This is a genomic window from Vibrio sp. 1-Bac 57, from assembly GCF_037546855.1.
GTDB lineage: Bacteria > Pseudomonadota > Gammaproteobacteria > Enterobacterales > Psychromonadaceae > Psychromonas.
Map to the genome: position 1 here is coordinate 57672 of NZ_JALAAC010000011.1, position 57671 is coordinate 115342.

The window sequence follows — 57671 nt, forward strand, 5'->3', positions numbered from 1 at the left end:
ATCATCCTCTACGCAGTCAAAGCTCATTACATGCGGCAGATAAAGCCATTCAATTTTTATCAAGTATCGAATATCCAAAACAGTACCTAGATGCTATCCATCATGCGATTGCAGCACATAGCTATAGTGGTGGGTTAATAGCCAATACCCTTGAGGCAAAAATTGTGCAGGATGCTGATAGATTAGATGCGATTGGTGCGATTGGTATTGCGCGTTGTATTCAAGTAAGTAGCCAATTAAAGCGACCACTATATGCCCCTGAAGATGCATTTGCTGAGCAAAGAACGTTAGATGATCAACGCTTCACCCTTGATCACTTCTATACAAAGTTATTAAAATTAGCTTCCTTAATGCATACCCAAACAGCGCAAGATATTGCAGCGCAGCGCACGCAGTTTATGGAAAGTTATCTGCAACAGTTAGCTTTAGAAATTTAAAGCAATAATTATCAAGTCACTGGCGATTGGGGTTAGACAGCTTTACCCTAATTAACTTTATTCTAAATAACATTGCCTTAAATGAAATGACCTTAAAAAACATTGCCTTAAATGAAATGACCTTAAAAAACATTGCTTTAAGTAATTTTTTCTAATCAAATTGCTTAAAGCAAGTACCTTTTAGCTAATTCAAATAACCTTTGGTAAATTCAAATAACCTTAAGGCAATTCAAATATCCTTTAACTAATATAAAGAAATAAGTCGCTAACTGTCATATTGATATGAATAATTAATATTGACAATTTACCTGCCTAGGCAGTATTATTTTTTTCTTGCCTAGGCAACTAATAATCTGGAAACAAACTCCCTATGACTCATCAACTAAACATTAAATCATTAGGTCTTCCATTAGCGAAACTGATCGGTTTAGTTAATCAACGTAAAGAGCTGTTACTAAATCAATATTTAGCACCTTTTAATATCAGCTCTGCACAGTTCAAAGTATTAGCTGCAGTGCATTATTATGGGATTGATTCTCCGGCTGACCTTAGTAAATATCTCACTATTGATGGGGGCTCAATGACCCGAATGGTGGACAGGTTAGTGAAAAAAGAATTAATAGATAAACAGCCTAACCCTAAAGATAAACGTGGTGTCATACTCGAACTAACAATCACTGGAAAATTATTATTAGCGCAATGTTTGGAGTGTATGGACAATCAAGTGGCTCCCTTGTTGACTGGGGACCTTTCTGTACAAGAGATAGAACAGTTGAGTGCGCTTCTAACGCGTTTATTACCAGCCTAAGCAACCTAGTTATAAGAATAACTTTGAGTGTCACATTCCTATTTTATTTATCTCCTATAACCAGAGATATCGTTAACAAATAAGTGGTAAAGCATGCAAACATCAGAAAAAACAACAAGTACTATGGCTAATGAACCAGTTAAAAAGAGTAAGCGTAAAACCTCTTTCTTTATTTTGTTTATTGTATTGGTTGTTATTGCTGCAACTTGGTTTTTTTATTATGAGGTTTATGCCAAATACTCTGAAGAAACCAATGATGCCTATGTGAATGGTGATTTAGTGGTCATTTCCCCACAAATTTCAGGCACGGTGAGTAAAGTTGTTGTGGATCAAGGGGATTACGTTGAAAAAGGTCAAATACTGATTAGTTTAGATTCCAATGATACGCAAATAGCGCTACAAGCAGCGGAAGCTAAATTAGCTAACTCGGTTCGTGAAGTACGTAGCTTATATGCAACTGCTGATAACGCGAAAGCGAGTTTGGAAGCTACTAAGGTCGAATATAATCAAGCGATTAGTGATTATAAGCGCCGTCAAAAGCTGGCTAAATCAGGGGCAATTTCTCAGGAAGATTTGAATCACTACAAAGACTTGGTTGAAACCACTAAGAGTCAATATCTTGCTTCACAACAGGCGCTTAAAATGGCTGTTGCATTAGTCGATAATACGGTACTTAAAACCCATCCAGCGATTAAATCTGCAGTCGCTAATTTACGCCAAGTATACTTAAATAATCTGCGTGCAGATATTGTTGCTCCTATCAGCGGTTATGTAGCAAAACGCGGCGTCCAGTTAGGTAGTCAAGTTCAACCTGGCACACAAATGATGGTGATTGTTCCTTTGCATCAAGTATGGGTTGATGCAAACTTTAAAGAAAGTCAGATGCGTGATATGCGTATTGGACAAGCGGTTATTTTGACCTCAGATTTATACGGTAAAGAAGTAGAGTATAAAGGCGAAATTGAAAGTCTAGGGATCGGTACTGGCAGTGCATTTTCATTGTTGCCCGCTCAAAATGCGAGTGGGAATTGGATTAAAATTGTACAACGCTTACCGGTTAAAATTCGTTTACAAAAAGATAACCTAGCACAATACCCCTTAAGAATAGGTTTATCGATGTTAGCAAAAGTGGATATTGAAGATAGCAGTGGAGCATTGCTTTCAGAAAGTCCTCAACAAGAAGCGCGCTTCGATACCGATGTTTATCAGAATACGCTGCAAGAGGTTGACCATTTAGTGACCAAAATACTGCATGAGAATGTAAGTATTAATAATATTATCCCTGAATAGGGGCGGTTATGAATGATCAAACCTATACGCCGCCGAGTATTGTTCTAGCAACTATTGCATTGGCTTTAGCAACTTTTATGCAAGTGCTTGATAGCACTATTGCTAACGTTGCTTTGCCAACGATTGCTGGAAATTTAGGAGTGAGTTCAGAGCAGAGTACCTGGATCATTACTTCTTTTGCGGTATGTAATGCTATTGCATTGCCACTCACAGGATGGCTTTCACGACGTATTGGTGAACTGAAGTTATTTATTATTTCTGTTTCACTGTTTACATTAACCTCTTTTTTATGTGGTATCGCCACTAGCATGCCAGAGTTGATTACCTTCAGAGCGTTGCAGGGCTTTTTTGCTGGGCCAATGTTTCCCATGTGCCAAACGTTATTACTCGCTATCTTCCCTTCGATAAAGCGTGGCGCTGCATTAGCCTTAATAGCGATGGTGACAGTCGTTGCTCCGATAGTAGGGCCCATTACAGGCGGTTGGATCACCGATAATTATTCTTGGCCTTGGATCTTTTTTATTAATATTCCAATCGGTATTTTCTGTTGTGTAGTGGTCTGGGAGCAGTTAAAAGATCGAGTAGAAACAACGGCAAAAATGCCCATTGATTATATTGGTATTGCATTGTTAGTGTTAGGGGTTGGTTTATTACAAGTAGTATTAGACTTAGGCAATAATAAAGATTGGTTTGAATCCACACAAATTGTGATCATGAGTATTATTTCTGTGATTGCATTAATCTCATTTGTTATTTGGGAGCTGACAGAGAAAAACCCAATTGTAGATTTATATTTATTTAGAGATCGCAATTATACCTTTGGTACTATCGCTTTAGTTTTAAGCTATGCGGCTTTCTTTGCAATCAATATTATATTACCGCAGTGGTTACAACTGTATATGGGATACACGTCGATATGGGCTGGTCTTGCGGCTGCTCCAATGGGCGTACTACCATTAATATTAGCGCCATTAGTTGGAAAATATGCGCATAAATCAGATCTAAGGTTACTCGCTAGCATTTCATTTATTGTGATTGGCATTTCTTGTTTCTTACGTGCTAACTTTAATACCTTTGTGGATTTTGCTTCCGTGGCTGAAGTGCAATTGTTCATGGGGATTGGGATTGCCTTCATGTTTATGCCATTGACCACTATTTTCTTGTCTAATTTAAAAGGCCATCAAATAGCCGATGCGTCGGGCTTAACGACTTTTTTACGTGTGTTAGGCGCAAGTTTTGCCTCCTCATTAACCACATGGTTTTGGAATCGTCGAGCTGACTATCACCACGCGACTTTGACGGAACATGTTAGTCAATATCAGTTAGGTACAGTGGAGTATTTAGATAAGATGGGGGGAGCAACCCAAGCTAATCTCGCATCCGTTAATAACATTGTTACTCAGCAATCATATATGATGTCGATGAATGATTACTTTTATATGCTAGGTTGTTTATTTTTTGTCTTAATTGGTCTGATATGGTTTGCAAAAGGCCCTTTTATCAAATCATCTCCAGCGGCGGCAGGAGATTAAACATAAGCTTGTATTAGTTGAATGGTTGGTAGAGGTTTTTAATGTAAGGTGCTCACTGTAACTTATTGCTTTTGATTAGGAATAAATTATGTAATTGTGTATTCATAATGTCCATCTTAATACTATTTTTTCAATTTTATTTCTTCAACATTATTTATTTAACATAGCTTATTCAATACTATTTTTTCAATGCTACTTTTCAAATGATACTTTTTCATAGGAAGGTTTTAATGAAAAATAAAGCTACAAAAGGTTACTTTACAGGGATTAATCATGACTGAATTAGAACAGCAATTAGCGTTTATCATCGAAATAGACAAACTAAAAGCGGTATACCGTCAAACCACGGTCAAAGAAGATAAAAACCGCCATGAAAACAGTGCAGAGCATAGCTGGCACATCACGCTTACTGCACAGTTATTGCAAGGTTATGCAGAAAAGCCGATTAATATGACGCGCGTAATTAAGATGCTATTGATCCACGATATTATTGAAATTGATGCGGGAGATCTATTTGCCTTTGCCGAACAAAAAGACCATCAACAACAAGCTTTAAAAGAAGAAAAAGCGGCACAACGTTTGTTTGGTTTATTGCCCACTTCACAAAGCGAAGAGTATAAAAGTCTGTGGCTTGAGTTTGAAGAAGCTAACACTAGCGATGCACAATTTGCTAAATCCATGGATAGAATATTACCACTGGTGCAAAACATGAATAACCAAGGCGGTAGTTGGGCTAAACATAAAATCAGTCAAGCACAGGTGTTGGCACGCAACAATCACTTACAAACTATAGCGCCTAAATTATGGCAATATGTTGTTTCACAAACTGAGCTTGCCGTCGCTAAAGGTTGGTTGCTTACCGCTAATTAATCAGTAATAAAAGGTTTAATGTTTTATTCATTAAATCTACTGCACTCATCTGTGTATTTAAGCCTTAATTAGATCGTGCAATAGTGCCAATTAAGGCTGTACTTCGATTTAAAAGTCGATTTAAAAGTTGATTTAGTAAAGCATTTAAGAAAACCTATTTAAGAAAAACAATAAAATAACTGTCCTATTTAACTCAAGAAAGGGTATTTTTTGATTGATGTAATGGTGTGTTGATAGATATAAAATTTTAATGATTAGGCATTTTCATTGGTAGCTTTCAATCTAGGCTAGATGTATTGTGGCTAGCCAATGGCTATCATCAATATAGCTGTAATAGGTTAGATTTTAATGCATGCGATGAAGAGAGAAAATATGACTAATAAAGTAGATGTTGTTATACCTACTGCCCCTATCAAACCTTACGTACATGATATGCACGGCCACAAACGTAAAGATAATTATTTTTGGTTACGTGATGATAAGCGAGAAGACCCTGCGGTATTAGCTTATTTAGAAGAAGAAAATAACTACACAGAACAACAAATGGCTCCTTTGTCTGCGTTACAGCAAACTTTGTATGATGAGATGGTTGCAAGACAAGAGCCTGAAATAGAATCCGTTCCGTATTTTAAAAAAGGCTTCTGGTATATCTCTCGTTACGATCAAGGTAAGGATTATAGCGTTTATACACGCCGTCAAGGTACGCTAGAAGCGACCGAAGAAATCTTTTTTGATTGCAATGAACGAGCACAAGGTTTTGCTTACTATCAATTAGGTGCACTTGCTTTATCGCCTAATTCAATGCTTTTGGCCTTCAGTGAAGATACCGTTAGTCGTCGTCAATATACTTTACATTTTAAAGATCTACGCACTAATGAGATATTTGCAGATAGTATTGAAGATGTGACAGATGTAGTTTGGGCGAACGATAACAAAACTGTTTTTTATGTAAAACAACATACGCAAACATTATTATCATATCAGGTATATCGTCATACATTAGGTGAGCCATCTGTAAATGATGTACTTATCTATGAAGAAACTGACGATACTTTTTCTTTGGGTTTATATAAAACACGATCAGAAGAATATTTAGTAATTTGTGCTGATAGTACTATGACTTCTGAATGTTTGATCATAGATGCAAACCAACCATATAAAGATTTTAAATATTTCTTACCAAGACAAAGAGACCATGAATACAGTGTTGATCATTTCCATGGCCAATTCTTTATACTGAGTAATTACAGCGGCAAAAACTTTGCTTTACACACAATAACGACACAACTGGACGAGTTGCAAACGGTCCAACCTGAACACTGGCAAACACTAGTACCGGCAAGAGAATCTATTTTGTTGGAAGGTTATGAGTTAATGCAGGACTGGTTAATTGTTGAGGAGCGTGAACTAGGCTTACCAGTATTACGACAAATCAATTTTAAAACCGGAGAGTCTCGTGCTCTGACTTTTCATGATCCCGTTTACACTGTGTTCAGCCATCATAATCCACAACCTGCGACGAGTAAATTTCGTTATCAATATACCTCTTTTACAACACCCTCTACCGTCTACGAATTAGACCTTGATAGTGGCAAAATTGTGCTGCTAAAACAAAGCCAAGTAATGGGGGATTTCGATAGTGAAGATTATCAAAGTGAACGTGTTTGGGTAACCGCAAGAGATGGTGCAGAAGTGCCTGTTTCATTGGTTTATAATCGTGAACTATTTAATCATAGTAATCCATTACTTGTTTATGCTTACGGCTCCTATGGCCATAGTTTAGATATTGGTTTTAGCTCTGCTAACCTAAGCTTGCTAGATCGTGGTTTTGTTTATGCTGTTGCGCATATACGTGGTGGTGAAGAGTTAGGTCGTGATTGGTATGAACAAGGTAAATTACTGCAAAAGAAAAATACCTTTAATGACTTTGTTGATGTGTCGAAGGCTCTGGTCGCAAAAAAATATGGCGCTGGAGATAACGTATTTGCAATGGGAGGAAGTGCTGGTGGTTTATTAATGGGGGCTGTTATCAACCAAGCACCTGAACTATACCGCGGCGTGGTTGCTGCTGTGCCCTTTGTTGATGTTGTTTCAACGATGTTAGACGATTCCATTCCATTAACCACGGGGGAATATGATGAATGGGGGAATCCAAATGATCCTGAATTTTATCATTATATGCTTGAATATAGCCCCTATGATCAAGTTAAAGCAAAGGCTTATCCGAATATGCTAGTTACCACTGGGTTACATGATTCTCAGGTTCAATACTGGGAACCTGCAAAATGGGTTGCCAAGTTACGAGAATTAAAAACCGATGATAATCAGCTAATGTTATACACAGATATGGAAGCAGGACACGGTGGAAAATCAGGAAGATTTAAAAATTTTGAAGATACGGCCAGAGAGTTTGCTTTCTTGATTGATCTCGCAAAGTGTTAAGCTTTATTTTGACTCTTAGATACCCTTAGATAGCTTACTTAATTAAAAATAGTTTGGCTGAATAATAGATAGCACTTAGATACCAACTAATAAGTGATGAAAATGTAGCCCGTTTTCATCACTTTTTTTTTACACATAATGTTAGCTAAAATCCTTTAATCTATTCACATCAAATTCATACTAAAACACCTCCATTTTTGTACGCCACTTTAGTGGATTAGGAAAGTAGTGGATTAGGAAAGTAGTGGATTAGGAAAGTAGTGGATTAGGAAAGTAGTGAATTAGGAAAGTAGTAAATTAAGAGCCTGAAAATAAAGGCGTAATTACTTTAAAAAATAACAAAAAGGTGAGTTTTTATTGAAAGAGTGCATTTGTCGATACTTATCCCTAAGGTTTTTTAAATTTGTCGAATTAATTTACAGTCATATTTGGTTAAATTGAAATAAAAATTTATCCAAATATTCGATAATCATTCAATTTTAAATGATGAAATAATATTATCTACACTTCCTTGTGAGTAGTCGAATTCAAAAAAAGTATTTTTAATACTCATAAAAGAGTAAAAATATTTTGTGATATTTATTTTACATTCTAAATATTTAATATTACTCATACTCTTCATTTCTTTATGCCTATTCTTTAAGTTTTTATATTTATATTTACTGACGATTTCTTTTACATTAAAAAATATAACTCTATGATCTTATTTTTACTTTTATATTAATTAACTTAAAAAACAATGACTTAAATACTTGGCCTGAAACCTGCAATTTACTATATATACAAGTCACATTGACATGTTATTGAGTTTTCGCCGATAGTTACATTTTATCCGCTAATAACTACATGTTTATAATTACTATAAAGGAATATAAAAATGAAAAAATTATTTGCACTTTTTACTTCTGCCGCACTCTTGTTTGTTGTTAGTACTGCTTCTGCAGTACCAATTGATGGAACAATTAACTTCACTGGCGGCTCTAGTTCAACCTCAAATGCACTTGTGACGGAGGTTACTTCCGTTACTTTTAATACTCAGAAAGTCAATGTTGCAACAGGCGATTTTTCTGCTGCGGGTATACTGCACGACGATGCCGTTATGTTTACAAATTTAAATCCCATTGCAGCACAAACAAGTTTATGGTCAGTCGGTGGATTTACTTTTGATCTTGTTAATGTCTTAAGTAATAATATTTATGCAGGGTCTGCAATTGTAATATCAGGAACTGGCATTGTTAAAGCTATTGGATTTGACGATACTTTTTTTACTTGGTTATACACTTCACAAACTGGTAAAAATCAATCATTTTCAGCTAGTTCAATTCCAGCACCTGCAGGTACTGCGTTATTAGGTTTAACATTACTTGCATTTGGTTTGTCTCGTCGTAACAAAAAATCATAATATTGATTAATTTTAAATAATTATTAAATATAATATGTAATAAGCTCAGGTTAAGTGAAAACTACCTGAGCTTTTTTGTTTGTCGGCATAGTCGTTTTACTTGTGTTCATTTTAGGTATGAATTTATATGTTATAGTTTTATAAATTTTCTGGTTATCTGATATTTAGAAAATTAATTACCTCAACAGGACCTTTGTTCTTTCTTTATCAAATTTCTTTATTAAAATACTTTTTCACCTCCAAGGCTGTAATTTCGATCCTCCCTCCAACGTTGTAAATCGCTTTAGCTTATTACGTGCATACTTTCATACTCACAGTTAAAAAACTCATACAGGCACTCACTCGAATGCTCATCATGTTATAGCTACCTTGATCTTCGACGAATAAACATAATTTATGTATTTTTTTAATAACGAATATAGAGTGACCAACTTTCAATTAATGACTATTGCCATGGAGGTTATTACTTTTTTAACTAATAGATTTGAATCTAAGAACTTTGTATCTTGAAGTTCTTATGGTTATAAAAAGACTTGTTATTACTCTCTTCAAATTATCTTCATATCAACATGTTTTATTCGTGAATTACTTGATCTAGTTATATGTATACTTACTATAATTAACTTATATTTGTGATTATAGTTTGATTATTTTTTTTTAATTAAACTTTTAAATTATTGATTTAAAAGTTTATGAGTGTATTGTTGAGTTGAATTTATCAAGCTAATGAAGTGATTAGTTATTAATAAGGATATAAGATTCTTCTTCCTCTAAGTCATTAAATAATGGAGACCTGAATGCACCTATTTAAGTATTTTGAGCCGGCTAGATTGGATGTCATTGAAAGTGGATGTATTCGTTTAACGAAACCTATCGACTTTAATGATCCTTTTGAATTAAAGCCTGTTACTTCTACTTGTGGTATCAAAGATGCTATGCCAGATCTATCCAGTACAGAAGAAAACTTAGGTTCAAATAATAAAATAGATAAGCTACCAGTAAAAGCGTCAAGCCCAGATTTAGAGTTTAAAGCGAATAAAAATTTATTAGAAGAGCAGCAAGTGCTTGCAACTTCGCCGCCAGAGACTAATGGTGTTACGGGTGAAACTAGCGAACAAAATCAGGGAGAAGTAATAGGTGTACTTTGCTTAACTGAGGAGCCAGATAATTTATTAATGTGGTCACATTATGCTGATTCCCATCAAGGGTTCTGCGTTAAATTCGATACTTCTAATTACTTTTTTAACCAAAAGAGAACCATGGAGGACGATTTTTACCATCTTAGGAAAGTTGAGTATATTGAGCAACATCCAATTAAAGTGATTAAGTCTAATGTCGGTGTAGATTTACTATTACATAAATCTGATACCTGGTCACATGAAAAAGAGTGGCGGTTTTGTGCAGTTTTGCACGACTCAGATATGCTAATTGAATGTGCGGATAGCGATATACATTTATTTAAATACCCTAAAGAAATCATTAAGGAAATTATTTTAGGAGCGAATGCTTCAGAGGAGCTTGCTGACAAAATAAAAACAATTATTGACCAGACTCCAGAGTTTTCACACGTGAAGTTGAGTAAAGCCTATATTGCAGAAAAGTCCTATCGTTTAGAATTTAAAAGCTTATAAATACACTTATTATTTAAATCTGAGTAATTCCCTAAATACTTTTTTGTATTAAAAAATAGTCGTAACGCTCGATTCATAACATTCGATTCATAACCCTCGATAAAGATTAAGCTTATTTATTAGAGGAAATGATCATTTAAATCACTAAACTGTACCTTTACGCCCTGAGCTCCTTTTTGCATAAGGAGTTACTTTTGTACAAAGAGTTACTTTTTGAACATCGAGCAAAAGTAACTAAGGTATAAACGAATAAGCATAAGCGGCTTAGCTCGGGGTATTTAACTCTCATTTGGGTTAACAAGACTCACGCCGTTATGACTCTATTTGCTTACGAAAAAACTGCACCATTTCATCACGGGTTTTAAGATGTTTGAGGTGAAAAATATCCATTGGGAATAGTAGTTCAATCACACCAGTATCAAATATACGTTTTACTTCGTATTCATTATGAGCAACATCTTGTTGATATCTATAATTTAACCAGGTTTTATTCGTATGAATAATAAATTCCACTCGCATACCGCCTAAACGAGCAAAAAACTTCATCATAGCTGTTTTATCACTAGACCCTACTGCGCGACCTTGATATTGAGAATGTTCACTTAAAGTGTCGGAGATATCCTCTAAAACCATTAAAGAGTTTGCTTTTGAAGCGCTACGCGTGAGGTGTTGTTGAAAAGCTTTTACATCGCTTACCGAATCAAGTACGGCCATCAGTCCAAGTTCATCATCTACTGCAACCGCTGGATTTTTTTGGTTTTTTCGTAATAGTTTTAAAACCTTTGCCTGCGGTGGTTTTTTTCTAATAGAAACGTAAATAGGAGTTTTTTTCACTCCGACGGTAAAGCTACGGCGTTTTAATAGAGTTAACTTTTCACCTTTTGCTAGTTGTATTAACTTAGCCTGTGCTGGATCTAAAACCGTTACTGCATTACAGCTAAAGTCCTCTGGTCGATGTTTTGAATAGAGATAGACGGGATCCAGTTCCCCTATTTTTAAATTTGGGCTCCAAACATAACCGTTTAAAAAGGCTAGAAAAGCGGAGAATTTGCTTTCAATATCTGTTTCTCGTTCTCGTTGATCAATACTTGCAGCGAGGGTCATTAAAATGAGTTTACGTCGCGCTTCAAAGCGTGCTTTTTTATGGTAACCATCATTGAACATGATTAATAACAATTCAACGGGGTTGTTAGTGACTTCTATCTCATTAGTCGCTTCAATATGTGAAGCGTAGGGAGAAAGGATTTTACCAATAATAGAGTGAATGACGGCATCAGCTGTCCGAGAGTACTCATCTACACGGCTCTTTATTTCATTGAGGTTACCGTTGATGCCAAACATATTACCTAATAAGCATAATGCTCGCTCAGAGCGCTTTTCTCGTAATGCTTTATCTGAAATGAGGGTTTGAATTTGCTCAAAATCATCAACGCCTAAAAATTCAAATATTTGGCTACGTAAAGCGCGATATTTTGTGACGTTGTTAGGGTTCTTTTGTAAATTTTTTAACCATTGACGCGTTTGCGGAGAAAAGCGTCCGATATTTAGTGAGTGTTCAGAAACAGTGAAAGGCCCTGATTGTTGAAGAGAAGTAAAAACGCTGTTTGTAGAGAGCACTGACATAAAACCACCAAAACGATATAAAACCCATGCATTAACTGCATTCATGTAATAAATATACACTAATTAATTGATTTAAAAATAATAAAAATGAGAAGCATTATTAGAATGATTATTACGGTTGTTGATAAGAAGTTCAATTTAAGCTATTTAGCGAGTAACTTTATTCCTGATTTTATATAAAAATAGATAGCAAATAAGGTATTAGCTGATTTCATTTATTTATCACTAATAGTGTTGATATGACAAGCGAATGATATGAATTCAATTTCTTGTTCTGGTTTGATAATAACTAGCATAAAAATCATAAGAGATTGAAAAGTAATTATAAAAATAACGAATCTTTCTCTTAGAGCAGTGTGTTAATTTCTCTTTAAGGTTTCAAGACATTTACTTGAATTTATATTTTTAGTTTTAGCTCTCTTGTTTTTACCTGATATTTAATAGGGAATAATCGAAAAATAAAGTTATTGATTTTATTGGTGTTTTTGATCTCATTGGTCTTTAAGTAAACTAACGATAATTTTCATTCTTGCTACACTTTAGAGGTATCTGTCAATGTCGCCAGATGCTAAATAGGTGCTTTTAGATCTTAGATTTAGCACATTAAAAACTAAAGGAAATAATAATGATTGATAACCTAGCAAGAGAAAATAAAGTAAATATTATCGCTCAACAAGATCAGTTGGATAAAGAATACTTACAGCTTAAAACACATTATGATGAAAAATATAAAGCAGGTTGGTACTTTATGCACGCGCAGCCTCGCCCATGTTTTAGTACATTATTATTAGACGAGTTAAATGATTATGCGAAAAATATTAAAACAGAGATGGTCAATAGTGAACAGCAAAAATATGATTATCTGATCCTTGCTTCTGATGTTGATGGTATTTTTAATTTAGGTGGCGATTTAGCCGTTTTTCTTGAATTGATAAAAAAACAAGATCGTGCAGGATTACTAGCCTATGCAACAAAGTGTATTGATGTTTTATACCATAACATCACCCATCTGGATTCAGAGCTGACTACCATTGCTTTAGTTCAAGGTGATGCATTAGGAGGAGGGTTTGAAGGTGCTTTATCAAGTAATGTTTTAATTGCTGAACGTGGTACCAAGCTTGGTTTGCCAGAAGTCTTGTTTAATCTATTTCCAGGAATGGGGGCTTATTCATTACTCAGTCGAAAAGTAAGTGCAGCAAAAGCCGAAGAAATTATTTTAAGTGGTAAGTTGTATTTAGCTGAGGAGTTGTTTGAGCTAGGGATCGTTGACGTATTGGCTGAGAAAGGAGAAGGAGAAAAAGAGGTCTATCGTTATATTAATGCAGCAAATCGAAAAGCAAACAGTTACCAAGCTATTCGGAAAGTACGTGATATTTGTGCTCCCATTCCTTATAAAGAGTTAATAGATGTTACTAATATTTGGGTCGATTCAGCGTTAAAGTTAACAGCAAAAGATCTTCGAATGATGGAAAGATTAGTGATGCGTCAATCAGCAAAAAATATCTCATAATCAAAATATTTCATAATCTAAGTTATATAGTTTTTATTGTGGTCTCAATTCCATTTTAAAATAGATATAAAATCGTAGCTAAAGCACTATACTTTTTATCTTATTTTCCTGTAGAAGATTTTACTAAGGCATTATTCAAAGCTTCTACAGTTTTAGTAAAATTGTATTCAATATCACCTACTAATACAGTGAGCTTTGGAGTGCCAATATCATAAGGTTTACACTCTTCTCCTTTCCTACATATTTCTACTAGTCTGTCTGCCCCAAGTTCCGATGCTGCACCTTTTAAAGCATGTAGTGATTCACGGAATTGCAAATAGTCACCAATAATGGCTTGTTGTAAGTATTTAATATGCTTATTACCATCTTCTGTAAAACCTGTAATTAAGCACGTCATAAACTCAACATCATTATCTAATTGAAATAGTTCCTCAAGGACGACACTATTATACCATTCATTATCTGCATGCTGCTTTTTAAGGTTTGCTATGCTTGTTGGAGTAGGGGCTGTATTGCTGATAGTTGAATTGCTGATAGTTGAATTGCTAATCGTTGAACTGGAGGTATTAGAAATTACCGCTATTTTTTTCAATAAATCATGAGAATCAATAGGTTTAGTTAAAAATTCATCGACACCTAAACTAATACCTAGTGCTCTAGCTTCAGGTGTTGCATCGGCAGTTAACATGATGATCGGCAGCTTATTACTGGTATCCATAAAGCGTAATGCCTGTACAACTTCATCACCAGAGCACTTAGGCATATTTTTATCGACAATTAATAAGTCAAAGTGTTCTAAATCTGTGCTTAACTTGTCTAGTGCTTGTTCGCCATCATTAGCGATAACAATAGAATGACCTGCTCGTTTTAAAATACCAGATAAAACCTGTTGGTTAACTTTATTGTCTTCAGCAACGAGTATGTTTAATGCCTTCGCTCCATTCTGGCTGTCATAAAAATCACTTAAAGAAACAACTTTTTTGTTACTGCTATCAATGCGCTGTGCTGTATGTAGGGCGTTAAATAATGAGCGTTTATCGTTGATATCAGCAATCACCGAGATGAAGTCTTGTCTTATTTTTTCGTTGTGTAGATGTACAGGTTCTGGATTAAGCAGTACTAACGATAGCCCATCTAATAATTTTTCCGATGCTAAAAGGTTGCTAAACTGTATTGGACTCATGCCCTGTAGACTAAATCTATCTACGAGCAGTATCTTATAACCTCGTGCTTGGCCGAGAGCATTTTTTTGCATTCTTAATGTCTGTACTGGAGATTTAGCAAAATCTGCAGATAAATCCCATGTTCTTAAAAAAGACTGTACCGATTTCTTAGTTGTATCGGTTGCCATAATTAATAAATCACTGTCATTTACAGTTAGAGAAACATTCGGAAGGATCGTAAAAGGAAGTTCAAACCAAAAAGTTGAACCTTGATCTAATTCACTTTCAACCCCTATTTTTCCTCCCATTAATTCAACCAACTCTTTTGAAATAGTGGTTCCTAGCCCTGTACCATTGATATGACGTATCGCAGCTTTTCCAACTTGAGTAAAATCGTCAAATACGCTTAGTAGTGATTTTTTATCAATACCTATACCAGTATCTTTAATATCAAAGCGAATAACAGTGGCGCTTTCCTGCTCGGAAACAAGGTAAATATGCACTTTAATTGTGCCTTGATCAGTAAACTTTATCGCGTTCCCTATTAGGTTTACTAAAACTTGACGGATATATTGCTGATCTGCTTCTATTTGTAAGGGAACATCAGAATCAATGTTTAATATAACAGTTAAGCCTTTGGCTTTTGCAATCAGTTTTTGTGTATCAATAACTGAATTAATTAAAGTATGTAAATCAACGGATTCTTTATTGATTATAATTTTCCCTGCTTCAATTTTAGAAATATCTAGCACTTTTTCAATTAATCCTAGTAGCGTTTTTGCAGAGCTTTGCATGGTGCTAACTAAGTTATATTGTTCTTGATCGAGTTTAGTTTCAATGAGGAGATCTCCAAGCCCTAATACACCATTTAAAGGAGTTCTTAGTTCGTGTGACATATTAGCCAAAAAGCGAGTTTTAGCTTGATTTGCTTTTTCTGCCATATCGATTGCAGCATATAGTTTTTTAATTAAAAATATTGAATATAACGGGATCAGAGTGATCACGATTAATAGGCTTATTGCTATCGTCATTTCAGTCTGCCAATAACCACCCCAATAAATCGCAGATATAAATCCAATAATGCCTATTACCATAGAAATATAGAGATAATTAACGCCGAACCTAAAACCATTACCTAAAATAACCCACAGATAGAAAACAAATAAATACACTGTTTCTTGCGCCGCAGTGGCCATTAATACAGACAGAGAGATAAGGTCTAAAAATATACCTATCACTCTTCTCGTTGGGCTGACTTTAGGGTTGATACAAATAGCGGTAAAGAGAGCGATAGCAACACTAGATGCGACGAGTATCACTATCTTAATTGTAGAGTTTAATAAATCGCTAAACTGTTCCTCTGCACCCCATGGAATACAGAAAATTAGAATTAATAATAGGGCAATAATAACACGAACGAAGGCTTGCTCTGATTCAGGATCAGCCGTTTTTTTGAGCGAGGCTTTGACTGCATTTAGTTTTTTACATAGTAAGTTCATTCAAGCATTGAATCCGTTTAATGGTCTATTAATTGCTTTCTACAGTTTATTACTAGCAGTCTGTGCCACTGTTAGCTATCGGGATATTCGCTATGTATTGCAGTGATATTAGGCAGGCGCTTTAAGAATGCATCAACACACTTTGGGTCAAATTGTGTACCGGATTGTTTTTTAAGAAAATCAATCGCATCTTCAAGTGGCCAGGCTTTTTTGTAGGGTCTAACAGACATTAATGCATCAAATACATCGGCAACGGAAACAATACGTGCGATCAGTGGGATTTGAGAGCCAGTTAATTGATTAGGGTAACCTTCACCATTAAAGCGCTCATGGTGATTAAGGGCTATAATGGCGCCCATTTGCATATATTTTGATTGACTACCCGAAAGAATTTCATATCCAATCGTGGTATGAGTTTGCATGATTTCCCACTCTTCTGGAATAAACTTTCCTTCTTTTAATAATATACGGTCAGGAATACCAATTTTTCCAATATCATGCATTTGCGCAGCATGTTCAAGATCATTACATTCATTCTCATTTAAGCCAATTTCTTTAGCTATTTCTTTAGCATATTTTGCCATTCTAATAACATGATTGCCGGTTTCTTCATCGCGATATTCACCTGCTTTCGCAAGCCTTAAGATCGTTTCTTGTTCTCGCTGAAGAATTTGTTCTGTGGCTAAATGTACTTGCTCTGCTAACCAATCGGCTCTATTTTGAATGATCACATGTTGCTTATGTAGTTTTAATAAGTTTCTGCAACTTGTACGGCATTCGATTTGGTCGATAGGTCTATTTAAAAATGCGGTTGCACCTGCTTCTAGGGCTTCATGACGCACTTTTTTTTCACTAACAACAGTGATCATCATGATCGGAATATGTTCACCTGTTGCTGTGTTACGCACTGCTTCAATGAACTCTATTCCATTTAAACCGGGCATTCTATAATCGGTGACAATCAGGTCTGCTTGGTTGTTTTCTAACCAGTTTAGTGCTTTTCTAGGATCAGCAAAATCAATCACTGTAATGTCATCAGCAATCTGTAGAATAATTTTTTCTAGGATCATCCTTCCCGTTGACTGATCATCAACGACCACCACTTGTCTTTGGTTATTCACAATAGTACTTCCACTTAAATTTTAAAGAATTAGTTTATGAAATAGGACAGGTGTAACTTCATTTACCCTTTAGTCATTTTCCTATTACCTAGCATCTAATTTTAATACATATGATTATTATGTGTATTAACATCTATCAAGCCGCTGTAAATGAGAAGCTTGTGAAGATGGTTTTATGACAGAGTATAGATAATAACGTATCTTTTAGGTTGTTTATTAAAAAATGATCAATTAAATCCTATTGGGACACTTATTGAATTATTTATCACTAATATTATTGTTTTTGTTGATTTTAAATAATGCAAAAATACTCAATTATGAGTAGCGTAAATTACTGCAATTTAGAACACAACCTAAACCTGAACTTTAATTACGTGTGTTTATCAGTAAAATTATCGGTATATTACAAAGGTGCAGATTCTTTTATGGTGAAGCCTTTGATAATGAAACAGTTAATGGTGTAGCAGTCAAAACATGTAATAAATATTGATGCAGTAAATCTTAATTTAGTAAATAGTAATGTAATTTATTTGATTAACCGATTTTGATTAAAGCACCGTATGTAATAACCTCGTACTATTAATACATAATCATTTGCTATCTACTATGTGATTATTTTCTTCTTAATAAATTAAGGAAACTACCATGACTCAATGCTTCAATAACGACACCATTAAAACGGCTATTGTTGGTTATGGCTTTTCAGCTAAAACCTTCCACCTTCCTTTTATTGACACTTTATCTGAATTTGATGTTACCGCGATCAGTAGTAGTCAAGCTGGTAATGTTGAGCAAGATTGGCCCAAAGTACAACATTACCTAACTGCCGAAGAGATGATTGGTAATAGCGATGCACAATTAGTAATTATTACTGCACCAAATGATGTGCATTTTTCATTAGCTAAATTAGCGTTAGAAAATAATAAGCATGTTATTTTAGAAAAACCATTTGTGACAAAAATCACTGATGGAAATGCTTTGATAAGCCTTGCTAAAGAGAAAGGTTTGTTACTTAGCGTTTATCATAATCGTCGTTGGGACGGTGATTTTTTAACGGTTAAGAAGCTTATTGAAGAAAAAACACTGGGGCACATTAAGCATTTTGAATCTCACTTCGATCGTTTCAGGCCTGTCGTTCGTCAACGCTGGCGAGAAAATTCTCAAGATGGTGGTGGTATTTTATTTGATTTAGGACCGCACCTAATTGATCAAGCTTTACAGCTATTTGGACTACCTGATGCGATTACTGCACATTGTAAGATCACGCGTCAAGGCTCTTCTAATATCGATTATTTTAATTTAACACTCCATTATCCCGATAAATTAGCTTCTTTGAGTGCTTCTTTGTTCTCTGCTGGACCCAATTTACGTTTTAATATTCAGGGGGATCAAGGTACTTACATAAAATTAGGCTTAGATCCGCAGGAAGATCTATTGAAAGCAGGTGTACGACCTGACGGTGAATATTGGAACAATGAAAGTGTTGAGCAATACGGTACTTTATATACGGAAGAGGCGTTAGAGGCGGTTAAAACTGAACGCGGTGGTTACCAACACTTTTATCATGGTATTGCTAATGCTATTAATGATGCAGGCCAAGTACCTGTATCTGCGGAAGATGCGTTATGGAATATTCGTTTGATTGAATTAGCCATGGAAAGTGAACGTTTAGGTAAAACTATGGCAGTTAAATTATGAGCTCAAACTATTCATTAAATGATTTATTAGCACAAGAATCGCAGCTACAGTTTGCGTCTTTTAACAATCAAACAGCTTGGGCGTTAGGTTGTAAATTGAAACAATTAGCCGAAACCAGAGAGGCGCAAGTTACGATCGAAGTTTATGCTTTTAACCAATGCCTATTTAGCTACGCAATGCCAGGAACTCAGCCAGATAATCTACATTGGATAAAACGTAAACGTCAAACCGTGTTGCGTTTTGGACATAGTTCTTATTATATCGGTCAATATAATACCGCTAAGCATAGAGTGTTCGAACAGCAAGATCATATTGACGCTGATCTGTATTGTGCTCATGGCGGGGCTTTTCCAATTATTATTAAAAATTCAGGTGTAGTAGGAGTAGTGACGGTTTCTGGGTTACCGCAGGAGCAAGATCATCAACTGGTATTGGATGCCTTGGATGAGTTAGTGGATTAGTGCTGGTGATGATTAAAGAGGGACTATTTAGCTTTTGAGGCTGCAATAAAAATGCTGTAACCCTGTCCAAAAATATGTGTTATTCACTTCAATGTTGAATCAGCGATTCATTTACTGTGAAATATTAAAAAGCCATTGCTTATGTTATCAGCAATGGCTTTTTTGTTATGTCTACGTTGCTCATTCTTATTTAAGAAAGCTTATCTTAGCTATATACATGTTAGCTTCGTTAAATGAGTACCGTTAAATTTATTGACCGTAGATATCAAAGCTAAAATAACTTGCTGCTATTTTATCATAGGTACCATTTTTACGGATTTCTGCAATAGCGGCATTAAACTTCTCTGCTAATGCTTTATTGTTTTTACGAAAAGCCAGTGCAGTGCCTTCCCCTACATAAGCTTTATCGGTTACTAACTTGCCTTTTAACGCAAAGTTAGCACCACGTTCTTTTTCTAAAAAAGCTAACACTAATTGATCTGAGTTTGCAAAGGCGGTATCTAAACGGCCATTGGCTAAATCAAGATATACTTGGTCTTGTCCGCTATAGCGTTTGATAGTGGCAACATCACCGTACATATCTGTCACATAATTATCATGTATGGTACCTACTTGAACGCCAATAACTTTACCTGTTAAGCCTGCTTTATCGATACTGAAGTTTGCATCTTTAGCAGTCACAAAACTGGCTGGTGTTTGATAATATTTTTTACTAAATAAAACACGTTTTTTACGATCTTCAGTAATACGCATAGATGCCATAATGACATCCGATTTTCTTGATAATAAGCCTGGAATGAGTCCGTCCCAACTTTGTGTTACCCACTCACACTTTAACTCTGCTTGTTTACACAAAGCATCTGCGATCTCAATATCAAAACCAACAGGTTTACCGGTATTATCCTTATAATTGAAAGGTGGGTAAGTAAAGTCAGAAGATAGGCGTATAGGCTTAGTTTCTTGGGCTTGCAATGGGGTTATAAAAATTGACGATAATACAATCGCTGCAATATGTAATGCTTTCATGTTTAGATCCTTCTAGCGTAATGTTATTGAAAATGTTTAAGTGTATTGAGTGTTTCGAGCATACTTTGTTTGGAGCCAATAGTGATTCGTACACAGTCACTAAGTGCAGCTTCATGTGCTTGGTTACGTGCAATAATTCCTTGCTTAACAAGGTAATAAAATACGTTAAGGCCTTGATTAAACTTAATTAAAATAAAATTGGTTTGGCTACTATAAATCGTCTCAACAATATTTAATTGTTGTAACTCAGATTTAAACCAATCACGAACCTCAACCAATTCAGCAGTTTGTTTGGACATGGCTTGTAAGCCAGAGTCTGATAATGCTTTTAATGCAATTTCAGCAGTAGGGTCAGCGATAGGGTAAGGTGGAATAAGGCGATTCACATAAGCCATTACACTGCTATCTGCTAACAAAAATCCACAACGAATAGCAGCTAACCCAAACGCTTTTGATAGAGTGCGTATTACAATTAAATGTGGGTATTTATTCATTAAATGTAATGCACTCTGATGTGCTGAAAATTCAATGTAAGCTTCATCGATAACCACTAAGGTTGATGTTTTACTGGCCTCTAATAATTCAATAATATCGGCTTGGTTAATACTATTACCGGTAGGGTTATTAGGTGAACATAAAAATAATAAGCTGCTGGTGGGCAACTGTGTTTTGATCTCTTCAACATTTAATTGAAAATTATCTAACAACGGAATTTTATTAGTTGTTACTGCAAACGAATCAGCGCAAAACTCATACATTCCATAGGTGGGAGGGCAAATAATTATTTGGTCATTCCCAGGTGTACAAAAAGTACGAATCAACAAATCTATTGCTTCATCGGCACCTCGTACGGTCACTATTTCACTATTTAGTTTACCAACACCTTGCTCGCAATAAGCGAGGTAAGCTTGCGCAGTATCCTGTGGTAAAAAATCAGGATAACGATTGTAATGGTTATTACTGCCTTTAGAGAGGTCACCATATTGAGCGCACGTTTCAAGTTCATTCGCATTTAGCCATAAATGTCCGCTACCGCCTAAACGACGTGCAGACTGGTAAGGAACGAGCTTTTCTACTGCGCTTGGTACTAATGTTGATGCTAATGATTTCATTAACGTATTTCCGATTGAAGTTAAATACAGCCAAAAATTAAAACTGAATATTTATACTTTAAAAGTGCGTAAATATTCAATTTTTGAATTGTAAGTGATTTAAACAAATCTTCATTGAAAGAAGAAACGAAAAATTGGTATAGTAGGTATGCGAAAAAAACATAGCTTGATGATTGTATCTACTCATTGGCGAGGAGGTAAGTGTTCTATTCGCATAAATTCACGTTTTAGTGCTGTGCTTATTTCAAGTGTTGAGTTAATTGATTAGGTTTAAAACCTTAAAGCTTATTACTTAAAAGCTTATTATTTGAATAGCAAAACTACCATTGAATGAAAACAATAACTGACTAATCTTTCACGTTATAAAAATGAGGTAATGATGGATAACCGTTTACCATCTACAAAGGAGATGCAGGCATTTATTGTTACTGCCGAACATTTAAAGTTTACTGTCGCGGCACAAATTTTAAATTTAACGCAGGGTGCAGTCAGTCGTCAGATTATTTCACTTGAGAAAAAATTAAATATTCCTCTATTTCATCGTCACGCTCGTGGCTTGAGTTTAACTGATAAAGGCAAAGATTTTTTGCCGTTAGTTAAGCAAGTGATTAATCAGATGAAAAGTGCGGTCGAAAAAGTATCTGATATTAAACCTATCATTAGATTAAAAGTGCCTAGTTGCATTACCACATGGCTATTACCCCAAATAATGGCATTTCAGCAAGCATTCCCAGATATTGCCGTAGAGCTAACTTCATCCATTAAACATGATATCAATTTTGCCTTTGAGTCCTTTGATGCTGCTATTTGCTATTGCACGGTTATTAAAGATAAAAACTTAAGTAGTCAGCTACTGTTTGAAGAATATTTAACACCGGTGTGTTCTCCCTCTTTATTAACTGAGGCACAAACACAGCTGAGTATCGAAGAGATGGGGCAATTACCATGGTTGCATGCAACACCACAGCAAAGTGATTGGAGTTTATGGTTGAATGAAGCCGGTTGTGCATCATTAACCGCTAAACATCATCAAAATTTTGCAACGTTAGATTTGGCAGTCGGCGCAGCTATTCAGGGGTTTGGGATTAGTATCGGGGATGTCACGCTAGCTGCTTCTGAGCTTGAAGCTGGAAGACTTTGTCAGCCTCATTCATTGCAGGTTAAATCTGGAAAGGGCTATTATTTCGTTTTCCCAAAGGTCACTAATAACCTCACATTACAAAATTTAATCAATTGGTTAGATAGTTGATAGTCTTATTTTTAGCCTTATTTTATTAAAAATAATGGAATAAAAATGTAATGCATAAAAAAATCCGAGAGCAGAAGCTGTTCTCGGATTTTATGTAATCTATTTACTCAACAAGCTCGTTTGCTTAATAAGCTGCTTATTTTTAAAGCTACTTACTCTGAAACGAATAAAGCGCTAAGTTAATCGTTAGATTCTTCACGTGGTGTACGCTCATTTGCTTCACGTACTTTCAATGAACGTTCTTGGAACTCTTGTTCATTTAATGCTTGAATTGCATTGGCTGCATCACTTTCAGGCATTTCAACAAAACCAAAACCACGGCGTTTACCAGTATGTTTGTCCTTCATGAGACGCACTGAAATAACTTTACCGTGTTCTGAAAACAGCGTACGGATTGCCATTTCATTTGCACGGTAAGGTAAATTACCAACATAAAGCGTGGTAGTTGCAAAGTCGCTTTCTGCATCGCTGGTTGCTGAAGCCGCTGCTGAGCTTGTACTTTTTGATGCAGTACTTGTGCTTGAATTTGCAAATTGAATTAAGAACCCACTAATGACAGCACCCGCAGCAAATAAAACTGCACCACCTAGTGTGATTGGAAGTAAAGTGATCACAGCTGCGCCAATAACGGCAACTGCAACAGAAAGCAACACTGGAGTGTTTGATTTCATAATTTAATAACCTCAAAAAAATAATAAAAGAAAAATAACTAGAAACGTAAGTGTTTATTCAAAGACATTGTTTGAATTCATCACATAGTGCTTTAGAGAATGGTGGCTGTATCCTTGCCATTGTCAATCCATTAAAAGCTAAGCTATTGTATGTCAAAAAAACGATTTAGCGTTAATAGATTGGCAAATCCACTTTGATCTTGTTGATGAAAAGTTAAAAATGTGAAGCAAGCCTCGCTGCTTATGCATGAAATATGACCGTTGGCTGCTGTTTTTTTATACTAAGTTTTATTTGCATTGTAAAAGTTAAACTTTCGAACAGGTAAAATTATAGGATGTAAAATATTGACTTCAAATGATAAAGACGGAAGTGTTTAAAGATGGAGATTAAAACAGAAATTAGCTAGAATGCACCGCAATTAAGCTGCGCAAATTAGGCGTGCTATCAACAGATATTAAAAATAAGCATTAAAGCCGCTTAATAACTGCAAAAATGCAGTGTTAAGTAATGCCAATGGTATCAAATATTCGATTTTAATTTTACGTTAAGAATACTTAGTTTGATGTGAAAATTGCTGTAAATGGTTGTTCCCTTTACGAAACTGGCAATTAAAAACAAGCTATTTTAACAAGTAGAATAGATCTCTTAATAATTACGATTGGTATAAGCTGCGATAAAGTGGTTCTCAATTTTGAAGAACTTGTATCGCAATGCACAATGTCGTCACTAACAAGGTATTTAAAGTATTCATGAAAAATATTCGTAACTTTTCAATCATTGCCCATATCGACCATGGTAAATCCACATTGTCAGACCGTTTAATCAGTACTTGTGGTGGTTTAACCGAACGTGAAATGGCGGCACAAGTAACCGATTCTATGGATATTGAGCGCGAACGTGGTATTACCATTAAAGCGCAAAGTGTAACTCTGGATTATAAAGCTAAAGATGGTGAAACTTACCAACTTAACTTCATCGATACCCCTGGACACGTAGATTTCTCTTACGAAGTATCACGTTCTTTAGCGGCTTGTGAAGGCGCGTTATTGGTAGTTGATGCTGGACAAGGCGTAGAAGCACAAACATTAGCAAACTGTTACACCGCATTAGAAATGAACTTAGAAGTGGTACCGATTTTAAATAAAATCGATTTGCCGGCTGCTGAACCTGATCGTGTTGCTGAAGAAATTGAAGACATTGTTGGTATCGATGCAACAGATGCGGTTCGTTGTTCAGCTAAAACGGGTCTAGGTATTGATTTAGTATTAGAAGAAATAGTACGCATGATCCCGCCACCTGTTGGCGATCTTAATGGTCCACTTCAAGCATTAATTATTGATTCATGGTTTGATAACTACCAAGGTGTTGTGTCATTGGTACGTATCAAGCACGGCCAAATTAAAGTTGGCGATAGAATGAAAGTAATGACCACGGGTCAAGTTCATTTAGTGACTAAAGTGGGTTACTTCACGCCGAAACAGAAAGAAACAGGTATTTTGAAAGCAGGCGAAGTAGGTTATGTGATCTCTGGTATTAAAGATATTTTAGGTGCACCAGTAGGTGATACGTTAACACTTGCCGATAATCCATCACCAAAAGCATTACCTGGTTTTAAACGTGTTCAGCCACAAGTTTACGCGGGTTTATTCCCTGTAAGCTCTGATGATTATGAAAACTTCCGTGATGCTTTGGGTAAATTGAGTATTAATGATGCTTCATTATTATATGAGCCAGAAAACTCGTCTGCACTAGGCTTTGGTTTCCGTTGTGGTTTCCTTGGTTTATTACATATGGAGATCATTCAAGAACGTTTAGAACGTGAATACGATATTGATTTAATCACTACCGCACCAACGGTTATTTTCGAAGTAGAAAAAAATAACGGTGAAATCGAATACGTTGATAGTCCTGCCAAATTGCCTGCTACCAATGACATTAATGAAATTCGTGAGCCAATTGCAGAATGTAATATTTTAGTACCGCAAGCTTACCTAGGTAATGTGATCACCTTATGTATCAACAAACGCGGTGTACAAACTAAGATGGCGTATCACGGTAATCAAGTTGCATTAACTTATGAGATCCCAATGGGTGAAGTTGTAATGGACTTCTTCGACCGTTTAAAATCAACCAGCCGTGGTTATGCCTCATTAGAGTATAATTTTATACGTTATCAGTTAGCTGACATGGTACGTGTAGACGTTATGATCAATGGCGATCGTGTTGATGCCTTAGCATTAATTACACACCGTGATAACTCAGAAACTTACGGGCGTGAGTTAGTTGAAAAAATGAAAGAGCTCATTCCTCGTCAAATGTTTAATATTGCAATACAAGCAGCGATTGGCAGTAAAATTATTGCTCGTTCAACGGTTAAACAGCTGACTAAAAATGTATTAGCAAAATGTTACGGTGGTGATATTAGCCGTAAGAAAAAACTGTTGAAGAAACAGAAAGAGGGTAAAAAACGCATGAAGTCTGTGGGTAATGTTGATGTGCCTCAAGAGGCTTTCTTAGCAGTATTACACATAGGTAAAGATAAGTAGTCTTCAATTGCTAACCCCCTTGTTAAGCAAAAGGGCGATAGCAATTAATAAAAGCTAATGCGCTGGTTTATTAACCCGCGCATTTTGTATTTTAAACGAGTCATATTAGTTAAAAATATTAATTAATATGATTTATAAAATTGATAGGAAAAAAAATGGCAAATTCATTTGCATTGATATTAGTGGTTTTAACGCTCTTAACCGGCGCTGCCTGGCTGTTTGATAAAATAAAGTGGGCGAAAAAGCGTAAACAGGCTTATGCCGATTTTCAAGCGCAATCTGAAATAGAATTAGACGATAAAACTTTAGCTAAAATGTACCCGGAAAATCCAATTATTGAGAATGCTCGTAGCTTATTTCCAGTGATTGCAACGGTATTTATTTTACGTTCATTTATTTATGAACCGTTTCAAATTCCATCTGGGTCAATGATGCCAACACTGTTGGTGGGGGATTTTATTCTCGTTGAGAAATTCTCATACGGCATTAAAGAACCTGTTTGGCAAAACACACTTATACCGACGGGGCATCCAGAACGTGGTGATGTTGCTGTATTTAAATACCCTGAAGATCAACGCGTTGATTTTATTAAACGCGTGGTGGGGTTACCTGGTGATCGTATTGTTTATAAAGATAAACAGTTGTACATCATTGCTGCCTGTGAAGAAGCCAAGTGCGGTGATTATAAAAAGTTAGACATGGAATTCCTAGGGGAACAAAACTTCAAACATGAAGCAAATACTGTCAAAGTGTATTCAGAAGTATTAGGTGACGTTAAGCATCAGTTATTAATCAATCCATTACGTGGTGAACCTGTGCAAGCTTATTTCCAACAAAAAGATGTCACAACTTATGCTTATGAGTGGGTGGTACCTGAAGGTAATTATTTCGTGATGGGTGATAACCGTGACAACAGCCGTGATAGCCGCTTTTGGGGATTTGTACCTGAGCGTAATTTAGTCGGTAAAGCCGTTGCTAAATGGATCAGCTTTGAGTTTGACCGTGGTGCTGATAGTTTCTTACCGAGTTGGGTACCAAGTAATGTACGTTTTGAACGTATAGGTAGCATAAAATGAAGATCAAAGAACAAGAATTAAAACGTTTAGAGAAACGTATTGGATATGAATTTTCAGATTTCTCATTATTAAAACAAGCACTAACACATCGAAGTGCATTGGGTTTACATAATGAACGATTAGAATTTTTAGGTGATTCAATTTTAAGTTTTGCTATCTCGACTGATTTATATAAACGTTTTCCTAAAGTGGACGAAGGCGACTTAAGCCGTATGCGTGCCACCTTAGTTTGTGGAAAAATGTTGTCAGAAGTTGGGCGTGAATTTGTATTAAGTGACTGCTTAATTTTAGGTCCTGGTGAACTAAAAAGTGGTGGATTCCGTCGTGACTCAATTATTGCTGACGGTGTGGAAGCAATTATCGGTGCGGTTTTTTTAGATTCTAATATCGATACTGCAAACAAGCTGGTATTGAGTTGGTTTGAAAGTCGCCTTAAGACAATTCAACCAGGAATTAGCCAGAAAGACCCTAAAACTCGCCTACAAGAGCACTTACAATCGCGTAAACAAGCATTGCCACTTTATGAAGTATTAGATGTAAAAGGTGAAGCGCACAACCAACAATTCACCATGAGTTGTCAAATTGAAGGCATGAAGCAAGTGCAAGGTAAAGGCACTAGTCGTCGTAAAGCTGAACAAGTCGCGGCGAAAAACATGTTAACTGCATTATTAGGTGAGCAATAATGTTACTACTCAATACTATTTATTTACCTGTACTTTTAACTTTAACTTTCATCTATTTAGGAGCTAAATAATGACACAAAAATGTGGCTTAGTCGCAATCGTCGGGCGCCCTAATGTAGGGAAATCAACGCTTATTAATGCATTACTTGGACAAAAAGTAAGTATCACTTCGCGTAAGGCGCAAACGACGCGTCACCGTATTCTAGGTATCGATACAGATGGTGATTACCAAACTGTTTTTGTTGATACTCCTGGATTACATATTGAAGAAAAGCGCGCCATTAACCGTTTAATGAACCGTGCCGCATCAAGTTCTATCAATGATGTTGAAATGATTGTGTTTGTGGTTGAAGGTACACATTGGACTGCCGATGACGAGATGGTATTAAAAAAATTCCAGTACTTAAAATGTCCGGTTATTTTAGCGGTTAATAAAATTGATAATGTAGAAGACAAAGAGTTATTGCTGCCACATTTACAGAAAATCGGTAAACTTTATGACTTTGCTCATATATTACCTATGTCCGCTAAATCCGGTGATAACGTTGAAAAAATTCGTGAATGGGCAAAAGCCGTGTTACCGGAGTCTGAATTTTATTTTCCAGAAGATTATATTACTGACCGTTCATCTCGATTCATGGCGTCAGAAATTGTACGTGAAAAATTAATGCGCTTCTTGGGTGATGAATTACCTTATTCTGTGACCGTAGAAATTGAACAATTTAAACAAAAAGCCAATGGACTTTTACATATTAATGCACTTATTTTAGTTGAACGTGATGGCCAAAAACGTATGGTGATTGGTAATAAAGGCGAAAAATTAAAAGCGATTGGGAAACAAGCGCGACTAGACATGGAAGAGTTATTTGACTCAAAAGTATTCTTAGAAATCTGGGTTAAAGTTAAATCGGGTTGGGCAGATGATGACAGAGCGCTACGTTCGCTTGGTTACGGTGACGATTACAACGGTTAATACAGCGGCGTAATTTATGTCCATAGAATGCCATAATGCATTTATATTACACCGACGTCCCTATGGCGAAACCAGTCAAATTGTTGATTTGTTTTGCCAAGATGTCGGTAAAGTTAGCCTTGTTTTTAAAGGTGGTCGCAGCAGTACTCGTATGAAACGCGGTATGGCACAACCATTCACACTACTACTCGCTAGTTACTTTGGTCGTAGTAGTTTGAAGACAGTTAAGTCATTAGAAGCGCAAACACAGGTGGTACCTTTACAAGGGCAACGTTTGTATATTGCGATGTATATGAATGAACTGTTATATCGCCTATTACAAGCTGAAACTGCTTGTGATGGTTTATTTGAGTGCTACCAACGCACTTTGATCAGTGTCGCTCGAGACGATGATCCGCAAAAAGCTCTGCGCTTATTTGAATTAACATTATTAGAAACGCTCGGTTATGGTGTTAATTTTGATCACGATGTATACAGTGATGAAGCGATTGAAGCAGGCTTTCAATATCAATATAAACAACAGCTTGGTTTTTTTGCTAAGCAAGCTATTTGTAACCCTCAACAGGTTTATGATGGTGCAGATATAATTAACTTATCACAGCGTAAGCTTGATAATGAAGCCACATTAAAGATGGCTAAGCGCTTTTGTCGACAGGCACTTGCTAACTTATTAGGTGATAAACCATTACATAGCCGTGCTTTGTTTGCGGCCAAATAAATACAATAAAGGAAAGAGCATGAGCAAAATATTATTAGGTGTGAATATCGACCATGTTGCAACACTTCGTAATGCACGTGGTACATGTTATCCAGAACCTGCACATTTAGCGGCGGTAGCTGAAACCTCTGGTGCGGATGGTATTACTATTCATATTCGTGAGGATCGCCGTCATATTAACGATCGTGATGTTGCTGTACTGGCACAAACACTACAAACACGTATGAATTTAGAAATGGCAGTAACCGATGAAATGGTTGAGATCGCCTTAAAAACTAAACCTACTTTTGTTTGTTTAGTGCCTGAAAAGCGTGAAGAATTGACGACAGAAGGTGGCTTAGATGTTGTCGGTAATTACGACAAAATAGCTGCGGCAGTGAGCCGTTTAAACGCCGCTAATATTCAGGTGAGTTTATTCATTGACCCAGAAGCTGCGCAAATAGATGCCGCTGTAAAAATGAAGGCTGCTTATGTTGAATTGCATACGGGTCAATATGCTGATGCCAAAACGGAAGAGATTCAAGAAGCTGAATTAGCACGTGTTGCTAAAGCCGCAACTTATGGTCATCAAGCGGGTATTAAAGTGAATGCTGGGCATGGTTTGAATTATAATAACGTTAAACCGATTGCAGCTTTACCTGAGATTATTGAACTTAACATTGGTCACGCAATTGTTGCTCGTGCGTTAATTGATGGGTTTGCTGTTGCTGTTAGCGAAATGAAACGTTTAATGATTGAAGGCCGAAATCACAGTCTATAAATGACAGCCAACAAATCAACGTTTGAAGATAAGCATTAGTCATTCAGAGTGATTAGTGCTTATTAATCTGCTTTTATTCGTAAGTCAGAACACATTCCTTATTTTTCTCCTTTACAGAGGTGTCACGTGAGTTCAGATCTTTATATTGAGCAATTACGCGCACAGTTTCCTATCTTAGATCAGCAAGTCAATGAGCATCAGCTGGTGTATCTTGATAATGCTGCTACTACGCAAAAACCACAATCTGTGATTGATGCTATTTGTGATTATTATCAAACCAGTAATGCTAATGTGCATCGTGCAAGCCATGCCCTTAGTAACAAGGCAACTACATGCTTTGAACAAAGCCGCACTAAAGTACAACAGTTTATTAATGCACGTCGTTCAGAAGAGATTATTTGGACTAAAGGTACAACAGAAGGCATTAATTTATTAGCAAATATTTTTGCTCGGCAATTTCAAGCAGGCGATGAAATCATTATTAGTGCCCTTGAGCACCATGCCAATATTGTCCCTTGGCAAATGCTTGCTAAACAAACGGGCGCTATTATTAAGGTTATTCCCTTAACTCAAGAGCATTGTTTAGATGTTGAAGCGTTTAAAGCATTATTAACCGCAAATACTAAACTTGTTTCTATTGCCCATGTTTCCAATGTTTTAGGTGTTATTAATCCAATTAAAAAAATAATTGATTTAGCGCATCAGAAAGGGGCTAAAGTCATTATTGATGGTGCCCAAGCAGTGGCGCACCTTGAGGTTGATGTACAAGGCTTAGATTGTGATTTTTACTTGTTTTCCGGACATAAGTTATTTGGCCCAACGGGCATTGGTGTAATGTATGGAAAATATGATTTATTACAACAACTCCCTCCTTGGCAAGGCGGGGGAGAAATGATTGAGACGGTTAGCTTTGAACAGACGACTTATAATCGACTGCCTTTTAAGTTTGAAGCTGGCACGCCTAATATTGCTGGCGCGATTGGTTTAGGCGCTGCCATTGATTTTGTAAATAGCTTAGAAAGAAGTGTTCTTGAAAAACATGAACAAATATTATTAGCTTATACCGAGGCTGCTTTAAAAGGGATACAAGATGTTGTTGTATTTGCTCAAGATTTAAATAAATCTGGTGCCATTAGTTTTATTGTTAAAGGCGAACACAGTACTGATATTGCGATGTTATTAGATGCACAGGGCATTGCCGTTAGAAGTGGTTCACACTGCGCTATGCCATTGATGTCAGTACTGCAATACAGTGGCACTATTCGTGTGTCATTTTCAGTCTATAACACGCTAGACGAAGCGAAAGTGTTTATTAAGGCACTACAAAACGTCATTCAAATGTTGCAGGAATAAATCAAGCTAGGTCAAAACTTCACTAACTGTTAACTATTATTGCAGTTAACAGTTAGTGCATCAATTACTCTACGGCTTGTGTAGGTGTTAACTTAAACGCTTTGTTGATCTCTTTTTTATCACCTAATAAGCGTGATGTGATGGTGCCTGCTGTCATCGAACCACTAACATTCAACGCAGTACGAGCCATATCGATCAAAGGCTCAATTGAAATCAGTAAAGCAGCTATCGTTACCGGTAAGCCCATTGCTGGTAATACTATCAAGGCTGCAAAAGTTGCACCGCCACCAACACCCGCAATACCGAATGAACTGATTGCAATAATTGCTACCAGTGAAAGAATGAAGTTAAATTCCATCGGGTTAATGCCCATGGTTGGAGCAACCATAACAGCAAGCATCGCAGGGTAAATACCAGCACAACCATTTTGCCCAATGGTTGCACCAAAGGTTGCAGACAAGTTTGCAATCGCAGGTGGCACATTTAGTTTAGTAATTTGTGCTTCAACATTCAGTGGAATGGTGGCAGCAGAACTACGTGATGTAAAAGCAAATGTTAGTACAGGCCAAATACGTTTAAAGTATTGTGTTGGACTCACTCCTACTAATGAAACTAATAATCCATGCACGATAAACATTAAGAAAATCGCAATATAAGAGGCCACAATAAAGCCGAGCAGACTTAAGATATCACCTAAGCTCGATGTTGCGACAACTTTTGTCATTAATGCCGCTATACCGTAAGGTGTTAGGGCAATAATCATTTTAACAAGGCGCATAACAATTGATTGAGCCGCTTCAATAAAAGTTCGGATTGGCGATTCAAGCTCTTTCTTTTCAATCATCACTCGACGTGCTGCAATACCGACTAAAATACCAAAAATAACTACTGCAATAATCGAGGTTGAGCGTGCGCCTGTTAAATCTGCAAATGGGTTAGTAGGTATAAAACTGACTAGCATTTGCGGAATAGTGAGATCGGCTACACTACCTAGACGAGTCTCAAGCACACTAATACGAGCGGTCTCACGAACGCCTTCAGAAAGGCCCGCTGCAGAAAGACCAAAAATTTGCGTGACCGCAATACCGATCAGCGCTGCAATCATGGTCGTAAATAATAAAACGCCAATGGTTAATGCACTAATTTTACCTAATGATCCTGAATTTTCGAGCTTCACTACTGCTGCAATCATGGACACTAATACTAATGGCATAATTACCATTTTTAATAGGCCAACGTAACCACTGCCTACTACATTTACCCATGCTAATGTTTCACTGATGATAGGGTTTCCTTCACCATAAAACATGTGAATAATAAGACCAAAGGCACTACCAAAAACTAAACCGAGTAATACCTGACGAGACAAGGTAGTCGCTTTTGTTTGTTGTTGAAACAGGAACAAAAGGATGAAAACAAATATCGCAAGATTAGCGATAACTGCAATTGACATGGGATTTCCTTAATAATGATAAATATGAGTGAAATGAACAGCTTTTAACGTTATTTTTACTTTGAAACTGTAGAGCTAGATGATAGTAAGTTGAGATTTTAATTATCTAATCGCAAAATGACAAAGCCAGATAATGCATGACTTATATCATTTGGTTATAAGTATTTTTAAATGCTGTTACCGAAGTTAAAGTTAAGTAAAAAACTTAACGGATATTTACTCCACAGTACTATTTTTTCTACGATAGTATTTTTAACACAACCAAGCTTAGTGTTGATTTTCGCAAGCTAGGACCGCAGAAATGTAAGCTACTCAAAGCATTTTTAAAATAAAAAATCCAATTATTATGGATGTATTGATCCACAATGATTGGATTTATTATCTCTTTTTCTTAAGCTCGCTTAACTCTAAGATGACTGCCATCGGTAACACTCTTAATTATTAAATTATATTTGGAAAAATCATGACTCATCAAATTATTACAGATCTTAACAATCGTTACACCGCTAAAATGTATGATGCAACTAAACGTATTTCAGCAGAGGATATGGAAATAATCAAAGAAGCAATGCGCTTATCAGCTTCTTCTATTAACTCCCAACCTTGGAAGTTTATCGTGATTGAAAGTGATCAAGCGAAACAACGTTTACATGATACTTTTGCTAATAAATTTCAATTTAATCAACATCACGCAAAAGAAGCGTCACACACTATTTTGTTTGCTCACAATCCAAACTATACTAAATCTGATTTCCAAAAAGTGCTCGATGTCGAAGTATCTTCAGGGCATTTACCTGCTGAAATGGAAGAAAACATGATGAAGGGCGGTTTTGGTTTTGTTGATTTAAATACAGACGAAACCGGCTTTAATGGCCATTGGTCAAAAGCGCAAACATACATCGCTTTTGGTAACGCATTACACACTCTTACTCGTTTAGGCATAGACTCGACACCAATGGAAGGGGTAGATCCTGAGTTAATCGGTGAAGTCTTTAAAGAGGAACTAGGTGGTTATGTATGTCACGTTGCTCTAGCAATGGGTTATCATTTAGGCGAAAAAGATTATAACCACGGTCTTCCTAAAGCTCGTTTGCCTATGGACGACGTATTTACCGTTTTATAAGCTTAAATTCATAGAGTATTATAATACTTGTTGAAAGATAGTATCTAGAAAATAAGCTAGTTGCCTAACTAGCTTATTTATAAGTTTATTTATTCTTGAATCCAAGTAACAAGACAACATTAGCTAAGACTAGCTAAGCTCAGTCAAGTTCATAAAACCAGTAATTAGCTGTAAATAATAGTTTAAAAGATCTACTGCCCTAATCATTAATGACGTTTTGAAATCAAGGTAAATTTGTAATCGGTGGTTTTGAAATAATTAATGCTATATTCAAATACTGTATTGTCTTGTAAAAAGCTGCGCGTTCGTTTTTCAATAATAGGTTGATTGGGGTCAATACCTAATAACGTCGCAATATCTATTGATGGCAATATTGGTATGATCTCTTGTTCACTGCGATCAATCACTAGTCCTTTCTGTTTTTCGATATATTCATATTTGGACTTGCGCATTACTTCGTAAGTTAAGTCTGGAAAAAGCGCTAGTGGCATCCAAGTTTCTTCTACAGTGATCGGATTATTTTCGATATAACGTACGCGTTTGACATAATAAACACGATCTTGTTCTGTGATGTTGAGATTATCTGCCAGGGTTAAGCTAGGTTTCATTACTTCGAAAGTAAGTATATCACTGTGAGTGGCTAAGTTTAAATGCGCCCATTTTTCATCAAAACTGGATTGTTGGTAGATATCATAATTGACTTTTTTTTCTTTAACGTAAGTCCCGCTACCTTGTACACTTTCAAGCTCACCATTTTCAATTAATAACTTTAAAGCTTGTCTAACAGTGACGCGACTCGCTGCAAACTCTTCAACTAATTCTGCTTCAGTGGGTAACGCTTCTCCTACTTTACACTCTCCAGTATCTATTTTGGTACGGATAATATCGGCTATTTGACGATATCTTGGTAGTTTAGCCATGTGATCCTCTTAGCAGGTGTGAATCAATTTATTAATATTTATAGAGTACTGGTAAATAGGTTTTAATACAAATATTTAAAAGTAATACAAATTTAGTCCTTTTATTTTTAATTGTCCATGATTAATTTTTGTGATGTTTTTTGTGCGATCTGCGTCGTATTTTTGAACTATATTTATGCTTTTAATACAAATATTAATACAAATGCGGCGTTAGGTGATCTAAATCACACAATTTGTATCAAATAGGTATTACAATTCGTTTCGTTGAAATGTAACCGATTTTATTTGTGGGACTTGTGGAAATAGGACAAAGATTATGAAAATGACAACATTAACAAATGCATCTTTGATGACATTGCAAACTACGTTTGCTAGTCGCGATGATGCTATTCATGCGCTAACTGAAAAGTTAGATCAGCAAGGTAAATTGCATAACAAAGAAGAATTTTTAGCGGCAGTATTTGCACGTGAAGAGCAAGGACCTACCGCTTTAGGTGAAGGGCTTGCTGTACCGCACGGTAAATCTGATGCAGTAAAAGAAGCAAGCTTTGCCGTTGCTACTTTGAAGCAAGATTTAAAGTGGAAAGGTATTGATGAAGATGAAGACGAAGATGTTAATTTAATCTTCTTACTTGCGATCCCTAATGCTGAAGCGGGGTCTACACATATGCAAGTGTTGACTGAATTAACAACTACTTTAGTAGATGATGACATTCGTGAAGCAGTACTTAATGCAACTACTCCAGAGCAAGTGCTTGCTTTATTAGACGGTAAAAAAGTTGCTAAGGAACAAGTTGAATTAGATTCAAGCAAACCAACCGTTGTTTGTGTGACAGCTTGCCCAGCAGGTATTGCACATACTTACATGGCTGCGGAATACTTAGAAAAAGCAGGTAAGAAATTAGGCATTAATGTCTATGTTGAAAAACAAGGTGCAAACGGCATTGAAGACCGTTTAACTGCTGCACAATTAAATGAAGCGGTTGCCTGTGTTTTTGCTACTGAAGTATCGATTAAAGATATTGAACGATTTGATGGTATCCCACGTGTTGAAACAGCAGTGGCTGAGCCTATCAAACATGCAGAGCGCATTCTTAATGAAGCATTAGAAGCGGGTAAAAACGGTACTGGTGCGGCACGTGTTGCACAGACAGAAGATAAACCTAAAAGATTACCGCTTAAAACAGAATTGAAACGTGCTTTATTAAGTGGTATTTCATTTGCTGTTCCATTAATCGTTGCAGGTGGTTCAGTATTGGCTATTGCCGTATTGATTGCACAAATTTTTGACTTGCAAGAACTGTACGGAACAGATGGTTCATGGCTATGGATGTACCGTAAATTAGGTGGCGGTATGTTAGGCACCTTGATGGTACCGGTATTAGCAGCTTATACGGCTTACTCTATTGCCGATAAACCTGCATTAGGTCCTGGTTTTGCTGCGGGTCTTGCGGCTAACTTAATCGGTTCTGGTTTCTTAGGTGGTGTTGTTGGTGGTCTATTAGCCGGTTATGTAATGCGTTGGGTAAAAGAAAACGTACGTTTAAGCCCTGCATTCAACGGTTTTTTAACTTTCTACCTTTACCCTGTTATTGGTACGGTTGTAGTCGGTAGCTTGATGCTATTTGTTGTTGGTAAACCTGTTGCTTTCCTAAACCAAGGATTGACTGATTGGTTGAACAGCCTCTCGGGTAGCAACACATTGTTACTAGGTGCAATTATCGGTATATTTGTATCTTTCGACTTAGGTGGTCCGGTTAACAAAGCGGCTTATGCATTCTGTTTAGGTGCGATGGCAAATGGTGTTTATGGCCCTTACGCAATCTTTGGTTCGGTTAAAATGGTTTCTGCCTTTACCGTTACTTTCTCTACTATGATTGCTCCTCGCTTATTTAAAGAGTTTGAAATTGAAGTGGGTAAATCAACCTGGTTGTTAGGCCTAGCAGGTATTACCGAAGGTGCGATTCCTATGGCGATTGAAGATCCAGTACGTGTTATCGGTTCATTCCTTGTAGGCTCTATGGTGACAGGTGCAATTGTTGGTGGTGCGGGTATTGGCCTTTCAACACCGGGCGCTGGTATCTTCTCAATCTTCTTATTGCATGATGCTGGTATTGGTAGCTTTATGGCAGCAGGTATCTGGTTCGGTGCTGCACTGATTGGTACGGTTATCTCGACAGCAATGTTAATTACTTGGAGAGCACATCACGCTAAAAAAGAAAAATTAGCGGGTATGACTGCAACTAACTAATAAAAACAATGATTGGCATAGTGGACTTTCTCACTATGCCTTTTTTGCTATTTCTCAAAGTAGCTGGTTATTCATTAACCACTTATCTTAAGGTATAAAATTATGACTACATCTCGCGTACACATTACTCCACACATGCACTGGGATCGTGAATGGTATTTCACTACGGAAGAATCTCGTATTTTATTAGTGAACAACATGGAAGAAATAATGGGGCGTCTGGAAACAGATCCTGATTACAAATACTACGTACTTGATGGACAAACAGCATTATTAGAAGATTACTTTGCCGTTATCCCAGGTGGTAAAGAGCGTGTTAAAGCATTGGTTCAAGCTGGTAAATTAATTGTAGGTCCTTGGTATTCACAAACCGATACGATGCAGGTTTCTGGTGAATCAATTGTACGTAATATGCTATACGGCATGCGTGATTGTTTAGCATTAGGTGAGCCGATGAAAATTGGTTACCTACCAGACTCTTTCTCAATGAGTTCTCAATTACCAATGATCTATAACGGCTTTGGGATTGACCGTACTATGTTTTGGCGTGGTTGTTCTGAACGTCACGGCACTAACAAAACTGAATTCTTATGGCAGTCAAATGACGGTAGTGAAGTCACTGCACAAGTCCTTCCTTTAGGTTATGCAATTGGTAAATACTTACCAGAAGATAAAGATGCATTAACAACACGTTTAGATACTTACTTAAAAGTATTAGAAAACGCGTCTGTCACTAAAGATATTCTATTACCGAATGGCCATGATCAAATGCCTATTCAAAAAAATATCTTTGAGGTGATGGACATTTTACGCGAAGCTTACCCTGACCGTGAATTCTTGATGAGCCGTTTCGAAGACGTATTTGAAAAAATTGAAGCACAACGCGATCAATTAGATACTATTAAAGGTGAATTTAACGATGGTAAATACATGCGTGTTCACCGTACTATCTCTTCTACACGTATGGATATTAAACTTATTCATGCTGAAGTTGAAAACAAAATTGTTAACATTCTAGAGCCGCTTGCTTCAATTGCATTCAAACTTGGTTTTGATTATCACCATGGTTTAATTGAAAAAATGTGGAAAGAAAGCATGAAAAATCATGCTCATGATTCTATCGGTTGTTGTTGTAGCGATAAGGTTCACGCTGAAATTTTAAATCGTTATATTCTTGCTGATGACATGGCCACTAACCTGATTAATTTCTACAAACGTAAAATCGTCGATCATATGCCTGAAAAAGAGGGTTGTGATAAATTAGCATTATTTAACTTATCGCCTTATGCACGTGAAGAAGTTGTTAATACAATGATTACGATCCGTGCTCAAGAATTTAAAATCTTTGATGATGCAGGCAATGACGTTGAATACTTTATTGAAGATCAACAAGAAATTGACCCAGGTAAAATTGACCGTCAAATTGTACATTATGGTAACTATGACCCGTTCATGGAATTCAATATTCAATTGAAAGTTAACGTACCGGCAATGGGGTTCACTACGTTACATGTTCAAGCTAATGAAAAAGGCGCGCTACAAGTTGCACCACAAAATGAGCAAAACGTATTAGAAAACAGCTTCTACAAAATTACTGTAAACAATGACGGCACGTTGGCTGTATTTGATAAAGAAACAGAGCAAACGTTTGAGCAGGTATTACGCCTTGAAGATGGTTCTGATGATGGTGATGAATACGATTACTCTCCTTCACGTAAAGAGTGGTTATTATATTCAAATGACTTTGATGTTGAAACCAATGTTGAGCATCAAGCATTACAATCTGTTGCGCATATTAAATTCCGTATGAGTGTGCCTATCAACCTTGAGTCACGTGAACAACGTAGCAACCAAGATGGTTATGTTGATGTGGTCTGTCAGGTTGTATTAAAACAAGATACTCGTCGCATCGAAGTACGCATGGAATTAGATAACCAAGCTGATGATCACCGTGTACGTGTGCTTATTCCAACACCATTTGTAACAGATACAGTCGTCGCTGATAACCAGTTTGGTCTGATCACTCGTACGACCGATGACCCTGCAATGCAAGTTTGGGAAGCTGAAAAATGGAAAGAAGCGCCAGTACCTGTTTATCAATTAATGAACTTTGCTGCGCTTGAAAATGGTCAAGCTGGAATGGCTGTGATGACTAATGGTTTACGTGAATTTGAAGTCATTGCTAATGAAACTGAACAGCGTGATACATTTGCTTTAACTTTATTCCGTGGTATCGGTGTATTAGGTAAAGAGAATTTATTACTTCGCCCTGGTCGTCCGTCTGGAATCAAGATCCCAGCTCCTGATTCGCAAGTACGTGGTAAAATTGTTTGTGAATTCACTTTGTTTGGGTTTGCTGGTGATCATATTACTGCTAATGTAATGGCTGAAGCACGTGATAACGTAACACCTATTCAGTGTTACAACAAAATTCCATTTAATGCGATGAAACTAAATGTGGGTGAGAAAAATATCCCATTAACTTATAGTTTATGTAGTGCAGATAAAAATGGTTTAGTGTTAAGTGTTCTGAAAAAAGCTGAAGATGAAGATGCGTTAATTATCCGTGTTTACAACCCTTCAGAAACAGAAACGGTTAAAGGTGATATCGAATTTACAACACCGGTCACTGAATGGTTAGAAACCTTAATGGATGAAACGCCAAAACCAGGCGTAGTTGCTCAACAATCGCAAGATTTTGGTGATTTAGGTCCATGTCAGGCTAAAACGTTCCGCGTTAAGTTTTAATCAAAAAGGGGCAATACACTTAATGAGTTGATTCGCTCCCTTGATATAAACTATTTTTTAGTTAACTATAATTAGAACCCCTCGCCAGAGGGGTTTATAGGTGAAATGATGAAAATTGTTATTGCCCCTGATTCATTCAAAGAATCACTTTCTGCTGCTGACGTAGCAACCTGTATAGAAAATGGCTTTTCAGAAATTTTCCCCGATAGTGAATACATCAAAGTCCCTCTTGCCGATGGCGGAGAAGGAACCGTTGATGTATTAGTTGATGCGCTTAATGGACAAAGACAAAAGCAAATCGTGCATGGGCCTATTAAAGATGATGTTAATGCAGTTTGGGCATTACTGGATGACGGCGAAAGCAAAACCGCATTAATTGAAATTGCAGCCGCTTCTGGTCTTGATTTGATTACACCAGAACAACGTGATCCATTATTAGCCACCAGCTTTGGTACTGGGCAATCAATATTACAAGCGTTAGACCTTGGTGTGCAAAAAATCTTGATTGGTTTAGGTGGCAGCGCAACCAATGATGGTGGCGCAGGAATATTGCAAGCATTAGGCGGTCAGTTATTAGATGCACAAGGTAATGAATTACCCCTTGGCGGTGCTGCATTAGCTAACCTCGCGAGTATTGATTTAACTCATCTTGATAAACGCTGTGCTAATGTTGAATTTATTGTTGCCTGTGATGTGTCTAACCCATTAACCGGTGAAAATGGTGCCAGTGCTATTTTTGGCCCGCAAAAAGGTGCCACTGCAGAGATGGTTGAGTTACTTGATAATGCCTTAAGTCACTTTGCCAACATCGCAGAAAAAACAACGCATATTAATCATCAACAAAGTGTTGGTTTTGGCGCGGCCGGTGGGGCGCCTTTAGGTTTGTCATTAGCGTTTAATATTCAAATAAAAGCTGGCATTGATATGGTGCTGGATATTTTGAATGTCGATGAATTACTTCAAGGTGCTGATTTAGTCATTTCCGGTGAAGGCATGATGGACAACCAAACGCTGAACGGAAAAACACCCTTTGGTATTGCTCAACGTGCGGTACAACGCGGTATTCCAGTGATTGCAATAGCGGGCTCGCTAGGTACTGAAGTGGATGCTTTGTATGACTCCATGGGCAGTATTTTTGGTACCGTGAGATCGCCACAGGCACTTACCCAGGTACTCAATGAAGCAGAACAAAACTTAACACGTACCGCAAGAAACGTAGCGGCAACATTAGCGATGGGAAATAAACTTTCTCTTAAATAGCTTTTTTTAAATAACTATTTTTAAGTTACTACTTTTAAATTACTACTTTTAAATTACTACTTATAAAACTAAAAACGAATTGATAAGGGCTCATCATGACTCAAGTACTTTCACCTTGCTTTTTCCCCATGGAAAACGTGATCCAAGATTATATATGGGGAAGCCGTACTTCTATTAGCAAACTATTAGGCATTAACAATCCAGAAAATAAGCATCAAGCTGAAATCTGGATGGGCGCTCATGCTAATGGTTGTTCTAAAATTATCAACAACGGTAATACACAGCTTTTATCTGATTTTATAGCACAAGACAAAGATGCTATTTTAACACCTAAAACGAATGCTCAATTTGCTGAACTACCTTATTTATTTAAAGTACTAGCCGCAGGCGAAGCACTATCTGTGCAAGTTCACCCAAGTAAAGCACAAGCAGAAGTCGGTTTTGCAAAAGAAGAAGCGGCAGGCATTCCACGTAATGCTGGCAATCGTAATTATAAAGATCCAAACCATAAACCTGAATTGGTTTATGCATTAACACCTTACCAAGCAATGAATGGCTTTCGTGAGTTTGAGCAGACTATCGCGTTATTTAAAAAAATTAACGTAGCAGCGATTGGTGATCTTGTTGATGCCTTTTCTTCTGCATTAAATTCAGCAGGATTAGAAACATTTTTTTCTGAGTTACTTTCTTTGAAAGGCGAAGTAAAAGAATGTGCTGTTAATGAGCTGCTTGAATATGCCAATGAAAATCAAGAAGATCCATTATTTGCCCTTATTTTAGAACTATCACTTCAACACCCCGGTGATATTGGTTTGTTTACACCATTAATGCTGAATGTGATCACGCTACAACCAGGTGAAGCTATGTTCTTATATGCATGTACACCACATGCTTATTTGAAAGGTACAGGTCTTGAAATTATGGCAAACTCTGACAATGTATTACGTGCGGGTTTAACGCCAAAATACATGGATGTTGAAGAGCTTGTTGCATGTACTAAATTCGATGCTATTCCTTTTGACTCATTACAATTCACTCCTGAATTAAAAGAGGGTGGTGAGTATTACGCAATCCCAGTTGAAGATTTTAAATTTGCATTGTTTGAGTCTATTAAGGATTTAACCTTAACCGTCGATAGTGCTGAAATATTATTAGCCTTGGATAATGATGTCACCCTAACCCATGAAAGTGGCGAAACGGTTGTGATCAATAAAGGGCAATCAGTATTTATTCCTGCCTACACAAAACAATACCAGTTAACTTCAAAAGGCCGTGTGGCCCGAGCATTTAACTAATATATCTACCCGTTACCATTCAATGTGCAAAAAATGCATGTTGATTGGTAGCGGATATAGAAGCAAAGAAAGCAAGGCTATTGGCTCACCATTCACATGTTATAAAATAAACTACTTTTCTATTCACCTAGATTCGCATAAATACTGCCCATAATTATTGCCTATAGACGTGTCCATCAATATGTCTATAGATACAGCCTCTGACTTTTATACACCCATTAACTTGATCTCTATTTTCTCATCTTTCAGCGTATCGATTAAAGCTTTGCATAAGCCGACCTGAGCATTTACTATTTGAACCTAAGTTTTTAATTATCATCGCTTTGGGAATCATCATGTCAGCAAATTTATCGCAATTACTATCTATCATGCAGCAATTACGCACTCCTGAAACAGGGTGCCCATGGGATCTCAAACAAACCTTCGATAGTGTGGTGCCACATACCATTGAAGAAGCCTATGAAGTCGCCGATGCGATTGCTAATAAAGATTTTGATGATTTGAAAGGTGAGCTTGGCGATCTTTTATTTCAGGTGGTTTTTTATGCTCAGTTAGCAAAAGAGCAAGGTTTGTTTGAGTTTGATGATATTTTAGCCGTCTTAAACGAAAAACTGATTCGACGTCATCCGCATGTATTCTCGACCACTGAGTTTACAAGTGATGCAGAAATCAACGCCAATTGGGAAGCTGAAAAAGAAAAAGAGCGTCTCAAAAAAGCTAAATCATTAAATACCGAAGAAAGTATTTTAGATAATATTCCATTAGCATTACCGTCACTTACACGCGCTTATAAAATTCAAAAACGAGCGGCTAGTGTCGGATTTGATTGGGCTGAGCTAGAGCCTGTTATTGCTAAAATACACGAAGAAATTGATGAAGTATTAGTCGAAGTGAAACGAACTGATTTAACACAGGAACAGCAAAAAGCGCGTATTGTAGATGAGCTAGGGGATTTATTATTTGCTAACGTTAATCTAGTTCGCCATTTAAAAGCAAACCCTGAACAAGTGTTAAATCAAGCAAATCAAAAGTTTTCATCTCGTTTTCGTTTAGTTGAGCAACATGTAAAATCATTAGGTAAAGAGATGGGGGATTGCACGCTAAACGAACTAGATGCCATATGGAATGACATTAAAAAACTAAAAGTTAAAAGTTAAAATTAATCCCTATCAAATAATTTGCTATCTCTTATTTTGTGCGTCGGATTAAATGCGTTATTAAAATAATTGCGCTGCTTAACTGATATACCTTGTCGTAATGTCTGGGTGAAGAACCCTTTGATAAAGCGTTTAAAAATTAAATTTTAACCCCATATCATTAATATTAACATTGTTGCATGGTTATGGACTTAGAGGACGATGTAGAGCTTACTCGTTAACTTGATGTTGATTGTGCTAGATTTTTTATATTTACTAATATCGTCTGATTGGTTTTGATAGCAATCGTTTAAGTACCTTTTTATTCATTGAAAGTAGTGATTTATGACATTAATAGTTGGCCAAAATATCTTAATTGAAAAAATTGGGTGTGTTGAAATTGATTTTGCATGGCGTAGCCTGAAAAGTGATTTAAATCTGGCGATTTATGCTGTGGCTTTTAGCGATGGGAAAGTACTCGCTGAAACGAATATATCTCACAATCAATGGCCGCTGCCCAAGGCTGTGAGTTTAGATAAATCAGGCCGGCATTTTACTGTTCAATTTCCACAACTTGATACAAAAATAGATCGCCTTGCTTTTTATGGTTTTTTACCTGAAAACAGTCGCTATTCTTTAAAGCAGATGAGTCATTTTCAAATTAGAGTTAATGATTTATCTCTCGGTCGATTGGCAAAAATGGATGTTGAATCTTTTAATGACTCGCATAAAGGTGTGATGTTTTTTGAGTTTTACCTACATAATAACGTATGGAAATTAGGCTATAAACGCCAGCCTCTAAAAACAGGACATTTAACGACGTTAACAGAGCTAGGGGTGAGCTTTATCAAGCCTGAAAGACTTGAAGAAAAGCCTTCAGTGACTTCTGAGCATAAAAGCACCGAGGCAGAGGTTATAACTCAACCATTAGAGCCAAGTATCGTTGAGAATGTACAACTACAAAAAGGTCAGAATTTATCACTTAGTGAGCATTTTACACATTGCACTGCGATCACTTGTAAGCTTAATGTTGTACCTAAAATAGATGATTTGGCACTTAACGTCGTTGCTATCAATCGTGATAATAAAGTCAATAATATTAAAGATTTTTTATATCATGAAAATACGATATTACGTGGGGAAGGAGTCAAGCTAAGCGATGCAGAAGTATCGATTAACTTAGATAAACTACCTCAGGATGTCACTAAGATTCAAATTTTAGTAACAAGGCGTGCGGCGAGTAAGCGTATTAATAGTGCTGATTTTATCGAGCTGAGCGTGAGCAATACTTATACCGACCAAAAGATGGCTAAGTACGTCTGCGAAACCACTGATAAAAATTATAATACTATGGTGCTGCTGAACTTCTATCGTAATCAACAGGGGTGGTCGATTCGAGCCGTAGGCCAAGGGTTTTCAGGTGGATTAGATAAAATAGGTCAACGTTATCAGTTCTCACCACCTAAGTTGCGTTATGTCGCTCCTAAAGCTAGCGTAGCATCGAATACGTTACAGCAAGAGATCGCTTCCTTTGAAGCCGAGAATAAAGCTGCGGTAGATAAATATAAAAAACTACAGTCTTTATCTTATTTATTGATGGGCATTGCAGCATTACTGGTTTTATTAACCTTTAGCCGAATTTTATTTCTACCGCTTGCCTGTTTGTTAGGTGGGTTAGGTTGGTTTTGTTTTCAACATGCATCGAAGTCATTAAAAACAATTCAAGATGAGCAATTTGAACGTTTAGTGCTCAACATGATCAAAGCAAATAACTATCAGCTCACACCTTTTGATATCGCAACTCATTGTCGAGTTAATATTGAACGAGCCACCGAAATGCTAGATAGTCTATGCGATAAAGGGCTTGGGCATACCGCTATTAATAGAGAAGGTAATGTTTTTTATGACTTTTCTAGCCTTAAAAATTCAACTTATTAAGTGATAATAGCCAGCATTACTAAGCACCTTATATTTGTATAATCAATGAAGCAGCATCTTTTGCTGGCGCAATACTATTTCTAAACGCTATGTTGACTTTATTGTTGCTTTAATTGTTATTAATAGAGAACTTAAACCTTGTTTTTGCAGGTAAAATAAATAATATGAGTAAATGCAGAGAAAAGATTGTCGAAAATAAGTGCGCTTGCTATAATGTCATCCCATCTAAATGTTCAATATTCTTCATTTTTGATAACAATGTCACATAACGTATAAACATCACTTAACTTAGCTAAGTTGATGATTTTTGCTGTGTGATTGTTTTTATGTGGAATACCGGCTTCTTTCTACTCTTTAATTCTTAGGGTTACTATGACGACAAAATATATTTTCGTAACTGGTGGTGTTGTTTCATCACTAGGTAAAGGTATTGCAGCTGGCTCTCTTGCCGCAATTTTAGAAGCACGTGGTTTAGACGTGACTATTCTAAAACTTGACCCATATATTAATGTTGACCCTGGAACAATGAGTCCAACTCAGCATGGTGAAGTATTTGTTACCGATGACGGTGCTGAAACGGATCTCGATTTAGGCCATTACGAACGCTTTATTCGTACCAAGATGACTAAACGTAATAACTTTACAACCGGTCGTATCTATTCTGATGTATTAGCAAAAGAGCGTCGTGGTGATTACCTTGGTGCAACTATTCAGGTTATTCCTCATATCACTAATGAAATCCAAGCGCGTGTTGTTGCTGGTGGTGAAGGACATGATGTAGCCATTGTTGAGCTAGGTGGAACTGTTGGTGATATTGAATCACAACCTTTCATTGAAGCTATTCGTCAATTAGCGTTAAAAGTAGGTCAAGCTAATGCGATGTTTATGCATTTAACATTGTTACCTTACTTAAAAACAGCGGGTGAAGTTAAAACTAAACCAACGCAGCATTCTGTAAAAGAATTACGTAGTTTAGGTATTCAACCTGACATTCTTATTTGCCGTAGTGAAGTGAGTTTCCCTGCAAATGAACGCGCTAAGATTGCGTTGTTCTGTAATGTGCAAGAAAAGTCAGTTATTTCATTACGTGATGTAGATTCAATTTACAAAATTCCAGCATTGTTAAAACAACAGGGGCTAGATCAAATCTGTATTGAACGTTTTGGTTTAGAGTGTCCTGAAGCTGATTTAAGTGAGTGGGCTAAAGTTGTTTCTGAAGAAGCAAATACAACCAGTGAGGTTGTTATCGGTATGGTTGGTAAATACACTGAGTTACCAGACGCATACAAATCGGTTAACGAAGCCTTAAAACATGGCGGCTTAAAAAATGCTGCAACAGTGAAAATTAAATATATTGATTCACAAGATGTAGAAATTAAAGGTTTAGGCGTATTAGAAGGTATCGATGCTATCTTAATCCCTGGTGGATTTGGTGAGCGTGGTGTTGAAGGCAAAATTTTAGCGGCGCAGTATGCTCGTGAAAATAAAATACCTTATTTAGGTATTTGTTTAGGTATGCAAGTCGCATTGATTGAATATGCACGTAATGTTGCAGGCCTTAAAGATGCACATTCAACAGAATTTAATGCAGAGACTAAATACCCAGTTGTTGGTTTAATTACCGAATGGATTGATAAGTCAGGTGAAGTCGAACAACGCACTGAAGACTCTGACTTAGGTGGTACGATGCGTGTAGGTTCGCAAAAATGTCATTTAGCCGATAAGTCTAAAGTATTAGAAATGTACGGTAGCAAAGAAATTTTTGAACGCCATCGTCATCGTTATGAAGTTAATAACAATTTATTACCTGCGATCAAGAAAGCAGGCTTAAAAATTACTGGTTTATCAGAAGACAAAAAATTAGTCGAAATAATTGAAAACCCAGATCATCCTTGGTTTGTTGCTGCGCAATTCCACCCTGAATTCACCTCAACACCGCGTGATGGACATCCGTTATTCAAAGGGTTTATAAAAGCTGCGATAGATCATCAACAAGGTCGTTTTTTATAGTTTTTGTTGACCCGATCGCATTAGTTTGTTAAAAAATTACACAATAAAAGCTGCTGGATGTAATAGCAGCTTGTTTTAAAGAATTTTTAAAATTTTATTTTTACTTAAACAAAGGAATAATCATGTCAAACATAGTTAAAGTACTTGGTCGTGAAATCATGGATTCACGTGGTAACCCAACGGTAGAAGCTGAAGTTCATTTAGCAGATGGTTCTATCGGTATGGCTGCTGCGCCATCTGGTGCATCTACTGGTTCTCGTGAAGCTCTTGAATTACGTGACGGCGATAAAGCTCGTTACTTAGGTAAAGGCGTACTTAAAGCTGTTGCTGCTGTAAATGGTCCAATCGCTGAAGCACTAGCTGGTAAAGATGCTCTAGCACAAGCTGAGCTTGACCAAATCATGATCGACCTAGATGGAACAGAAAACAAAGCTAAATTCGGCGCAAACGCTATCTTAGCTGTTTCTCTAGCTGCTGCTAAAGCTGCTGCAATCTCTAAAAAAGTACCTCTATACGCTCACATTGCTGACTTAAACGGTACTTCTGGTGTTTACTCTATGCCTCTTCCAATGATGAACATCATCAATGGTGGTGAGCACGCAGACAACTCTGTAGATATCCAAGAATTCATGATCCAACCTGTTGGCGCGCCTAACTTCCGTGAAGGCCTACGTATGGGTGCTGAAGTATTCCATAGCCTAGCTAAAGTACTTAAAGCTGACGGTCACTCAACTGCTGTTGGCGATGAAGGTGGTTTTGCTCCTAACCTTGAGTCTAACGAAGCTGCACTTGCTGCTATCGAAAAAGCAGTTGCAAATGCTGGTTACGTATTAGGCAAAGACATCACATTAGCGATGGATTGTGCTGCATCTGAGTTCTACGACAAAGAAGCAAACATCTATGACCTTAAAGGTGAAGGCAAAAAATTCACTTCAGAAGAATTTAACTTCTTCTTACAAGATCTTACTAACAAATACCCAATCGTTTCTATCGAAGACGGTCTTGACGAGTCTGATTGGGATGGTTTCGCACACCAAACTAAACTAATGGGTGATAAAATCCAATTAGTTGGTGACGATCTATTCGTAACAAATACTAAGATCCTTAAGCGTGGTATCGACAACGGTATTGCTAACTCAATCTTAATCAAATTTAACCAAATTGGTTCACTAACTGAAACGTTAGCAGCAATCAAAATGGCTAAAGATGCTGGTTTCACAGTTGTTATCTCTCATCGTTCAGGTGAGACTGAAGATGCAACTATCGCTGACCTAGCTGTTGGTACAGCTGCTGGCCAAATCAAAACTGGTTCATTGAGCCGTTCTGATCGTGTTGCTAAGTACAACCAACTTCTACGTATCGAAGAAGCTCTTGGCGCTGCTGCACCATACAATGGTCTTAAAGAAGTTAAAGGTCAGTAATATTTTTGCCTAACTTCGGTTAAGGCTAATATTCTACTTTGAATTCTTAGATTAGAAATCCTCAACTTAGGTTGGGGATTTTTTTTACCTGCTGTTTGGCGAAAGAGCATTAAGCCGTTCTGACCCTGTTGCTACTCTTTGTTAACTACGGGCAACCAACTTCTACGTATCGAAGAAGCTCTTGGCGCTGCTGCACCTTACAATGGTCTTAAAGAAGTTAAAGGTCAGTAATATTTTTGCCTTCCTTTGCTCTGGGCGCAGCAGCACCATTCTTAACTTCAGTCTTAAAGAAGTTAAAGGTTAGTAATTCTTTTAATAGAATTTGATTTTTAAATCTTAGATTAGAAAATCCTCAACTTAAGTTGGGGATTTTTTTTGCCTATCGATTGATTTAGGCGCAGCAGCACAACTCTTAACTTCAGTCTTAAAGCTGGTTTTAAATTTGTCCATATGTTCTTTACTTAAGTGAATAGTAAAATATGAAGCTACTGGCCTCTTAGTTTTTAATAAACAATGACTAGTTTTGAAGTAGAGAGAACACTATTTCACAGTAAAATCTTCAGGCCAAATAAAATAGGCTCCGAAGCGGCCTTTTTTTGCCTCTCCACCGACTGCTATACCTTTATCTGTTAGAATATGTTGTTCATTTTCTTCTTTTATATATTCTGATAAAACAAGTTTATCTAATAGCTCTGCTGTTTTGAGTTTAAGTTTAGTTGCCAATTTAGACGATGTGATTTTAACTAAATTAGTATCACTTATTGATTCATCAGATTTGATTATTTCATCTTGTTGAATTGATTTTTCAATTTTCTGTAATGAAATTCTTACCTCATCACTTATCCTAATTATTCTCTGCGCCTCGTCATATGCATCTCTATACATGTCAGAGTCATCTTCGCGTGAAATATGAACTCCCATTTCATTATTGTTAACTTGGCTGAATTCGTAGAGATTCAAACTAGTGATTATACAAGAACTTTCATTCATGTAACATTTAGCATGCAAGTTTTTACAAAAGCTTGTTCTAACAAAGGATAATTCATTTAACCAACTAATTTCCATTGGGTGTAACTCGCTTTTTCCATAAACAATACGAACATCAATTTTCAATCTATTTTTATCTTCAAGTAATTCTTTAACACGATCATTTAATCTTAAAAAAGGGCTGATCAGTATAAGGCGATCTGATGCACTTTTTATCAACTCTTCTAAATAATAATTTGTTGCGCTGGTGTTTAAAAATTTTGCCATTTGAATAATCCTTTTTATAAATTTTATTAAAATAATTATGCAACAGGATTATCACTATAAGTAGTTGCTCCCGTTTTATGCATGAGGGCAAATCATCTGTATGATTTTGTTATTTAGGAGCATATTAAATTTAAGAAAACACAACATTATTTTTCGCATTAAATTTTAATGTACCTATAAGTGGTTAAACATACTTTAATAATATATTTAATCAATAAGTTAAGTTAACGATAAAGTAGATTATTTAGTGATATATCATATTGAAAGTTGAAATGAAGCGTCATGATATATATTAATTACTCTCGTTTTTTCAACATCAAAATTGAAAATTTAAAATGTACTTACAATGTGCTAAATCATATCTTATTTTGCTAACTCAGCGTAAAATGCGCGCTTTATTGATATTGAATCCCTTATTGACCCCCTTATTGGAGCTACTATGCCTTCACTTATTGATCTACTTGGTTGGACAAGTGTCTTTTTCTACATATTTTTAATGATTTTTAATGGCATGAAAAATGTGCGTCTTGCTTCATTCCTTTCGGTTATTAATGATGTGTCTTGGGGGATTTTAATCGGAGTGATGCCTAAAGTATTATTAAATTTGGTAGTGGGTAGTGTGACTTTATACCGTTACTTATGTGACTTTACTGAACTCTCTCGCAAGATGACGCGTTTTATTCTTGTTATTATGATCGCTTTTTTATTGTATGCGACGTATTTTTCTATCAATGATTATCTTGCAAATCCATCATTAGGTTTGTTACTTACATGGGCTGATTTTGCGATTATTTTGACTGCCTTGAGCGTTAAAAAATTACGTCTATTTCAGTATTTCATGTGGATATCGGCTTTTGTCGGTGGTTATGCTTATTACCTGTTAGGCATTGAACAAATGATTGTAATTAAAACTATTGTTGCATTAATTATGACGCATAAGTTATTCATCCATCCGTTTTATCCTCAACTTGAAGGTAAATTACTGTTTTGGAAAAATTGATTTTTGCCATTTAAATATGATGCTTCCCCTGTGGAATAAGAACGGGGGAGAGTACTTAAGTCAGATCTTCTATCTCCATTATTAGTTTTTATAGCGGGTACCAAAAGGCTCATTTATTTGTTGAATTAACTTTCGTTTTGGTTGGGCCTATTATTTACTATTAAGATTTGTCCTTAATATATCACCCAACAATCATTTATTTTACTTAGGTATTTACCTTAGTTTGAAGCTTCGCAACGACTAAATCTATGGTGTATTAGGCTTTATGCTTCACCACCATCAACTCTATAGCCAACCTTATAGTCAATCTTACAATGTAACTCAATCTTTTATTAAAGTGGTTTTAATCGTTAACCTGCATTTTTTGATGCTTAGATTCTGACAATAAGTACGATTTAGCTGTCTTGGGTTGATTTTAATTTTCCGATGAATGTGGGATGATTAACTTTTTAATACTGAGTCATAAAATCATGCGCTTACTGTTGTTTATCTTTATTTTTATATTCGCATTATTACAGTACCATTTATGGTTCGGTAAAAATGGATTGCAGGATCATCATGAATTTACACAGGAGGTTGAATTAGCTATTTCAGGCAATGCTGAGCTAACCACTCGTAATCAAATGATGTTTTCTGAAATTGACGATTTAAAAACTGGTACGGATGCAATCGAAGAACGTGCACGAAATGAACTGGGGTTGATTAAAGAAGGTGAGACCTTTTTCCGTATTGTACCGAAGGAAGAAAATTAAATGAGTAAACTTTCTTTTTCTGCGGTGATACCCGCTGCAGGTATTGGCAAGCGAGTTGGGGCGCAGATCCCTAAACAATATTTACCTCTCTTAGATAAAACGATTATTGAACATAGTATTACACCTTTTCTTAATCACCCTGATATTAATAAAGTAGTGGTTTCTATCGCTCAAAATGATCAATGGTTTCACCTGTTAGGTCTAGCTAACCACCCTAAACTGAGGATAGTAGAGGGTGGCAAAGAACGTGTGGATTCAGTACTGAGTGCCCTCAAAGTTTTGCCTGATAGTGAGTATATTTTAGTTCACGATGCCGCTCGACCTTGTTTACAAACACAGGATATCGATAAGCTGATCGCTCATGCAAACACTTATAAATCTGGTGCAATGTTAGGTTGTAGAGTCCGTGACACCATGAAACGAACTGATTTACATAATAATATTGAACGTACGGTCGACCGCAACAATCTATGGCACGCACTCACCCCACAAATGTTTAACAATCAGCAATTAATCTCTGCTATAACGTCTATACAAGATCAGCACTTAATTACTGATGAAGCGTCTGCTATCGAATTAGTTGGTGCAGCAATCACTGTCATTGAAGGGCGCAGTGATAACTTAAAAGTAACTCAGCCTGAAGATTTATTACTCGCTGAATTTTATCTCTCTAAATTTAACGCCCACAATTAAGGAAATAATATGATCCGTATTGGTCATGGATATGATGTACATAAGTTTGGTGGCGAAGGCCCAATTACCATTGCTGGCGTGAAGATCCCTTACAGCCAAGGTTTACTTGCACATTCTGATGGGGATGTTGCTATCCATGCGTTTTGTGACGCGATACTAGGTGCATTAGCGCTCGGTGATATTGGCCGCCACTTTCCTGACAATGATGCGGCTTTCAAAGGTATTGATAGCCGAGAATTATTGCTTGATGTGTACCAACAAGCGAAACAAAAAGGCTATCGTTTAGGTAATGCAGATATCACCATTATTGCTCAAGCACCTAAAATGGCACCTTTCATTGATGCTATGTGTGCAGAACTAACCCGTCTGCTCGATACAGACTTAGGTAACATAAATGTTAAAGCAACTACCACTGAGCAATTAGGACCAATGGGGCGTAAAGAAGGCATTGCCTCGCATGCTGTGGTTATTTTGTTAAAGGATGCACAATGAGTGATACACAACCTGAAAAAATGGTTTATCCATTAGACTTTAATTACTTATACGGAAAACCTAGCAGTACAGGTCGGTTTAAACAGCATTGTGAAGATTTTCGTGTTGAAGAACATTTAGATTTTGATTTAACTGGGGAAGGCGAGCATGTTTGTTTATGGATTAAAAAAGTAGGTGAAAATACTGATTATTTAGCGAGACAATTGGCTAAGTTTGCAGGTATCGCAGCTAAGAATGTGAGTTATGCAGGATTGAAAGATCGTCAAGCTGAAACCTATCAATGGTTTTCGCTTTATATTCCAGGCAAAGTGACCCCTGACTTCAGTACTTTTGAGTCACCTGGTGTGAGTATATTAAAGGTGATACGCCACAATAAAAAACTGCGTACAGGCTGCCTTGCCGGTAATCATTTCGCCATCGTTTTACGTGAAATATCAGATAAAGAAAGATTACAAAAAGTATTAGAACAAGTTGCGCAAGGGGTGCCAAATTATTTTGGTAATCAACGTTTTGGTTTTGATGGTCATAACGTTAATGCTGCATTACAAATGTTTAATGGGCGAAAAATAAAAGATCGTTTTAAACGCGGTATCTACCTGAGTGCGGCGAGAAGTTATTTATTTAATCGCGTTATATCACAGCGTATTGCTGATAATTTACAGGTGCAACCTCTACTCGGTGATTGTGTTCAGTTTGTTGCTAACCGTTCTTTTTTTCCATTACCTGATTTATCCGAACAAACATTACAACGTTTAGCTATACGCGAAGTTTGTTTAACGGCCCCTTTATGGGGAGCGGGGGAGCTCACTTCATCTGACGAAGCAAAGCAATATGAATTAGCGTGTTTGTCTTCATTTGAAGATATACAAAAAGGATTGGCGAAAGAAGGCTTAAAACAAGAGCGTCGACCGCTATTATTAATTCCTGAGCAGTTTAGCTATCAATGGTTGGATGAAACTACCTTAACAATAAAATTTTATTTACCCGCGGGCTGCTATGCAACCAGTGTGATCCGCGAGCTTATTGATACAAGTCTATGATGAGTTGTTATGTGGTGGCGAGCTATTAGGTTATTCATATAGCTACAATAAAGCCGCATGAAATAGGAGCAAGTATTGACGATTGCTCCTTAACATCATCTTAACGATACAATCCTATTTGATTAGGACAACTGAGTTTGACGTTTATATGTGATATCCCACTAATACCTGATTTAACGGCGACTCAAAAATTAACTGTTTATTGCATTGGTTAGGCGGCAATTAGTCGTCACCCATTATTTTTATTCATAAAAGAGAAAACTGTGAAAATATTTGCCCCACTTTATACAAAAGTAATGCGTTGGTCTAAGCATAAATATGCTCCTTTTTATTTATACTTAACAGCATTCATTGAGTCGATTTTTTGGCCAATTCCTGTTGATATTATGTTAGCACCAATGGCTTTAGCAAAACGCCATCTTGCATGGCGCTTTGCTTTCGGGGCAACTGTATTTTCAGTGTTAGGTGGTGCCGTAGGGTATTACCTTGGTAGTGCTTTATATGAACCCGTTGTGTTGCCATTTATAGAGGTGATGGGGTATCAAGATAAAATGCAAACTGCACAATTATGGTTCAATGACTGGGGAGTGATGGTGATTTTTATTGCCAGCTTTACACCTATTCCATTTAAAGTATTTACCATAACTGCAGGTGTCATGAATATGGCATTTTGGCCCTTTTTATTGACGGCTTTAGTGGGACGTGGATTACGTTTCTTTTTAGTCGCAGGTTTAATGGTATTAGGTGGTGAAAAAATGGAAGCGAAATTAAGTAAATATATCGACGTCTTAGGTTGGTTAACAATTGTTGCCGCTGCTATTTTATATTTTACTTTAAAGCATTAGTTTTATTGTGAAAATTATATTATTTACTACATTGTTTTTTTTGTTTTCATGCTCTTCTCCCGGTGGTAGGGCACCAGTTTATGATGTGAAATCAAATAAAGGTGCGCTCAACAAAGGTGGTGGCACTTATATTGCAAGTGGTAAAAGTATTAAACCAGGGCAAAAAAAGTACGTTGTTCAAAAGGGCGATACACTTTATTCCATTGCCTGGCGAGCGGGTATGGCGGTGAACACGTTAATTAAACGTAATCATTTAAGAAAGCCTTATATTATTAAGAAGGGACAAGTCCTAAATTTACGCTCAAGTACCTCAAAAGTGGTGGTTTCTTCATCAAATAAGGCAAAAAATAGCGCAGGAAGTTGCACAGTTCAAACCTGTAAACAAAACAATAAAATAGAGGTTGTCAAAAAATCATCGAAAGCATATTCTGCTAATGATGTTGATGAAAAAGTGATTAAAAAGAAAACGATTAATCAACAAGATTCGAATAATAAAGTGGCGGATTGGCAGTGGCCAACTAAAGGTAAATTAACAAAAACCTTTGCTAACTCCCCGCAAGGAATGAAGGGTATCTCTATTTCTAACGTTCGAGGAACACCGATATATGCAGCGGCAAAAGGGAAAGTTGTTTATGCAGGTAGCGGTTTAAGAGGTTATGGAAAACTAATCATTATTAAGCATAATTATGATTATTTAAGTGCTTATGCACATAATGATAAACTAATAATAAAAGAGAATGAACAAGTTGAAATGGGCCAAAAAATAGCTGTGATGGGAGATAGTGATACAGATACCGTGCGATTACATTTTGATATTCGCTATCGTGGTAAGTCTGTTGATCCCATGCGTTACTTACCTAAACGTTAATAACGCGATCAAGTTTTCAGTTAATGATTGAAATAATTTAGGAATATTTAAAAGGCCCAATTTAAAAGTAATAGTTCATCAAATTGAAGCGGTAAAAAGGGAGTGCAACCATGGTAGGAACAACTTCAGTTAATTCAGAGCACAAGGATTTAGACAACTATAATCAGCCAATCGTTGATGATCTTGAAATGGATGATGGATTAGGTATTGATAAAGCTGAGGCAGAAACCCCTGCAGAGCCTGAACGCTATGCAACAGGCAGTGAATTTAAGGTAATGGATGCCACTCAATTGTATTTGGGTGAAATTGGTTACTCTCCGCTATTAACTGCCCAAGAAGAAGTCTATTACTCACGCCGTTCTCATCGTGGTGATGAAGTGTCTCGTAAACGCATGATTGAAAGCAATTTGCGTCTCGTTGTTAAAATATCACGTCGCTATAATAATCGTGGTTTATCATTATTAGATTTAGTCGAAGAAGGTAACTTAGGGCTTATTCGCGCGGTTGAGAAGTTTGATGCAGAAAAAGGTTTTCGTTTTTCTACTTACGCGACATGGTGGATACGTCAAACCATTGAACGGGCCATTATGAATCAAACTCGCACGATACGTTTACCTATTCATATTGTTAAAAAATTGAACGTGTATTTACGCACCGCACGAGAATTAGCGCATAAACTGACACATGAGCCAACGCCGGAAGACATCGCTAAAGAGTTGGATGTATCAGCAAAAGAAGTGTCAAAGATATTAAAGCTGAATGAACGTATAAGTTCAGTAGATACACCACTTGGCCATAGTTCAGACAAAGAATTATTAGATATTATTCCAGACAGTAACGAGTCAACACCAGAAAATACATTACAAACTAACGATATGAAATTGCGTATCGTGGATTGGTTAGAGGATTTAAACGCAAAACAACGAGAAGTATTAGCAAGACGCTTTGGTTTATTAGGATACGAAGCGGCGACATTAGAAAATGTGGGTAAAGAGATTGGTTTAACACGCGAACGTGTGCGTCAAATTCAAGTAGAAGCATTAAAAGCGCTACGTGAAGTGTTATCAAAACAAGGGTTATCTATTGAAGCTCTTTTTCAATCTTAATAGTTTGAAATCAATATTTTAACTCAATAGTTTAATTGAAAAGTTAATAAAAAAACGCATCCAATGGATGCGTTTTTTATATCTCCCGATAAATTTTATATCTGTTCTAGTGGCGGGCTATATTAATTCTGATTGAGAAAAGCTAAATGAAGGATCAATCTCTCGTAACTCTTTAGCGAGCATCAACTGCGCCTTGGCATTTTCAATTTCTCGCCACTTACGAGGTTTAGGTTTACGTTTAACGGGAGTGTGGAATAGGTTATTAATTTTGATATCGCTATCATTTAATTGAAGCTGTTGCATGTTATCCCCTTAACTTTACTGTCCAAGTGTGTGTGCTGAATACAATAAGCTGATGAGATGGCATTTTTATGACAAATATATTGCACTTTTATTAATTGTGGCATTCCT

At 36.6% G+C, this 57671-nt stretch carries 46 protein-coding genes (1 of these 46 only partly in view); 36 read left to right on the plus strand and 10 right to left on the minus strand.

Translation table 11 applies throughout. The features are described from left to right. The 8 genes from MT391_RS09410 to MT391_RS09445 all read left to right on the plus strand — a co-directional run. Positions 1-437, plus strand: partial view of an HD domain-containing protein gene (locus tag MT391_RS09410; RefSeq protein WP_499497713.1) — the 3' portion only. It extends 190 nt beyond the left edge of the window; only the last 437 of its 627 coding nucleotides appear in the window; its start codon lies beyond the left edge, outside the window; its stop codon occupies positions 435-437. 370 nt (positions 438-807) lie between these two features. Further along, positions 808-1245: a MarR family transcriptional regulator gene (locus MT391_RS09415; protein WP_499497715.1), complete on the plus strand. Its 438-nt coding sequence runs from the start codon at positions 808-810 to the stop codon at positions 1243-1245. A 93-nt stretch (positions 1246-1338) separates the two neighbouring features. Next, positions 1339-2535 carry an HlyD family secretion protein gene (locus tag MT391_RS09420; RefSeq protein ID WP_499497717.1) on the plus strand — a complete coding sequence of 399 codons (1197 nt, stop codon included), beginning with the start codon at positions 1339-1341 and terminating at the stop codon, positions 2533-2535. 8 nt (positions 2536-2543) lie between these two features. Then, complete coding sequence (locus tag MT391_RS09425) at positions 2544-4067, plus strand: DHA2 family efflux MFS transporter permease subunit (protein WP_299665227.1); 1524 nt, start codon at positions 2544-2546, stop codon at positions 4065-4067. A gap of 273 nt (positions 4068-4340) precedes the next feature. Further along, on the plus strand, positions 4341-4937 hold the full coding sequence (locus MT391_RS09430) for an HD domain-containing protein (protein WP_299665224.1): 597 nt from the start codon (positions 4341-4343) through the stop codon (positions 4935-4937). A 372-nt stretch (positions 4938-5309) separates the two neighbouring features. Further along, positions 5310-7379, plus strand: a complete 2070-nt coding sequence (locus tag MT391_RS09435; RefSeq protein WP_499497719.1) for a S9 family peptidase — start codon at positions 5310-5312, stop codon at positions 7377-7379. A gap of 877 nt (positions 7380-8256) precedes the next feature. Then, a complete protein-coding gene (locus MT391_RS09440) occupies positions 8257-8781 on the plus strand; it encodes a hypothetical protein (RefSeq protein ID WP_499497721.1) in 525 nt (174 codons plus the stop codon). A gap of 797 nt (positions 8782-9578) precedes the next feature. Further along, positions 9579-10412, plus strand: a complete 834-nt coding sequence (locus tag MT391_RS09445) for a DUF2971 domain-containing protein (RefSeq protein WP_499497722.1) — start codon at positions 9579-9581, stop codon at positions 10410-10412. Between the two features lie 312 nt (positions 10413-10724). Here the strand turns inward: MT391_RS09445 and MT391_RS09450 are convergent, their stop codons facing one another. After that, on the minus strand, positions 10725-12080 hold the full coding sequence (locus MT391_RS09450; RefSeq protein ID WP_499497723.1) for a hypothetical protein: 1356 nt from the start codon (positions 12078-12080) through the stop codon (positions 10725-10727). 580 nt (positions 12081-12660) lie between these two features. Here MT391_RS09450 and MT391_RS09455 point away from each other — a divergent pair. After that, a complete protein-coding gene (locus MT391_RS09455) occupies positions 12661-13545 on the plus strand; it encodes a crotonase/enoyl-CoA hydratase family protein (RefSeq protein ID WP_166371625.1) in 885 nt (294 codons plus the stop codon). Between the two features lie 100 nt (positions 13546-13645). On the opposite strand, the gene MT391_RS09460 is transcribed toward MT391_RS09455, so the two are convergent. Continuing rightward, positions 13646-16207 (minus strand): ATP-binding protein, encoded by a 2562-nt coding sequence (locus MT391_RS09460; protein WP_499497725.1) that lies wholly within the window; start codon positions 16205-16207, stop codon positions 13646-13648. A 71-nt stretch (positions 16208-16278) separates the two neighbouring features. Further along, on the minus strand, positions 16279-17328 hold the full coding sequence (locus MT391_RS09465; protein WP_499497727.1) for an HD domain-containing phosphohydrolase: 1050 nt from the start codon (positions 17326-17328) through the stop codon (positions 16279-16281). A 645-nt stretch (positions 17329-17973) separates the two neighbouring features. Here MT391_RS09465 and MT391_RS09470 point away from each other — a divergent pair. Beyond that, on the plus strand, positions 17974-19026 hold the full coding sequence (locus MT391_RS09470) for an oxidoreductase (RefSeq protein WP_499497729.1): 1053 nt from the start codon (positions 17974-17976) through the stop codon (positions 19024-19026). After that, positions 19023-19487: a heme-degrading domain-containing protein gene (locus tag MT391_RS09475; protein ID WP_166371628.1), complete on the plus strand. Its 465-nt coding sequence runs from the start codon at positions 19023-19025 to the stop codon at positions 19485-19487. The genes MT391_RS09470 and MT391_RS09475 overlap by 4 nt, the downstream gene beginning before the upstream one ends. Positions 19488-19736: 249 nt before the next feature. Here the strand turns inward: MT391_RS09475 and MT391_RS09480 are convergent, their stop codons facing one another. Together MT391_RS09480 and hisC are read right to left on the minus strand one after the other, a co-directional pair. Next, positions 19737-20513: a transporter substrate-binding domain-containing protein gene (locus MT391_RS09480; RefSeq protein ID WP_166371629.1), complete on the minus strand. Its 777-nt coding sequence runs from the start codon at positions 20511-20513 to the stop codon at positions 19737-19739. Between the two features lie 23 nt (positions 20514-20536). Continuing rightward, positions 20537-21625 carry a histidinol-phosphate transaminase gene (gene hisC, locus MT391_RS09485; RefSeq protein ID WP_499497731.1) on the minus strand — a complete coding sequence of 363 codons (1089 nt, stop codon included), beginning with the start codon at positions 21623-21625 and terminating at the stop codon, positions 20537-20539. 379 nt (positions 21626-22004) lie between these two features. Between hisC and MT391_RS09490 the strand changes: the two genes are divergently transcribed. Then, positions 22005-22874 carry a LysR substrate-binding domain-containing protein gene (locus tag MT391_RS09490; RefSeq protein ID WP_166371631.1) on the plus strand — a complete coding sequence of 290 codons (870 nt, stop codon included), beginning with the start codon at positions 22005-22007 and terminating at the stop codon, positions 22872-22874. A gap of 179 nt (positions 22875-23053) precedes the next feature. Here the strand turns inward: MT391_RS09490 and MT391_RS09495 are convergent, their stop codons facing one another. Continuing rightward, positions 23054-23545 (minus strand): RNA recognition motif domain-containing protein, encoded by a 492-nt coding sequence (locus MT391_RS09495; RefSeq protein ID WP_166371632.1) that lies wholly within the window; start codon positions 23543-23545, stop codon positions 23054-23056. Positions 23546-24295: 750 nt separating this feature from the next. Between MT391_RS09495 and lepA the strand changes: the two genes are divergently transcribed. From lepA to MT391_RS09530, 7 genes are all read left to right on the plus strand, one after another. Beyond that, entirely contained in the window at positions 24296-26092 is a 1797-nt protein-coding gene (lepA, locus tag MT391_RS09500; protein ID WP_499441060.1) for a translation elongation factor 4, read from the plus strand. 155 nt (positions 26093-26247) lie between these two features. Then, entirely contained in the window at positions 26248-27168 is a 921-nt protein-coding gene (gene lepB / locus MT391_RS09505) for a signal peptidase I (RefSeq protein WP_166371634.1), read from the plus strand. Further along, positions 27165-27851, plus strand: coding sequence for a ribonuclease III (gene rnc / locus MT391_RS09510; protein WP_166371635.1), 687 nt, complete (start codon positions 27165-27167; stop codon positions 27849-27851). The genes lepB and rnc overlap by 4 nt, the downstream gene beginning before the upstream one ends. A gap of 70 nt (positions 27852-27921) precedes the next feature. After that, a complete protein-coding gene (era, locus tag MT391_RS09515) occupies positions 27922-28824 on the plus strand; it encodes a GTPase Era (RefSeq protein ID WP_166371636.1) in 903 nt (300 codons plus the stop codon). 16 nt (positions 28825-28840) lie between these two features. After that, positions 28841-29542: a DNA repair protein RecO gene (gene recO / locus MT391_RS09520; RefSeq protein ID WP_166371637.1), complete on the plus strand. Its 702-nt coding sequence runs from the start codon at positions 28841-28843 to the stop codon at positions 29540-29542. Between the two features lie 19 nt (positions 29543-29561). After that, a complete protein-coding gene (pdxJ, locus tag MT391_RS09525; RefSeq protein ID WP_499497733.1) occupies positions 29562-30302 on the plus strand; it encodes a pyridoxine 5'-phosphate synthase in 741 nt (246 codons plus the stop codon). 126 nt (positions 30303-30428) lie between these two features. Then, positions 30429-31655 carry an aminotransferase class V-fold PLP-dependent enzyme gene (locus MT391_RS09530; RefSeq protein ID WP_499497735.1) on the plus strand — a complete coding sequence of 409 codons (1227 nt, stop codon included), beginning with the start codon at positions 30429-30431 and terminating at the stop codon, positions 31653-31655. A gap of 64 nt (positions 31656-31719) precedes the next feature. On the opposite strand, the gene MT391_RS09535 is transcribed toward MT391_RS09530, so the two are convergent. Continuing rightward, positions 31720-33108, minus strand: a complete 1389-nt coding sequence (locus tag MT391_RS09535) for an L-cystine transporter (protein ID WP_166371640.1) — start codon at positions 33106-33108, stop codon at positions 31720-31722. Between the two features lie 463 nt (positions 33109-33571). Between MT391_RS09535 and MT391_RS09540 the strand changes: the two genes are divergently transcribed. After that, the gene (locus tag MT391_RS09540) at positions 33572-34231 is read left to right on the plus strand and encodes an NAD(P)H-dependent oxidoreductase (protein WP_499441068.1); all 660 of its coding nucleotides are present in this window, start codon (positions 33572-33574) and stop codon (positions 34229-34231) included. Between the two features lie 206 nt (positions 34232-34437). On the opposite strand, the gene MT391_RS09545 is transcribed toward MT391_RS09540, so the two are convergent. Beyond that, positions 34438-35151 carry a GntR family transcriptional regulator gene (locus MT391_RS09545; protein ID WP_499441070.1) on the minus strand — a complete coding sequence of 238 codons (714 nt, stop codon included), beginning with the start codon at positions 35149-35151 and terminating at the stop codon, positions 34438-34440. A 316-nt stretch (positions 35152-35467) separates the two neighbouring features. On the opposite strand from MT391_RS09545, the gene mngA reads away from it, so the two are divergent. From mngA to eno, 8 genes are all read left to right on the plus strand, one after another. Next, a complete protein-coding gene (gene mngA / locus MT391_RS09550; protein WP_166371643.1) occupies positions 35468-37402 on the plus strand; it encodes a PTS 2-O-a-mannosyl-D-glycerate transporter subunit IIABC in 1935 nt (644 codons plus the stop codon). Between the two features lie 102 nt (positions 37403-37504). After that, a complete protein-coding gene (gene mngB / locus MT391_RS09555; RefSeq protein WP_499497737.1) occupies positions 37505-40150 on the plus strand; it encodes a mannosylglycerate hydrolase in 2646 nt (881 codons plus the stop codon). A gap of 108 nt (positions 40151-40258) precedes the next feature. Then, on the plus strand, positions 40259-41410 hold the full coding sequence (locus MT391_RS09560) for a glycerate kinase (protein WP_499497763.1): 1152 nt from the start codon (positions 40259-40261) through the stop codon (positions 41408-41410). Positions 41411-41505: 95 nt separating this feature from the next. Continuing rightward, entirely contained in the window at positions 41506-42705 is a 1200-nt protein-coding gene (gene manA, locus MT391_RS09565; protein WP_499497739.1) for a mannose-6-phosphate isomerase, class I, read from the plus strand. Positions 42706-43040: 335 nt separating this feature from the next. After that, complete coding sequence (gene mazG, locus MT391_RS09570; protein WP_499441076.1) at positions 43041-43862, plus strand: nucleoside triphosphate pyrophosphohydrolase; 822 nt, start codon at positions 43041-43043, stop codon at positions 43860-43862. A 324-nt stretch (positions 43863-44186) separates the two neighbouring features. Beyond that, entirely contained in the window at positions 44187-45779 is a 1593-nt protein-coding gene (locus MT391_RS09575) for a TerD family protein (protein WP_499497741.1), read from the plus strand. Between the two features lie 372 nt (positions 45780-46151). Further along, positions 46152-47789 carry a CTP synthase gene (pyrG, locus tag MT391_RS09580; protein WP_166371648.1) on the plus strand — a complete coding sequence of 546 codons (1638 nt, stop codon included), beginning with the start codon at positions 46152-46154 and terminating at the stop codon, positions 47787-47789. Between the two features lie 122 nt (positions 47790-47911). Further along, positions 47912-49210 (plus strand): phosphopyruvate hydratase, encoded by a 1299-nt coding sequence (eno, locus tag MT391_RS09585; protein ID WP_499497743.1) that lies wholly within the window; start codon positions 47912-47914, stop codon positions 49208-49210. Between the two features lie 540 nt (positions 49211-49750). Here the strand turns inward: eno and MT391_RS09590 are convergent. Continuing rightward, positions 49751-50464 (minus strand): phospholipase D family protein, encoded by a 714-nt coding sequence (locus MT391_RS09590; RefSeq protein ID WP_499441081.1) that lies wholly within the window; start codon positions 50462-50464, stop codon positions 49751-49753. A gap of 439 nt (positions 50465-50903) precedes the next feature. Here MT391_RS09590 and MT391_RS09595 point away from each other — a divergent pair, with 439 nt between their 5' ends. From MT391_RS09595 to rpoS, 8 genes are all read left to right on the plus strand, one after another. Then, positions 50904-51464, plus strand: coding sequence for a phosphopyruvate hydratase (locus MT391_RS09595; RefSeq protein WP_166371650.1), 561 nt, complete (start codon positions 50904-50906; stop codon positions 51462-51464). Positions 51465-51934: 470 nt separating this feature from the next. Further along, on the plus strand, positions 51935-52216 hold the full coding sequence (gene ftsB / locus MT391_RS09600) for a cell division protein FtsB (RefSeq protein WP_028868786.1): 282 nt from the start codon (positions 51935-51937) through the stop codon (positions 52214-52216). Continuing rightward, positions 52217-52909: a 2-C-methyl-D-erythritol 4-phosphate cytidylyltransferase gene (ispD, locus tag MT391_RS09605; protein ID WP_166371651.1), complete on the plus strand. Its 693-nt coding sequence runs from the start codon at positions 52217-52219 to the stop codon at positions 52907-52909. Positions 52910-52918: 9 nt separating this feature from the next. Continuing rightward, positions 52919-53401: a 2-C-methyl-D-erythritol 2,4-cyclodiphosphate synthase gene (gene ispF, locus MT391_RS09610; protein ID WP_166371652.1), complete on the plus strand. Its 483-nt coding sequence runs from the start codon at positions 52919-52921 to the stop codon at positions 53399-53401. Then, the gene (gene truD / locus MT391_RS09615; protein ID WP_205963024.1) at positions 53398-54441 is read left to right on the plus strand and encodes a tRNA pseudouridine(13) synthase TruD; all 1044 of its coding nucleotides are present in this window, start codon (positions 53398-53400) and stop codon (positions 54439-54441) included. The genes ispF and truD overlap by 4 nt, the downstream gene beginning before the upstream one ends. Before the next feature lie 263 nt (positions 54442-54704). Then, positions 54705-55286, plus strand: a complete 582-nt coding sequence (locus tag MT391_RS09620; protein WP_166371653.1) for a VTT domain-containing protein — start codon at positions 54705-54707, stop codon at positions 55284-55286. 85 nt (positions 55287-55371) lie between these two features. Further along, a complete protein-coding gene (locus MT391_RS09625) occupies positions 55372-56154 on the plus strand; it encodes a peptidoglycan DD-metalloendopeptidase family protein (protein ID WP_499497745.1) in 783 nt (260 codons plus the stop codon). Positions 56155-56264: 110 nt separating this feature from the next. Next, complete coding sequence (gene rpoS, locus MT391_RS09630) at positions 56265-57260, plus strand: RNA polymerase sigma factor RpoS (protein ID WP_499497746.1); 996 nt, start codon at positions 56265-56267, stop codon at positions 57258-57260. A gap of 117 nt (positions 57261-57377) precedes the next feature. On the opposite strand, the gene MT391_RS09635 is transcribed toward rpoS, so the two are convergent. Then, positions 57378-57563, minus strand: coding sequence for a DUF3545 family protein (locus tag MT391_RS09635; protein ID WP_166371655.1), 186 nt, complete (start codon positions 57561-57563; stop codon positions 57378-57380). Between the last annotated feature and the right edge of the window lie 108 nt (positions 57564-57671).

Bases quoted from the DNA above. Each gene is read 5' to 3' on its own strand.
- MT391_RS09495 (WP_166371632.1), bottom strand. From the start codon at position 23,545: ATGAAATCAAACACTCCAGTGTTGCTTTCTGTTGCAGTTGCCGTTATT.
- MT391_RS09445 (WP_499497722.1), top strand. From the start codon at position 9,579: ATGCACCTATTTAAGTATTTTGAGCCGGCTAGATTGGATGTCATTGAA.
- MT391_RS09475 (WP_166371628.1), top strand. From the start codon at position 19,023: ATGAGCTCAAACTATTCATTAAATGATTTATTAGCACAAGAATCGCAG.
- MT391_RS09535 (WP_166371640.1), bottom strand. From the start codon at position 33,108: ATGTCAATTGCAGTTATCGCTAATCTTGCGATATTTGTTTTCATCCTT.
- mngB (WP_499497737.1), top strand. From the start codon at position 37,505: ATGACTACATCTCGCGTACACATTACTCCACACATGCACTGGGATCGT.
- MT391_RS09545 (WP_499441070.1), bottom strand. From the start codon at position 35,151: ATGGCTAAACTACCAAGATATCGTCAAATAGCCGATATTATCCGTACC.
- MT391_RS09480 (WP_166371629.1), bottom strand. From the start codon at position 20,513: ATGAAAGCATTACATATTGCAGCGATTGTATTATCGTCAATTTTTATA.
- MT391_RS09560 (WP_499497763.1), top strand. From the start codon at position 40,259: ATGAAAATTGTTATTGCCCCTGATTCATTCAAAGAATCACTTTCTGCT.
- MT391_RS09490 (WP_166371631.1), top strand. From the start codon at position 22,005: ATGGATAACCGTTTACCATCTACAAAGGAGATGCAGGCATTTATTGTT.
- MT391_RS09470 (WP_499497729.1), top strand. From the start codon at position 17,974: ATGACTCAATGCTTCAATAACGACACCATTAAAACGGCTATTGTTGGT.
- mazG (WP_499441076.1), top strand. From the start codon at position 43,041: ATGTCAGCAAATTTATCGCAATTACTATCTATCATGCAGCAATTACGC.
- MT391_RS09635 (WP_166371655.1), bottom strand. From the start codon at position 57,563: ATGCAACAGCTTCAATTAAATGATAGCGATATCAAAATTAATAACCTA.
- MT391_RS09440 (WP_499497721.1), top strand. From the start codon at position 8,257: ATGAAAAAATTATTTGCACTTTTTACTTCTGCCGCACTCTTGTTTGTT.
- MT391_RS09435 (WP_499497719.1), top strand. From the start codon at position 5,310: ATGACTAATAAAGTAGATGTTGTTATACCTACTGCCCCTATCAAACCT.
- MT391_RS09595 (WP_166371650.1), top strand. From the start codon at position 50,904: ATGCCTTCACTTATTGATCTACTTGGTTGGACAAGTGTCTTTTTCTAC.
- hisC (WP_499497731.1), bottom strand. From the start codon at position 21,625: ATGAAATCATTAGCATCAACATTAGTACCAAGCGCAGTAGAAAAGCTC.
- MT391_RS09450 (WP_499497723.1), bottom strand. From the start codon at position 12,080: ATGAATGCAGTTAATGCATGGGTTTTATATCGTTTTGGTGGTTTTATG.
- mngA (WP_166371643.1), top strand. From the start codon at position 35,468: ATGAAAATGACAACATTAACAAATGCATCTTTGATGACATTGCAAACT.
- pdxJ (WP_499497733.1), top strand. From the start codon at position 29,562: ATGAGCAAAATATTATTAGGTGTGAATATCGACCATGTTGCAACACTT.
- MT391_RS09420 (WP_499497717.1), top strand. From the start codon at position 1,339: ATGCAAACATCAGAAAAAACAACAAGTACTATGGCTAATGAACCAGTT.
- ispD (WP_166371651.1), top strand. From the start codon at position 52,217: ATGAGTAAACTTTCTTTTTCTGCGGTGATACCCGCTGCAGGTATTGGC.
- truD (WP_205963024.1), top strand. From the start codon at position 53,398: ATGAGTGATACACAACCTGAAAAAATGGTTTATCCATTAGACTTTAAT.
- lepA (WP_499441060.1), top strand. From the start codon at position 24,296: ATGAAAAATATTCGTAACTTTTCAATCATTGCCCATATCGACCATGGT.
- pyrG (WP_166371648.1), top strand. From the start codon at position 46,152: ATGACGACAAAATATATTTTCGTAACTGGTGGTGTTGTTTCATCACTA.
- MT391_RS09455 (WP_166371625.1), top strand. From the start codon at position 12,661: ATGATTGATAACCTAGCAAGAGAAAATAAAGTAAATATTATCGCTCAA.
- ftsB (WP_028868786.1), top strand. From the start codon at position 51,935: ATGCGCTTACTGTTGTTTATCTTTATTTTTATATTCGCATTATTACAG.
- MT391_RS09430 (WP_299665224.1), top strand. From the start codon at position 4,341: ATGACTGAATTAGAACAGCAATTAGCGTTTATCATCGAAATAGACAAA.
- MT391_RS09460 (WP_499497725.1), bottom strand. From the start codon at position 16,207: ATGAACTTACTATGTAAAAAACTAAATGCAGTCAAAGCCTCGCTCAAA.
- MT391_RS09590 (WP_499441081.1), bottom strand. From the start codon at position 50,464: ATGGCAAAATTTTTAAACACCAGCGCAACAAATTATTATTTAGAAGAG.
- eno (WP_499497743.1), top strand. From the start codon at position 47,912: ATGTCAAACATAGTTAAAGTACTTGGTCGTGAAATCATGGATTCACGT.
- manA (WP_499497739.1), top strand. From the start codon at position 41,506: ATGACTCAAGTACTTTCACCTTGCTTTTTCCCCATGGAAAACGTGATC.
- MT391_RS09575 (WP_499497741.1), top strand. From the start codon at position 44,187: ATGACATTAATAGTTGGCCAAAATATCTTAATTGAAAAAATTGGGTGT.
- MT391_RS09540 (WP_499441068.1), top strand. From the start codon at position 33,572: ATGACTCATCAAATTATTACAGATCTTAACAATCGTTACACCGCTAAA.
- MT391_RS09415 (WP_499497715.1), top strand. From the start codon at position 808: ATGACTCATCAACTAAACATTAAATCATTAGGTCTTCCATTAGCGAAA.
- MT391_RS09425 (WP_299665227.1), top strand. From the start codon at position 2,544: ATGAATGATCAAACCTATACGCCGCCGAGTATTGTTCTAGCAACTATT.
- era (WP_166371636.1), top strand. From the start codon at position 27,922: ATGACACAAAAATGTGGCTTAGTCGCAATCGTCGGGCGCCCTAATGTA.
- ispF (WP_166371652.1), top strand. From the start codon at position 52,919: ATGATCCGTATTGGTCATGGATATGATGTACATAAGTTTGGTGGCGAA.
- rpoS (WP_499497746.1), top strand. From the start codon at position 56,265: ATGGTAGGAACAACTTCAGTTAATTCAGAGCACAAGGATTTAGACAAC.
- recO (WP_166371637.1), top strand. From the start codon at position 28,841: ATGTCCATAGAATGCCATAATGCATTTATATTACACCGACGTCCCTAT.
- rnc (WP_166371635.1), top strand. From the start codon at position 27,165: ATGAAGATCAAAGAACAAGAATTAAAACGTTTAGAGAAACGTATTGGA.
- lepB (WP_166371634.1), top strand. From the start codon at position 26,248: ATGGCAAATTCATTTGCATTGATATTAGTGGTTTTAACGCTCTTAACC.